Raw genomic sequence first — 55889 nt, 5'->3', positions numbered from 1 at the left:
AGCAGCTGAACAGGCTGATCCCGCTCGGCCGGATGGCACGCGTCGAGGAAGTGGCCGCGGCCGCGCTCTTTCTCGCCAGCGACCAGAGCAGCTTCATCACCGGCGCCGAGTTGCCGGTCGACGGTGGCATGGCGCAGGTCTGACAAGCGTCTCGCGCCTGGATGTTCAGGACGCGCTCCACGGATCGAGCGCGTCCGGGTCCGGGCGGGTAGGTACGCACCATGGCCCGGGATCTCGCTCGCGAACGTCCGGAGCTTATCGCCAACATCAGGGGTCCACTTTCCAAGTCTCGCCTTCAGGAATGCGCCCCCATGATCACTCTCAACAGCTACACCACGGTCAAGCGTCGCGAACGCGTGCCCCATGACCTGTTCGCGCAATACCGGCGTGATGTCCACGGTCCCCTGTGCGCCCGTCTGCCGGGGCTCGGTCACTACGTGCAATACCACTTCGACCGAGAGCAGGACGCCCATCTGTGGCCGCTGGCCGAGGGCATCCGCGAGATTCCCGACTACGAACTGGATGGAATGGTCGAGATCGGCTTCGCTGACGAGGCGCATCAGCGTACCTTCCAGGCCGCCAGCCCCGTGCTGTTCAGCGACGAGCATGTTCGCCGAGACGCTTGCCTATGATCTGCCCTATGGCTCGCATGCCTTCAAGAACACGCTGGCGGACGAGCAGCACAACGGTCCCGACCAGCTGGATCGCCTGCAGCTCCATCTGCATCCCCGCGACAGCCTCGAGGACCTGAACACTTATCTGCTGAGCCACCTGGGCCCCTGGCTGGCCACCCAAGCGGCCGTCCTGAAAGTGCGCGTCCACCCGTGCGTGCCCTTCGTCAACGACGGTCAGCATCCGCCGTCGCCCGACGTGGCGCACCGGGCCGATGCCATCCGCGCGGCGCTGTCGATGGTGGAGATCGTCTTCGCCTCGCCACTGGAACGCCGACGTTTCTTCGCCAGCGAAGCCTTTCGCAGCAGCCTGCCCGAACAGGCGCGGCACATCGCCTGCCTCAGGGCATTCGCCGTGTCCGGGGTTTACACCTACGTCCATGCCGGCCAGCTCACCACCGCCGGCCTGCGCGGCAGTCGCGCGGCCGAACTGATCGAACGCATCGGGGCGGTCAACCAGACGCAGGACGAAGTCGTGCATCTGCTTCGTCACGGCGCGTTACCGGAAAACGATGCGCCCTCCTCGGCATCGACCCCACGCCAGGACTGAAGGCCATCGGTCCTACTTCCGGCCGGCTTGGTTGTTCACCCCATGCTCGACAACGGCGCCGTGCCGGCCGCTAGGGCCGGACGAGGAGACCTTCGTCCCGCCAACTTCTGCCAGCCCGGCTGCTCGGGCTGGCGGGCTGGCCATTGCAAACAACAAAACGAAATGACATTCTAAAAAGCCAGCTCATAGCTGGTTGTTACCCCGCAACTTGAAACGGCCGGCCTGATGACGGGTTCTGCGCACTGCCCGCCCTGTGTGGCATGAGCGCCAGGGGGTAGCCGCTCTTGTCCCAAGCATCGCCGTGCTGGTTGTCGCGGTGCCGCACTTGACCTGCCGGACCGGCCGCTGCCTGCCGAGTCAATCTGGAGACAGCCTTCTTGGCGAAACCTGCTCAGCCCTCCCGTTGGCCCACCGCTGTACGGGCGCTCGCCCATCGTGACTTCCAGATCTATTTTGCCTGCCAGGGCGTGTCGACCCTGGGCAAATGGGTGCAACAGGTCGCGCTGTCGTGGATGGCCTATCACGTCACCGCTTCCGCCACCCTGCTGGGCGTCATCACCTTTCTGACGCTCGCCCCGCAATTGCTGGTAGGTCCGATCGCCGGCGCCTGGATCGACCGCCACGACAAACGCCGTTGCCTGATCGCGGCGCAGTCGCTGCTGGCCATCCAATCGCTGTTGCTCGCGCTCTTGAGCTGGCAAGGCTGGATCGACGCGCCGATCCTGATCGCCATGGCTCTATTCCTGGGCTTGCTGAATGCCCTGGAAACACCACTCAGACAGGCACTCATCGGTAGCTTCGTGGCCGACGCCAGCGATTTGCCCAACGCCCTCGCCCTCAATGCCATGCTGATCAACGCCGCGCGCTTCATCGGCCCGCCGTTGGCCGGCGCCCTGATCGCCGCCAGTAGCGAAGCGCTGTGCTTCCTGATCACGGCGATCGCCTTTGCCACCTTGCTGCTGGGCCTGACGAAGGTTCAGGGCAGCGCGACCGCCAAAGCCAGCGGCTCGACCAGTCAAATGTTTCGTGAAGGCCTGGGCTACGTCTGGAATACCTTCTCGGTCCGGCGCCTGATGCTGGGGGTGGTCGCCGTCAACCTGCTGGCCTCCAACTACAGCGTCTTGCTGCCGGTACTGGCCAAGACGCTCTACCTCGGCGATGCCCGGATGCTGGGGTGGCTATGGGGAGCCGCCGGTGCGGGTGCCTTCGTCGCCACGATCATGCTCGCCCTCGCCGGCGCCTTGCACCGCCTGAGGCGCGTGATCTTCATCGCCGAGTTGTGCTGCGCCCTGGCCCTGTGCCTGCTGGCGTTCCAGCTGCCGCTTCCCTTCGCGCTACTGTTGCTGGCCCTGCTGGGCTTCGGCATCACCGCCAACAACGTCAGCACCAACATGCTGTTGCAGGGCGATGCCCCGGCAGCGCTGCGTGGCCGCGTGATCGCCCTGTACATCGCCATGCGCTTCGGCTTCGAGGCGGTGGGTGGCCTGCTCGCCGGCTTGCTCGCCAGCGCCCTAGGCGCCCCCCTCACGCTCGGCATCGCCGGTCTGCTGTTGCTGACGTTCCGTGCAGTGGAAAGCCATCTCAATGCCAAAAAGGAATGAAGTGCCGATTCGCAGGTAAGGCTTACCACGATCAACACCCCTCTGAGCGCTGAATCGAAGTAGCGAGAAAGTGGTAGTCGCGTGCCAGAAGAGCGTCAGGATAGGCAGCCCCCCACCTCTCGATGGAGGCAGCCATCGCCATCTGCGTTCGATACTTGCACAGTGTTCGCCGCCAAAAACGGTGATGCGACCCTCTACCTCAGCGTTATCCGAGTCCTACAGTCGCCTGGCAGTTCCTGCTGATGAATCGTACGGGACTGACCTTCGGCGAGTACCAGAAGGAATTCTTCAAGATCGCTACCGATGTTCGGCCTGTTCATCGTCATCGTGACCGGTGAACTGCCCATCGGCTGACGCCCTGATGCCAGTCGGCCGTCATTTGGGAAGGCGAGCGGCGACGTCCCCGCGGGTGGTCTTGGGCCAGACGTAAAAGCGCACGCAGCCGAATGCCGAGCGAGTGATGCCGGCATTCGGCGCAGCCATGCATAGTCGCGAGAAATGCAGCCTTTTGACGGTCCTTATCAACGTTCGCCTGGGTCGGGCTTAGGCGCTGACGTCCACGACAACTCTCCCGCGGACCTGTCCATCAGCAACTCGGCAGCGGGACCGGACATTTACGTAGGGTCCGGCAGCACGAGGAAGATCTGGCTATCCGTTGCATCGATCCGCTCAGCGTGGGAGGCGAAGTATCGGGGCAGGCGCTGAGTGACATCCCCAACGCGCCGCTCCGGTGCAACCGGGCTCCATCCTGGCGCAGCGTCTCGTGAGTAGCCGGACAAAGGTTCGCCCAGACGCGAACCAATGCTGCGGGCCCGGACCGCGACCGGAATCCAGGCATCGCCCCAGAGCCTCGCGCTGAAAGGTCCAGCGAACCAATTTCAAATGGCATCGGCCTTGCACCCGGCTCAGGTATTCGCATCTCCGCTGCGATCGCGCTTTTAGCGCGTTTCGCAGCGGGAGACGGCCCAGACCTAAGAGGCAAAGGTTCGATGCAGATCCACACCGACGACAGTGCCCGCCTGGCCCTGGATGCCTTGCGCAACCTGGTGGCCCAGCAGAGCAGCGTGCCCGACAAACCCCTGCCGCCGGAGCGCGAGCTGGCCAGTGAATTCGGCGTCAGCCGGCGTTCCATCCGCCGCGCCCTGGCGGTGCTCGAAGCCGAGGGCCAGGTCTGGCGCCGCCAGGGCAAGGGCACCTACGTGGGACCCACGCCGCCAAGCGCGGCCTTCACCCTCACCCAACTGTCGGCGCGCACCAATTTCAGCGAGGTGATGGAGGCACGGCTGCACCTGGAGCCGAATCTCGCCGCCCTGGCCGCCCAGCGCGCCAGTGGCGAACAGCGCGCCCTGATCCGCCGCATGGCCGAGCGCACCGCCTTCGAACGCCTGGGCAGCAGTGAGGACGCCGATGCCATCGAGCTGTGGGACAGCGCCTTCCACCGCAGCATCGCCGAGGCCGCCGGCAACCGCCTGTTGCTGGACCTGTTCGAGATGCTCGACGCCATCCGCCTGGACCCGATCTGGCGCGACCTGCGCCACCGGGCGCGCAATGCCCAGCGCCTGCTGGCCTACCACGATGACCACCAGGCCCTGGTGGAAGCCCTCGATGCCCGCGATCCGGTCCGCGCCGCGGCGGTGATGCGCGCCCATCTGCGCGCCCTGCAGCTGGCACTGGACAGCGTGCTGCAACAGACCCTGGAGCAGGCCCTATGAGTGCCCCGGTATTGGTGGTGGACGACCTCAGCGTACGCTTCGCTGGAGCGCCGGCCGCGGTGGTGGAAGGCCTGAGCTTTACCGTGCAGCCGGGCCGTACCCTGGCCCTGGTGGGCGAATCCGGCTGTGGCAAGAGCGTGACCTCCATGGCGCTGATGGGGCTGTTGCCGGCTAGCGCCCAGGTCCGCGCTCATCAAGCCAGCTTCATGGGTGAGGACCTGCTGGGCATGCCCGAGGCGCGCCGCCGCGACCTGCGCGGCGATCGCTTGGCCATGGTGTTCCAGGAGCCGATGACCTCGCTGAATCCGGCCTTCACCGTCGGCGAACAGTTGATGGAAACCGTGCTGCGCCATCGTGGTGGCAGTCAGTCGGCTGCCCGGCAGCGCGCCCTGGAGATGCTGGAGAAGGTGCGGGTGCCGGCGGCGACCCAGCGACTGGCGGCCTATCCCCACGAGCTGTCCGGCGGCATGCGCCAGCGGGTGATGATCGCCATGGCGCTGGCCAACGACCCGGCGCTGATCATCGCCGACGAGCCCACCACGGCGCTGGACGTGACCATCCAGGCGCAGATCCTCGAACTCATCGCCAGTCTGCAGGCCGAGACCGGCAGCGCCATGATCCTCATCACCCACGACCTCGGCGTGGTCGCCGAGGTCGCCGACGAGATGGCAGTGATGTACGCCGGCCGGGTGGTGGAATCCGGCCCGGTCGCCCAGCTGTTCGACGATCCGCAGCATCCCTACACCCTCGGCCTGATGGGCTCCATGCCCTCGCTGGGACCGCGCACGGGACGCCTGGCGACCATCGCCGGCCGGGTGCCGACGCCCGCCGAGATGCCGGCGGGCTGCCGCTTCGCCAGCCGCTGCCCCTTCGTCCTCGATGCCTGTCGCGTCGCGCCGCCACCCCTGGTGGAACTCGCTCCCGGGCAGCAGGTGGCCTGCCTGCGCGCGCCCCTGGAACAGCACCTGGAGACCCCCGCATGAATGCCGTGGAACGTCCCATCCTCGAAGCCATCGGCCTGACCAAGCACTTCGGTGGCCAGGCCGGTTTCCTGCAACGCCCAAAGCCACCGGTACAGGCGGTGAGCGATGTCTCCTTCACGGTGCGCCGCGGCGAGACCCTGGCGCTGGTGGGCGAGTCCGGCTCGGGCAAGTCGACCCTCGGCCGCCTGTTGCTCAACCTGCTCGCGCCCACGACCGGCGACGTCATCTACGAAGGCCGCAACCTGGGCAACCTCAGCCCGGCGGCGCTACGTCAGGTGCGTCAGGAATTGCAGATCATCTTCCAGGACCCTTTCGCCTCGCTGAATCCGCGCATGAGCGTGGCCGACATCGTTGGCGAGCCCGTGTGGCTGCACCAGCCGCTGAATCGGGGCCAGCGCGCCGAGCGGGTGGCCGAGCTGCTGCGCACCGTGGGCCTGGCGCCGGAGCTGGCGGGGCGCTATCCCCATGAATTCTCCGGTGGCCAGCGGCAGCGCATCGGCATCGCCCGCGCCCTGGCCGCCGAGCCGCGGCTGCTGCTCGGCGACGAACCGGTGTCGGCGCTGGACGTCTCGGTGCAGGCCCAGGTGGTGAACCTCTTGGAAGACCTCAAGGCGCGCTTCGGCCTGACCCTGATCATCGTCGCCCACGGCCTCGGCGTGATCCGCCACATGAGCGACCGGGTGGCGGTGATGTACCTGGGCGAGATCGTCGAACTGGCGCCGGTGGAGGCGCTGTTCGAGTCGCCCCTGCATCCCTACACCCAGGCGCTGCTGGCCGCGGTGCCGGTCAACCATCCGCGGGCGCGGCGGCCGCGCACCCTGCTCGGCGGCGACCTGCCCAGCCCCACGGCGCCGCCCAGCGGCTGCCGCTTCCACACCCGCTGCCCCCACGCCCGGCCGCTGTGCCGCGAGGCCAAGCCGCTGCTGGAATCCGCCGCCGGCGAAGGCCGGGTGGCCTGCCACTTCTGGCGCGAGATCGCCGGCGCGGGCGCCTCACCGCCGCCGCTGATCGCCACCAGCGCCGCCTTCACGCGCCGCCTGGCCCTGTTCAACCGTCATCAATCCCTTCTGGAGTCCACCCCATGAAAGCCTCCGCCTGGCTCACCGCCACCCTTCTGCTCCTGGCCGGCGGCTCCGCCCTGGCCGAGACCACCCTGCGCATCGGCATCCAGGACGATCCCGACGTGCTCGATCCGCACCGCTCGCGGACCTATTCGGGGCGGCTGGTCTACACCGCCCTGTGCGACAAGCTGGTAGACGTCTCGCCACAGCTGGAGTTGGTGCCCCAACTGGCCACCGCCTGGCAGTGGAGCGACGACAACCGCAGCCTGACGCTGCAATTGCGCCAGGGCGTGACCTTCCATGACGGCGAGACCTTCGACGCCGCCGCGGTGAAATTCAACCTGGACCGCGCCCGCAGCCTGCCCGACTCGCTGCGCAAGAGCGAACTGGCTTCGGTGGATACCGTCGAGGTGGTCGATCCCCAGACCGTGCGCATCCGCCTCAAGCAACCCGACGCCACCCTGCTCGCCCAGCTCTCCGACCGCGCCGGCATGATGCTGGCGCCCAAGGCGTCCACCGGCGACGTGGGTAGCAAGCCGGTCTGTTCCGGCCCCTATCGCTTCGTGCAGCGGGTGCAGCAGGACCGCATCGTGCTGGAGCGCTTCCCCCAGTACTGGAACGCCAGCGCCTACTACTTCGACCGGCTGATCTTCCTGCCCATCCCGGACACCTCGGTGCGCCTGGCCAACCTGCGCTCCGGCGACCTGGACATCGTCGAGCGGGTCGCGCCCACCGACGTCAAGGGCCTGCAGGGCCAGGCCGGCTTCACCCTCTACAACACCCCGGGCCTGGGCTACATGCAGCTGATGGTGAACATGGCCAACGGCGACCGGGCGAAGAATCCCTTCGCCGGCGACAAGCGCGTGCGTCAGGCCTTCGACCTGGCGCTGGATCGCCAGGCGCTCAACCAGGTGGTGTTCGAGGGCCTCTATGCGCCCAGCGTGCAGCCCTTCCCGCAGAGCAGCCCCTACTACGACAAGGCCTTCGCCGTGCCGGCCCGCGACGTGGCGCGCAGCCAGGCGCTGCTCAAGGCCGCCGGCGTCAGCCTGCCGGTCAAGGTCGAACTCAAGATCGCCAACAACCCCATCGCCCAGCAGGTGGGCCAGCTAATCCAGGCCATGGCCGCCGAGGCCGGCTTCGAGGTCAACCTGGTCGCCACCGAATACGCCACCCTGCTGGCCGAACAGCACGCCGGCAACTTCCAGCTCGGCCTGAGCGCCTGGTCCGGACGCCCCGATCCGGATGGCAACGTGCATCAATTCGTCACCTGCAAGGGCAACCAGAACGACGGTCGCTACTGCAACGCGGCGCTGGATCAACTGCTCGACCAGGCCCGCACCATCAATGACCAGGCCCAGCGCCAGGCGCTCTATGCCCAGGCCCTGACCCTGCTGCGCGAGGAGCTGCCGGTGTTCTATCTCTATTTCGACCCGCGCATCATCGCCACCCGCGCCGATCTCAAGGGCTTCGTCCCCAATCCCGACGGCCTGATTCGCCTGGCCGGCGTCACCCGCGGGCAATAGCCATGCTACGCCTCTTCCTGCGTGGCCTGCTGAGTGCCCTGCCCACCCTGCTGCTGGTGTCGCTGTTCGTCTTCACCCTGCAGCAACTGCTGCCGGGCGATCCGGTGCTGGCCATGGCCGGCGAGGAGCGTGATCCCCAGGTGCTGGAATTCCTGCGCGAGAAATACCGGCTGAACGATCCCGTACCGGTGCAGTACCTGCACTGGATGGGCGGGGTGCTGCGGGGTGACCTGGGCATCTCGCTGCGCACCGACCAGCCGGTGACGGCGCTGATCGCCGAAAAGCTGCCGGTGACCCTGGAGCTATCGCTGCTGGCCATCGTCATCGCCCTGCTCATCGGCATCCCCACCGGCATCCTCGCCGCGGTACGCCGGGGCACGGCGGTCGACTACGGCGCCAATCTGGTGGCCCTGTCCGGCATCTCCATCCCGCACTTCTGGCTCGGCATCCTCCTGATCCTGCTCTTCGCGGTGAAGTTGCAGTGGCTGCCGGCCTCCGGTTTCGTGCCCTTCCACGAGGACCCGCTGCGCAACCTGCGCACCCTGATCCTGCCGGCCTTCGTGTTGGGCGCCGGCCTCTCCGGCACCCTGATGCGCCATACCCGAGCGGCCATGCTGGAGGTGCTGCGCGCCGACTACGTGCGCACCGCCCGGGCCAAGGGCCTGCGCGAGCGCGTGGTGATCCTGCGCCATGCCCTGCGCAATGCCTTGATGCCCATCGTCACCCTCACCACCCTGCTGTTCGGCGAACTGCTCGGCGGTGCGGTGCTCACCGAGCAGGTCTTCAGCATCCCCGGCTTCGGCAAGATGATCGTCGACGCCGTGTTCAACCGCGACTACGCGGTGGTCCAGGGGGTGGTGCTCTGCGTGGCGGTGGGCTTCGTGCTGCTCAACCTGGTGGCCGACCTGCTCTACCGCCTGATCAACCCGCGCCTGAGGCACGCCGCATGAACGCCCTGACCCTGCCCCGCCCGGCCACCCTGAGTCCCGCGCGCTCGCCCTTCTGGCGCAAGTTCAGCGCCAATCGCGGCGCGCTGCTCGGCGCCGCCTTGATCCTGACCTTCGCCCTGGCCGCCCTGCTGGCACCCTGGCTGGCCCCCTTCGATCCGCTCAAGACCAGCTTCCTGGCGGTACGCAAGGCGCCCTCGGCGCTGAACTGGCTGGGCACCGACGAACTCGGGCGCGACCTGCTCTCGCGCCTGCTGTGGGGCGCGCGCAGTTCGCTGCTGGCGGGCGTGGTCTCGGTGGCCATCGCCCTGCTGGTGGGGGTGCCCCTGGGCCTGATCGCCGGCTACTTCGGCGGCTGGCTGGACGCCGTGGTCTCACGCCTGGTCGAAGCCCTGCTGTCCTGTCCCTTCCTGGTGCTGGCCATCGCCCTGGGGGCCTTTCTCGGCCCGAGTCTGGGCAACGCCATGATCGCCATCGGCCTGTCCGCCATGCCGGTGTTCGCCCGCCTGACCCGTGGCCAGGTGCTCGCCATCCGCCACGAGGACTATCTGGAGGGGGCGCGCGCCATCGGCCTGCCGGATCGCTGGATTCTCTGGCGCTACGTCCTGCCCAACATCCTCTCGCCGCTGGTGGTCCAGGCCACCCTGACCATCGCCGCCGCCATCCTCGCAGAGGCCAGCCTGTCGTTTCTCGGCCTCGGCCAGCAACCGCCGATGCCCTCCTGGGGCTCCATGCTCAACACCGCCAAGAACTTCATGGAGCAGGCGCCCTGGATGTCCATCGCCCCGGGCGTCTGCATCTACCTCACCGTCCTCGGCTTCAACCTGCTGGGCGACGGCCTGCGCGACGCCCTCGATCCTCGTCACCAATGAGACCCTTCGCCATGCCCGATCTGGACTATCACAACCCCTATTCCTCGGCTCGCTCGCCGGTCATGGGCCGCAACCTGGTGGCCTGCTCGCAGCCGCTGGCCGCCCAGGCCGGCGTGGAGATGCTGCGCCGCGGCGGCAACGCGGTGGACGCCGCGGTGGCCGCCGCCATGGTGCTCACCGTGGTGGAACCCACCGGCTGCGGCATCGGCAGCGACGCCTTCGCCATCGTCTGGGACGGCGAGAAGGTGCAGGGCCTCAATGCCTCCGGCCGCGCACCGCGCGGTTGGACGCCGGAATACTTCGCCGGCCAGAGCGCCATGCCGGCGCGCGGCTGGGGCGCGGTCACGGTGCCCGGGGCTGTCTCGGCCTGGGTCGCCCTGGCCCAGCGCTACGGCAAGCTGCCGCTGACCACCCTCGCCGCCCCGGCGATCCACTATGCCCGCGACGGCTTCCTGCTCACCCCGGTGATCGCCGAACTCTGGCGCCGCGGCGCCGAGCAGCTCAAGGACCAACCCGGTTTCGCCGCCTGCTTCCTGGCCAACGGCGTACCCCGGGCCGGCACCCTGGTACGCCTGCCCGACCACGCGCGAACCCTGGAGGCCATCGCTGAAAGCAACGGTGCTGCCTTCTATCAGGGCGAACTGGCCCAGGCCATGGCCCGCCATGCCCGCGAACACGGAGCGGTGCTGGACGAAGAGGACCTGCGCGCCCACCGGGCCGACTGGATCGACACCCTCTCGGTACCCTTCGCCGGCGCCGTGGTGCACGAGTTGCCGCCCAACGGCCAGGGCATCGCCACCCTCGCCGGCCTGGGCATCCTCGAAGCCGCCGGTATCGGCGCGGATCCCGTGGACAGCCCCGCCACCCTGCATCGCTCGATCGAGGCCATGAAGCTGGGACTGGCCGATCTCTACCAGCACGTCACCGATTCAGCGCACATGCGCGTCCAGGCCGAACACCTGCTGGACCCGGCCTACCTGCGCGAACGCGCCGGGCTGGTCGGGTCGCGTGCCGGCGATCCCGGCTATGGCGCCCCACGCCCCGGCGGCACCGTCTGCCTGTCGGCGGCTGATGAGAGCGGCATGATGATTTCCTTCATCCAGTCCAACTACATGGGCTTCGGCTCGGGCGTGGTGGTGCCGGGCACCGGCATCAGCCTGCAGAATCGCGGCGCCGGCTTCACCCTGGCACCGGACCACGTCAACAGCGTGGCTCCGGGCAAGCGACCCTTCCACACCATCATCCCCGGCTTCGCCATGAATGCCGACGGCACCCCGCTGATGGCCTTCGGCCTGATGGGCGGCCCCATGCAGGCCCAGGGGCACCTGCAACTGATGCTGCGCATCCTCAAGTACCGGCAGAATCCCCAGGCCGCCGCCGACGCACCACGCTGGCGCCTTGAAGGCGGCCGCCGGGTCGCGGTGGAAAGCAGCCTGGACCCGGCCACCCTGGAAGCACTGCGGGCCCTGGGCCACGAGGTGACGGTGGAGGAGCCCTCCGGCGTGTTCGCCTTCGGCGGCGCCCAGATCATCCAGCGCGTTGCCGGTGGCTACGTGGGCGGCTCCGATCCGCGCAAGGATGGCCTGGTGGCCGGCTACTGAAGCCGAAAGCGGCGGCCCCCAGGCCAGGCGCGGCGGCTCAGGCTGTTCGACCTCAGCTTGAGGCGCCGAGATTGGTCGGGCTTGGGCGTGCCAGGGTGTGGCTGGAAATCTGGCCAGAACGTTTCAGCAACACCGTGGCTATCCGCTCCCCTGCCCCTGCCGCCACTCGTCGAAAGGTATCGGAATCGTCTTAATGTTTATTGCGATACCAAAGCAATGTGGACATAGTGGCCAGGCGCTATCAACCAGACAAGAGCCTGAGACCTCGCCATGCATCCTGATCCCCAGAGCCAAGCCCGGGAGGCCCTGCTCGGCCTCCATCGTCAGCTACAGGAAAATGCCAGGCGGCTGGGCAAGGTCGATTGCGACGATCCGAACGTCCAGGCTGTGCTCCAGGCCGTACAGGATCTCAACGAACGGGTGGCCGACATGGTGGCCGAGACGGCGCTGCTGGCGCCTGTGCCTCTGGGATTGGTGGCGGAAACGGTTCCCACGGGAAGCCCGGATCAGGGCTGACGCCACGTCTACGCCGGATCGGTAGGCCGTGGCTGCCCCTCCAAGGATCGGTCGGCCGCGGAAAGGCCCGGACCAGGCGCAATGCCTGAACCAGGTGGGCCAACGCTCGGCGCGGGCATCTCTGGCCTTCTAGCCTTCAGCCTCGTCCGGCTGGCGACGCTGGAAGCTGCGTGCCCATTCGAGCAGGGCATTTTCGTCGTCGGTACGATCGTCCACCCCACACTCTTCCAGCACCGTGATGACCCGGCGCATGAAGCCCTGATCGAGGCGGGCCTGATCCATGACCCGGTTCAGGTCCAGCGGACTGGTCAGGGTGAGGCGAGGTGGAAATTCGGTGTCGTCGATGCCCATGGTGGTCTTACCTGAAAGCACTGCTGTCGATTGCCGACTGGCTTATTGCCATCATCTTTCGTGATGGCCTGATGAATACATCAGTTATCGCATGAACTGTCCATATTGATGACTGAGCGGCACTTGGCCGGGGGGAATCGCCAGTGACCGCCCGCCAAATACGCCCGTGGAAGGCCCGCATGGCTGCAGGTACCGCCAGCGCCCTTGCCCGACCGTGGTTCTGCCATGGCCCTTTTTGTATGATGCCCGACAACAACCGACGGAACCTCAGGTGTGGACGCCTCAGCAAAACCGGCTTCTCCAAGCCAACCTGATCAGGCTGCAGCGCGCTGGGATGTGGGGGCGGCGGTCAGCCAGCTGTCCTGGGACGACCTGCGCATCATCAAGGCCCTCAGCGAGTCCGGCAATCGGGCGGCGACCGCCAAGAAACTGGGCATCAACGTCTCCACCGTCTCCCGACGGGTCGCACAGGTGGAGAAAACCCTGGGTGTCGCCCTGTTCGACCATCGTCGCTCCGGCTACCAGCTGACCGTCGAAGGCGAAGAGCTCCGCGCCCTGGGCGAGCGGGTCGAACTGGATATTGTCAGCGTCGCCCGACGGGTATCCCGCGCCGCCCAGGGGCCATTGGGCAAGCTGCGCATCACCACCAGCGACTCGCTGCTGCTGTACTTCCTGACCCCCATCATCGCCGATTTTAAGGCGGCGAACGATGGCATGACCATCGAGGTGCTGGTGGGGAATCAGACCTTGAGTCTGGCCCGCGACGAGTCAGACATCGCGATCCGGGCCACTAGAAAGCCCGCCGACAGCCTGGTCGGGCGCAAGCTGGCCACCATCGCCTGGGCCGCCTATGGCAGTCGTGGCGGTGCGCGGCAGGAGGATCCCTATGCGGCCGGTCAGGCCTGGGTGTCCTACACCTCCGCCCTGGCCAACCTCAAGGCGGCTGCCTATCTGGAATGCCGGGTGGCGCCTGAGGATGTCTCCTACCGTACCGATTCGGTCGCCGCCGCCAGTGCGGCCATCGTGGCGGGGCTGGGTTTCGGCTTTCTGCCCTGCATGCTGGGCGATACCACGCCCGGCCTGGTGCGCGTGGGGCCGGTGGTGCCGGAGCTCAACGACGAACTCTGGCTGCTGACCCATCAGGACATCCGCAAGTCCTGGCGTGTTAAGGCCTTTATGGCGTTCTGTGCGGCGGCGGTGGCCGAGCAGAAGGCGCTGGTGGAAGGTCAGCGCCCGTTTGCCACTGCGCCCGAAGAGCGCGAAGCCTCTGCCTAGCGCGCGCGACTGCCAATCACCGCCCGGCAGGCGATCTCGATCAGCTGCGGGCGCTGGGCCAGCCGCGAAACACCTATGATGTTGCTGGCGCAGCGCGGTGCCTCGCAGCCGTAGGCCGCCTTGCGCACCTTGCCGACGACGGCGAAGGCGGCGTCCATGTCCAGCACATAGAGGGTTTCCTCGACGACGTCCTGCAGGGTGGCGCCATAGAGCGCGAGCAGTGTGGCGATGTTGTCGTAGGCGGTGCGCATCTGCTCGCCCATGGTGGAAAAGTCGCTGGGGCGGCCCTCGCTGTCCAGCGGTGCCGGCGCTACCAGATTGCCGTCCGCGTCGTGATTGAACTGCCCCGAGACGAAGATTTCGTCACCCACCCGACGGGCCTGCGGATAGCCGTAGGCCTGCTCCCAGGGTACGCCCCAGTACGCCGTGTCCTTGTCCCTCAACTGTGCTGCTGCCATTGCCTGTTCCTCGCGGAAAGTGGATTCGCGCTGTGGAATCCGGGTGATTGGAAGGCCACACCCTAGCAGCCCCCTGGCGAATCCAATGGCGCAAATTTGCGCTTTCAAAGGCGCAAAAGTGCACAAGCACAGCCTCGATTGATCCCTTACCTTGGATAGCAGTTCCGGTCACAACCGCTGCGAACGAGGCCATCGCCCCCTTGAAGGCGAGCCGCCCAGATCGCCGCCCGGAGCACATCCCAAACCACACTCAATCGATAGGTGAAGCCATGAACAACTCCAAAACCGAAGTCCTGACCCCCCTGAACAGCCAGCTGATCTTTATCGACCAGCAGCCGCAGATGGCCTTTGGCGTCCAGAGCATCGATCGCCAGACCCTGAAGAACAACACCGTCGGCCTGGCCAAGGCCGCCAAGATCTTCAACGTGCCGACCATCATCACCACGGTCGAAACCGAAAGCTTCTCCGGCCACACCTATCCCGAGCTGCTCGCCGTGTTCCCCGAGGCGCCGCTGCTGGAGCGCACCTCCATGAACTCCTGGGACGACCAGAAGGTGCGCGATGCGCTCAAGCGCAATGGCCGCAACAAGATCATCGTTTCCGGCCTCTGGACGGAAGTCTGCAACACCACCTTCGCCCTCTCCGCCATGCACGATGCCGGCTACGAGATCTACATGGTCGCCGACGCCTCGGGTGGCACCACCCAGGCCGCTCACGACTACGCCATGCAGCGCATGATCCAGGCCGGCGTGATTCCGGTGACCTGGCAGCAGGTCCTGCTGGAATGGCAGCGCGACTGGAAGAACCGCGACACCTACGACGCCGTCATGGCCCTGGTGAAGGAGCATTCCGGCGCCTACGGCATGGGCGTCGACTACGCCTACACCATGGTGCACAAGACCCCCGAGCGTATCGCCCACGGCCCCACCCTGGCCCCGGTCGCCGCCGCCGTCTGAGCCCCTGCCAGCCCCACCGTATCAGGCGGGGCTGGCGCTTCCCCAGTCCAGGCAGGAGTCCTGCTCATGAACCCCGCTCTTACTACCGCGACCCTGGTCGTCCGCCACCAGGTCCATCCGCAGCACGAACAGCGCTACGAAACCTGGCTGCACCAGACCATCGAGGCCGCCAGTCAATTCCCCGGGCACCTCGGGGTGGACGTCGGCCGGGAACGCCATGGCGATGCCCTGCAGTTCACCTCGGTGCTGCGCTTCGACGAGATGCAGCACCTGCAGGAATGGCTCGCGTCCTCCGCCCGGCAGTGGCTGGTCAGCCAGGCACAGGGATGGCTGCAGGACGGCGACAACACCGAGGTCCGGCTCGGCAAGGACTTCTGGTTCGCGCCCCGGCCGGCCGAGCAGGCACCGCCGCGGTGGAAGCAGGTGGTCGTCAGCTTCCTGGTCATTCTGCCCCTGAGCCTGCTGGTACCCGCGCTCTGGCAACCGGTATTCGGCGTGGCGCCCTGGTTGGCCGGCTACCTGATGAGCAACCTGCTGATCACCCTGAGCATCGTGGTGCTGGTGGTGTACCTGTTCATGCCGCTGGCCACGCGGATGCTGGATCCCTGGCTGACCGCCGACCCCGCCTAGGGCGTGGCCCCGGCCCCTGCCCTCACCCTTTCGCCCTCTACAACCCTTCCTTTCGTTCACAAGGACCCTACCCATGAGCGCCGATCTGATTCTGTTCAATGGCCGCCTGCACACCGTCGATCCCCAGCAACCCCAGGCCACCGCCGTGGCGATCAGGGATGGCCGCTTCATCGCGGTGGGCACCGATGCCGAGGCCATGGCCTTTCGTGGCACGGCGACGCGGCTGATCGATCTGCGGCAGCGTTGTGTGATCCCCGGCCTCAATGACTCGCACCTGCACCTGATCCGCGGCGGCCTCAACTACAACCTGGAGCTGCGCTGGGAGGGTGTTCCGTCGCTGGCGGATGCCCTGCGTATGCTCAAGGAGCAGGCCGAGCGCACGCCCACGCCGCAGTGGGTGCGGGTGGTGGGTGGCTGGACGGAATTCCAGTTCGCCGAAAAGCGCATGCCTACCGTCGAGGAACTGAATCGGGCCGCGCCGGACACGCCGGTCTTCGTGCTGCACCTCTACGATCGTGCGTTGTTGAATCGAGCGGCGCTCCGGGCGGTGGGCTATGACCGTCACACCCCCAACCCACCCGGCGGCGAGATCCAGCGCGATGCCAAGGGCGATCCCACCGGCATGCTGATCGCCCGGCCCAACGCCCTCATCCTCTACGCGACCCTGGCCAAGGGGCCCACGCTGCCGCTGGAATACCAGGTCAACTCCACCCGGCAATTCATGCGCGAACTCAATCGCCTGGGCGTCACCAGCGCCATCGATGCCGGCGGCGGCTTCCAGAACTACCCGGAGGACTACCAGGTGATCCAGCAGCTGGCCGACAACGACCAGCTCACCGTGCGCATCGCCTACAACCTCTTCACGCAGAAGCCCAAGGAAGAGCTGAACGACTTCAAGCACTGGACGAGCAGCGTCACCCTGCACCAGGGCACCGACTTTCTCCGACACAACGGCGCCGGCGAGATGCTGGTGTTTTCCGCCGCCGACTTCGAGGACTTTCTCGAACCCCGGCCGGATCTGGCCCCGAGCATGGAAGACGAACTGGAGCCGGTGGTGCGCCATCTGGTCGAGCAGCGCTGGCCGTTCCGGCTGCATGCCACCTATGACGAGTCCATCTCGCGGATGCTCGATGTCTTCGAAAAGGTTGATCGCGACATCCCCTTCAATGGCCTGCCGTGGCTGTTCGATCACGCCGAAACCATCAGCCCGCGCAACATCGAGCGTGTCCGGGCCCTGGGCGGCGGCATCGCCATCCAGCATCGCATGGCCTTCCAGGGCGAATACTTCGTCGACCGCTACGGTGCCCAGGCGGCCGAGGCCACCCCGCCGATCAAGCGCATGCTCGCCGAAGGCGTACCGGTCGGGGCGGGTACCGATGCCACCCGGGTGGCCAGCTACAACCCCTGGACCGCGCTCTACTGGCTGGTGAGCGGCAAGACCGTCGGCGGCATGACCCTCTATCCGGAAGGCCTGCCCCGGGCCACCGCCCTGCAGCTCTTCACCCACGGCAGCGCCTGGTTCTCCAGCGAGCAAGGCAAGAAGGGACAGCTCAAGGTCGGCCAGCTGGCCGATCTGGTGGCGCTCTCGGCCGATTTCTTCAGCGTCGAGGAAGAGCAGATCAAATGGCTCGAATCGGTGCTGACGGTGGTCGGGGGCAAGGTGGTGCATGCCGCCAGCGAATTCGCTGACCTGGCACCGCCAGCCGTACCGGTCATGCCGGACTGGTCACCGGTGGCCATCGTACCTGGCCATTGGCGTCCCGCGGCCCCGCTGGCGGCCAGCCTCCACCAGTGCATCGGCTCCTGCGCCGTTCACCAGCACCAGCACGATCGCGCACGCCGCAGCTCGGTGCCGGTCAGTGACCACCAGGGCTTCTGGGGGGCCTTCGGCTGCTCGTGCTTCGCCTTCTAGCCCTGCACCGCCGTCAATCGCTGTCGACTCGCTGCGGTCGCGGCAATGACCACTCATGAGGTGCCTCGGGCCCAGCATCCCGGCGCTTGCCGGCCTCGGGTTGGGTTCTGCGGGCACCTGCAGGTGCCAGCCAGTCGCAGCCAACTGGCCAGGCAATCCGCCTTCCGCGCGGAATGTGGCCAGGGCTGGCCTTACGCCTTTCCGCCAGGCACAATCCAATAGTCATACGATGACAGACAAGAAGGGCCGTCCTGTGACGTCTGCTACATCCCCTTTCCGACAACTACAACAAAAGGATACGCGCATGAAAAAGCTGAAATTGGCGGTAGGTTTCCTGTGTCTGTTCAGCGGCTATGTCGCCGCGGCCACCGGCGATGAAGGCGATGTCGCCACTGCGGTCGACAAGCTGACCCAAGCCATGTGGCACAAGGATATCGCGCAACTCGATGCCCTGACCGCGGACAACCTGACCTACGGCCATTCGAGTGGCAACATTCAGGACAAGAAGGCCTTCATCGCCGATATCGAAACCGGCAAAAGCGCCTTCAACGAGCTGAAGATGCTCAATCAGAAGATCACGCTGTCCGGCGACGTCGCCCTGGTGCGCAATCACTTTTCCGCCCAGGCCGTGAACAGTGGGAAGGTCGTGCCCACCGAAATCGAAAACTTCCAGATCTGGCAGAAACAGAACGGCCATTGGCTACTGATCGGTCGCCAGGCCTTTCGCTTCTGATATCCCGGCTGGTCACCGAACGTCGCCAAGGCCTAGGGCTCACACCGGCCTCCTCACGAGCCGCCCGCCGAATTCAGGTGGACGGCTCGGGCGCGCACCCTCCGTCCCTGCTCCAGGCAAGCCATGGGGTGCGGCGATGATCAGATGGCAAGGTCCCTACTCCCTCCGCCGGGCGGGGTGCGGATCACCGGCCCGACTTGGCTTCCCGCCTGCGTCGTCTACCCTTAAGGAATCCATCATCCTTTCGGGGGCATGATGGATTCCAGGACGCTGGAGGCATCATGGATCTGATCATTCGACACTTCGAAGGCCAGCCCTTCGTCAGCAACCCCTATGTACCGGGCACTTCGCTTCGCCAGGATCTGTTCGAGCGGCAATTCACCATCCTGCTGCACGGGACGATGAAGCGCTTCGAAGACGCCGGGCATGGCACCTTCCATGTCGCCGGGCATGTCCAGCTCGGCCAGTGCGGCGTGCTCGATGACGTCCTCCGGATCGCCTTGGCGGCGGTCCGCCAGGATCGTTATCCGACCCCCGTGGCGGCGCTCGACTTTCACCCCAAGCGGATCTCCGTCTCCGATCGCCACGGCCACCTGGTCATGGCCGGCAAGGTGGATCGCGAGCGCCATCGCATCGACTGGATCGACCCCTGCAGCTCGGCCGAGGAAGAACGGGTGGTGCTGGCGCAGCTCCAGCTGTTGCGTTCGCGCTCGGCCTTCCAGCACGACTGGGACCATTTCCGGACCTCGCGGCTGCTGGATACCGATGCCGACCTGCTCAAGGGCCGGCTGGTCCACACACCCTGGCGGCCCCACGTCCGGGCACTGCTAATTGCCTGATCACACCCCATCCGGCAGGAGCGTCGCCGCTTCCTGACGACAGGACCGGTAGCGAGAGCGTCCGCGCCGCGAGACCGGAAGGCGGGCATCCCTGGATACGAGCAGGCGTGCGACCCGTGGTGCCATCCAGCTGAACAGCCACCCGTGGATCCGGTCCCTATTGGAACGACCATTGGGAGACTCGACGATGACGACAGCCCGCAATGTCTTGTGGGGCGCCTTGGCCATTGGCGTGGTGACGGGCATGCGCAGCATGCTGGCGCCGACCCTGGTCAGCCGGGCACTGGCGGAACGTGCGGACCTCGACGAAGCTTGCGAACCCGCTCGCACGCTCGCGTCGCAGCCCGTACGGCAGTAACTGCTGCCCCTGGCGGCCGGCGAGCTGTTGGGCGACAAACTGCCCTTCGCCCCGGACCGTACCATAGCGCCCTCTATGTTGGTCCGTGCCCTGTCCGGCGGCCTCAGCGCGGCAGCTCTCGCCGGCGCGCGGCGGCAACCGCGGCTGTTGCCTGCCATGATCGGGGCGACGGCGGCCTGTGTCGCCGCCCGGGTCGCGATAGGACTGCGCAAGCGCTACGCCGCTGACACCTGGATCAACGCGGGTCTGGGCCTGGCCGAGGACGGCATCGCCCTTTCGTTGAGCCATGCCGGTCTGCGGCGAGCCCTGAAGGAGCCCCCGAGGCCGTGACGCCCGGACTGGCCTGCCACGCCCCTTCCCGCCCGCTCGGGCAAGGTCGCTCAGGCGCCCAGCACCCAAGGCAGCACCAGCGCCGTCAGGATGCCGAGCAGGATCATGCCGAGTGCCGAAAAGGCCGCCGTCTCCTGACTTTCGCGCAACGCATGGGCGGTGCCTATGGCATGGCCGTTCATGCCCAGGGTCAGGCCGCGGGCCGCCGGATCCTCCACCTTGCAGACCTTGAGCAGCGGCAGCGCCAGCGTGGTGCTGATCACGCCGGTCAGCATGACGATCACCGCGGTCAGGGGCGCGATGCCACCGAAATGATCCGCCAGCGGCAAGGCGATCGGCATGGTGACCGACTTGGGCACCAGACTCATCAGCAGGGTCTCGGACAAGCCGAACAGCCAGCCGAGGGCCAGGGTCAGGGAGACGCCCACCACGCCACCGACTACGAGGGTTATCAGCAGCGGCGTGCAGAGTGCCCTCACCCGCTGGGCATTCTTGTAGAGCGGAACGGCCAGGCCCACGGTGGTGGGCCCGAGCAGCATAGCGAGCATCCCGCTGGCGCTTCGATACTGCTCGTAGGGAATGCCACCGATCCAGAGCACGGTGGCGACGATGGCCGTGGTGACCAGCACCGGTTGCAGCATGACCAGGCGCAGGCGCTGCTGCAGCACGAGCGCCAGCTGATAGGCCGCGAGCGTCAGGGACAGGGCCAGCAGGGGTGCGAGGGATTGATCAGCCATGGTCTTTGCTCCGTCCGATCAGGTACTGCAGCAACCAGCCGCACAGCGGCACCGTGACCAGCAGAGACAGCGCGATGACCAGTACCAGGCGCAACCACACCGACGCCTCGAGACCGCTGAAATCGACGATGCCCACCGCCGGCACCACGAGCATCAGCGGCAGGTACTTGAGCAGGTTGCCGGCCATGGTCTCCACGCCTTCCGGCACGCGACGCAAGAGCATCAGCAGGGCGAAGAGGACGATGATCCCTATGACGCTGGCCGGAATGCCGCCTATATGAGTCGTCAGATAGACGCCCGCCAGATAGCAACCCACCAGCATCAAGAAGCCCGCTATAGGCATAAGCACTCCATTACCTTGTTATTCTGAGCAGCCCGCACGCCCGTTGGATACGGCAGGAGTATCGATCGCCGCCGATAAGGCGGTTCAACGTTCACCTGCTGCGCGCGGACTCACTATAGGCACATCTGAAAAGGGCTGGGCACCTCCCTGCCGGGATAGGTGAGAGGCGCTCGCCTTGGTCGGCTCACTGTTGGGTTGGCGCCGCGATCCGCTTCGCCTGCCCCCTGCCCTCGCAATCGTAGCGCCGTAGAGCACCCCTGAGCGAAACCTGACGAGACGCCAGCCGACCCGCAAGGACACTGCCACGGCTGATGACGCCGCTGGCGCCTTACGCCGGCAGCGCGCGCATGCCCTCGAAGATCAGGCGCGTGGTGTTGCGCACGTTGGCCGCGTGGCCTTCGCGATCCAGCGGGTCACTGGCCGTCAGCCGCAGCAGCTGTAGATGGGAGTAGTCGTTGAGCAGAAAGGCGGCCAGTTGCACATCCAGGTCGGCGCGCAACTTGCCGGCGGCCTGCAACTCGCGCAGCACCTTGGCGATCTCGTCCTGCAGGCCGCTGTTCATCTGCCGGTAGGCCAGGGGCAGGCCGCTGTCGCCCCCCACCAGCACCAGCGGCAGCAGCTCGCGCCAAAGGGCGGCGGGCAGGACATCCAGCGCGTAGCTGACCAGCAGGTGCTCCAGGTGGCAGAGCGCGTCGACGGGATCCGCGAAGTCGCGGAGGTGCCGGCGCACGTCGACCAGGGCCCGGCGATCGGACTCCTTGATCATCTCCAGGATGATCTCGTGCTTGCTGCCGAAATACTTGAACACCGTGGGCGCCGAGACGCCGGCTTCGCGCGCGATCTGCTCGACGGTGGTCTCGCGAAAGCCCTGGCGCTGGAACAGCATGACCGCCGCGGCCGAGATGGCGGTGCGGCGTGATTCCTTCTGACGTTCGCGTAGCCCGCTCACCGTCGCTCCTGATTCCTGGGGTGCCAGAGAGGATAGCTGGCCAGGCTTCGGCAAAGAAAATATTTTATTGACTAAAGAAATTAACAGGGTTAATTATTTTCTCGTACCTGCTCTACGCAGGGCCACTGCCAGGATGAGTCTGATGAACCAGAGCCTCGATCGCTCCCTGGTTTCCCGGAGTCGGGAAGTCAGCGAGATGTACGACAGACAAGAACAAGAGCCCGTACTGATGCAGGGTTTTCCGGCCGAGCCGGACCGGCGCGTGACCTGGGCCAACTGGATGTCACCGCCGTTCAATCGCTGGGGCTTTCGCCATCTGGCGCGCCTGCGCCCTACCATCGAGGTGGCGGCCGGACCGCGACCGGACAGGGTGCTGGCCCATGCACCCGAGGCCCTCGAAGAACTGAGATTCGAGAGCAGCTGCGGCCGCAGCGTCAGCGCCCTCGACCATCTGCAGGCCAGCAAGACCGACGGCTTTCTGGTGCTGCACCAGGGCCGGGTGGTGTACGAGCGCTACTTCAACGGCCAGGTCGCCACCGACCGCCACATCATGTTCTCGGTCACCAAGTCGCTGATCGGGTTGCTCGGCGAGCAACTCATCCACGATGGCGTGCTCGATGCCCAGGCGCCGACCCAGCGTTATGTGCCGGAACTGGCCGGCAGCGCCTTCGGTGACGCCACCGTCCGCCAGTTGCTCGACATGGCCGTGGGCGTCCACTACACAGAGCTCTACGACGATCCCACCTCGGAAAGCTCCCAGTACGGCTACGCCTGTGGCTTCAAGCCGGCCCTGCCCGCGTACGCCCAGTACGAGTCGCTGTACCAGTACCTGCCATCGCTGCGCAAAAGAGGCGAGCACGGCGGTTTCTTCCACTACGTGACCGCCACCACCGAGGTGCTGGCCTGGGTGATGGAGCGCGCCAGCGGCCTGGGCTGCGCCGAGCAGTTGCAGCGGGTATGGCAGCAACTCGGCTGCGAGCGCGACGCCTACTTCATGGCCGACCCCTGGGGTCGCAGCGTCGCCGGCGCCGGCTTCAACGCCACGCTGCGCGACATGGGCCGCTTCGGCCTGATGCTGGCCAATGGCGGTGTGGTCGATGGCCAGCAGGTCATCGACCAAGCGGTGATCGAGGCCATTGCGGCCGGCGGGGATCCGGCCGTCTATGGCGTACACCAGGACTTCTCCGACTGGACCCCGGGCGCCTCCTATCGCAGCCAGTGGTACGTCTTCAATGACCACAGCCCAGCCCTCATGGCCAGCGGTATCCACGGCCAGTACCTGTTCGTCGACTTCGCCTCGAAGGTGGTGATCGTCAAGCAGTCGTCGCTGCCCGAGGCGGTCACCGAACTGGACATCGATACCGTTCGCCTGCTGCGCGCCATTGCCGCCCGGTTGCGCGGTTGATCCACCCCTAACGAGATCGAAGAGCGCCGGCTCGCCAGCGCTCCCACCTGCACTGTCAGGTATCCGGTGGTCGCCTTGGCCATCCTTCACTGCCCTGTAATACAAGAAAAATAGTCAGGAGCTCCACATGTGCACAACCAAGCGCCTTCCCGGCGTGCTGCTGGCGCTCGGCCTGCCGCTGGCCAGCCAGCCGGCCCTGGCGGGCTATGCGTTCGATTACGAGAATCTCAGAGGTGACCTCAACCTGACGGTGGGCGCCGGTTCCATCAGCACCCGGGGCGTCAACTTCGGTGCCGGGCGCGTGGATGCCCGCAGCGGCCAGAACAACGGCAGCCGCAGCGCCTGGCAGGAGTTCTACGTCAAACCCGGCGTCACGCTCGACTATTCGCTCAGCGACAGGCTCCATCTGCTCGCCGGGGGCTCGGTGGTCGGCGCCACCACCTTTGGCGACGGCGATGCCGGTGGCTTCACCCGCAGTTCGGACGGCCGTTTCGCCCCCGAAGAGCTCTATGCCGGGGTGCAGCTGGGCGACTGGAAGTTCACCGCGGGCCGCCAGAATTTCATGGTCGGCACCGGCTTCATCGTCATGGACGGCAATCTCGATCTGTTCGGCGATGGCGCCTACTGGCTCGGTCCGCGCACTGCCTTTCGCGACTCGGCGATCCTGGCGTGGGGCCAAGGTCCAGCCCAGGCCCAGGTCTTCACCCTGCGCACCGACGATCACTACGGCGACTTCCGCCTGAGCGGCGCCAACCTGGATTACGACCTCGACGGCCAGGTGACCCTCGGCGCCCTGGCCATGACGGTCGATACCCTGGCCAGCCGAGACAGCACCGCGGTCCGCCGCGACGGCATGCGGGTATACAACCTGCGGGCCTTGCGTGGTCACCTGCCGGGCCTGCCCAACCTCGCCCTCAATGGCGAATACGCGGTGCAGCGCGGCGGTGACGGCGCCCTCAGCTACGACGCCAGGGCCTGGTACGCCCAGGCCGACTATCAATTCCAGGACCTGCCCTTCAGCCCCACCCTCGGCTATCGCTACGCCGTCTTCTCCGGTGACAGCAACCCGACTGACAATCGCCAGAAAGCCTGGGACCCGCTGAGCAAGGGGTTCACGGACTGGAGCACCTGGCTGATCGGCGACGTGGTGGGCAACTACCTGCTGTTCAACAGCAACGAGCGCGTCCAGCAGTTCTCGCTGAAGAACCGCCTCGGCGACACCCTCACCCTCGGCGTCATCCACTACCAGTTCTGGCTCGACCAGGCCAACTTCCGCGGCGCCGCGGTCAGCGATCGGCGTTTCGCCGACGAGACCGCGGTGTACCTCGACTGGACCCCCAACCGGCAGTTCTACGGCTCGCTCTCGTACAACTGGGTGCAGGCCAGGTCGGCCGCCCGCCAGGCGTTCGGCGATAACGAGCGCTTCAGCGCCCTCGAGCTGTACTTCACCTATCGCTACTGACCACCAGCCACCACTGCCCCCGAGGGGCACAGGAGAGCGTGATGAATACCAAGACAGAAAACGGGATCGCCGTGCCGACGCTGGAATGGGTGCTGAGCCTGCATGTGATCATCGATCCGGCCGATGGCCTGGGCGCCTGCACGGATGGCCAGCGCAGCAACTACCGCATCACCGGCGGGCAGTTCGAAGGCCTGAACGTGCGCGGCGAAGTCATCGCCGGCGGCGCGGATTTCTATCTGCTGCGCAGCGATGGCGTGGGCGAGCTGGACGCTCGCTACAGCCTGCGCAGCGACCAGGGCGAGTGGATCAATATCCACAACACCGGCCTGATCACCCTCAGCGACCGGGGCCGGGCGCAGGTCGCCCAGGGCCTCTGGCCCATCGCCGAGGAGGACTATCACTGCAGTTGCACGCCGCGCTTCCAGGTGGCCAGCGGCAGACTCGACTGGCTGACCCGTAGCGTGATGATCGGCAAGGTGGGCTATCCCGCCGCCGACCGGGTCGCCATCCATTGCTATCGCCTCACCTGACCGCCCACCCTTCTCGCAGCACGGCTTTCTACTGAAGCGGCAGGCCCCGCCGTGGCCGAGCCGGCAGGTAAATGACCATGACCATCGCCCATCAAACCCTGGTACGCGCCGCGTGCATCGCCATCGCCGCCGCCTCGATCCTCGTCATCGGTGTGCAGCCGATCTTTATCGGACTGCTGACCGAACGCCTCGGCCTGAGCCTGGCGCAGCAGAGCTGGACCCTGTCCGTGGAGATGTGCGGCTCCATCGTCGGGACGCTGCTGTACCTGCCGATGAACCGCTTCCTCGGTCCGCGCACCCTGGCCCTGGGCACCGCCCTGCTACTGTTGTTCGCCAACACCGCGACCGCCAGCGTCACCGCGCTCGATCCGCTGCTGGCCTTGCGCGGCCTCTCGGGTCTCTGCTCGGGTGTGCTCTACTCCTACGCCATCTACTGGCTGGGCAGCATGCCGGGCCAGGACAGGTCCTTCGGCATCCTGCTGTTCGTGCAGACCGCCCTGTTCGCCAGCAGCGCGGTGATCATGCCGATGATCGCCCAGTGGCAGGGTTTCGCCGGGGCGATCTACTACCTGGCAGCCTGGTTCGCCCTGGTCTGTCTGCTGAGCCTCTGCCTGCCGGCCAGGCACAGCCCGGAAACACGATCCGTTTCCCAGGCGTCGCTGCGCTCCGGCCTGACGGTGATCGGCGTCTGCTCGCTGCTCGGCATGCTGTTCCTGCAGCTGTCGATCTATTCGCTGTGGGGCTTCGTCGAGGGCATCGCCAGTGACGCCGGGGTGGCACCGGTCGATATCGGCTGGGCGATCAGCCTCGGCCTGCTCGGCGGCCTGCCTGGTGCGGCGCTGCCGAGCGCAGCCGGGCGGCACCTGGGCCGGATGCCGATGATCCTCACCGGCTCCCTGGCCGTGCTCGGCGCCATCTACCTGCTGGCCACGCGCATCCACACCGCTGCGGATCTGCTGCTCGCGGTGTTCCTGATGAACTTCGGCTGGAACCTGGCGCTGTCCTACTACATGTCGCTGGTGGTGACCCACGATCCGAGCGGTCGCCTGACCAAGCTGGTCGGCGTGGTGCAGGTCGCCTCGGCCGCGGCGGCGCCGACCCTGCTGGGCCTGATCATCGAAGGTAACGACCGGCGCAGCCTTTTCGTGCTGTCCTCAGGGGCCATCCTCATCGGCTGCGTCCTGGTGATCGTCATGCTGTCCTGCGGGCGGCGCCGGGTGCCGGGCAAGACGCTGGACTGCTCGGTCTGAGCATTGGGCGCCTGGTAAGAGGTCCGCGCGGATCTCTCGGCCTTCTGCGCGACCAGACGACAACCTCCATGACCAATTTGTCATGCGCCGGTCAGGCTGACGTCCCCCCTGTCCTCCTAGAGTGGCCCGGTCAGCGAATAGCTACCCCACTCAAGAGGACTCATCATGAAAGCACTGCTGCTCGGTCTCTTCGGTCTGCTCGCCACCGGCTCCGCCCTGGCCGCTCCCGACCATCCCGCCCTGATCCACGACAAGCCCGGCTTCTTCGTCCCCCTCGACGTCGACCGGGTGGTCAGCCAGACCGACCTGAGCGCCCAATGCGGGATCGTCACGGCCCGCCTCGACTACCTGGATCACGCTGGCCGGGAACATGAACTGGATTACCAGGTGTTCGGCAACGGCTGCTACAACCAGAATTGAGGCGCTAGTCGACCCAGTGCCGAAGGAGCGCCTGAATAGGCGTCTCCCTAAGCCGGACTCCGGCGTCTCACGCCAGGCGCCGGCAGCCAGACACTAGAAAAACCGATAGGCCTTGGCCAGCGCCCGCTCCAGCACGGCGATGCAGGCGTGCTCGTCCGCATAGGATAGGAACTGGCGCTGGGCATCGGCCTGGGCATGGGCATGGGCATGGGCCAGACGCGTCTTGCGCTCGGCCAGCTCCTGCTCCAGCAACGAGGTGCTCATACCCAGATCACAGCAGGGGTTGGGGCCATTCATAAAAAACTCCGGACAGATGTGCAGACTGCGTCATCAGACAAGTTTTTGAGATTTGGTTCACAAATCGTAGCGAATCTCATTGTTGCTGAATATGCGTTCCACCGCGGTGTTTCCCGCCCCCTCGGGCTAGAGCGCTTCCTTGACTCCCCCGAACCTTTGCACCCGCCATCAGCCCGGCAAAAGCTATACAATTCGGCGCCCTAAATAAGCCGTGAAGATACATGCGTCCTCTGCTCTCGCTTCTCCTGGCCACGCTGCTGGCCTCCTCCGCGTTCGCCGCTGCGCCCGATACCTTTGTCGAAGCCAAGGTAATCGCCAAACAAAAAGTCTATTTCGACCAGAACACCAGCGCCCAGGGCGACCTCTATTGCGGCTGCCAATGGGAGTGGGTCGGTAAGTCCGGGGGGCGCGTCGATGCCGCCTCCTGCGGCTTCCAGGCACGCAAGCAGGAAACCCGTGGGGAGCGCACCGAATGGGAGCACATCGTGCCGGCCTGGACCTTTGGTCATCAGCGCCAGTGCTGGCAGAACGGCGGCCGCGAACACTGCGTGGCGGATGACCCGGTGTTCCGGGCCATGGAGGCCGACCTCTTCAACCTCTACCCCGCCGTGGGCGAGGTGAATGGGGACCGGGCCAATTTCAACTACGGCATGGCCCAGGGCGTGCAGCCCCAATATGGCCGCTGCACGACCAGGATCGACTTCCAGGAACGCGCCGCCGAACCGCGCGACGAGGTCAAGGGACTGGTCGCCCGGGTCACCTTCTACATGTTCGATCGCTACGGCCTGAACATGTCGCGCCAGCAGCAGCAACTGCTCATGGCCTGGGACAAGCAGCAGCCGGTCACCGCCTGGGAGCGCGAACGGGACAGACGCATCGCCGCGGTGATGGGCTACGGCAATCCCTTCGTGTCCGGCGAGCGGCACTGGACGCTGGGCTACCAGCCGGTCGGCGACGGCATCGTCAGCCCGCTGCCCGGACCGAAATCGGCGCCGAAGGCACCGGCCAGGACCGATAGCCCTGCCGCTGCCAGCCAGGGCGCGATCATCGGCAACCGCAACAGCCACGTCTATCACCTGCCGCAAGGCTGCCCGAGCTACGCCCAGGTGTCGCCGAAGAACCAGGTCACGTTCGCCTCGGAAGCCGAGGCGAAGGCGGCCGGCTTCACCAAGGCGGGCAACTGCGCGCCCTGATCGCTGGCCGCTGGGCGCTGGCCCCCATGCATCAGGGGGCCCAGGCCGTCACTGCCCCTTGGACAGCTCCACCAGCATGCGCGTGAGCAGATAGATACGCGGCGCCACGCTGTCCAGTTCGACGTACTCCTCCGGGGTATGCAGCTTGCCGCCGACGATGCCGAAGCCGTCCAGGGTGGGCACGCCGGCACCGGCGGCGATGCTGGCATCCGCGGCGCCACCGCTGCCTTCGACGGTCAGCTTGCGGCCCAGCTCGCCATAGATGCCCTGGGCCATGGCCAGCAGCCGATCGCTCGCCGCCGTCTGCGGCATCGGCGGCAGGCCACGCTCCAGCCGCGTGGTCACCTCGGTATCGGGGATCTGCTTGTTGGCAGCGATGCGCGCCAGGTCCTTTTCCACCCGATCGAATTCTTCGGGCAGCGCCGCGCGGACGTCGGCCTTGGCCACGGCGTGATCGGGAATCACGTTGATGCGCTCGCCCGCCTCGATCACGGTGAAGTTGACCGAGGTCTTCTTTTCCGCATCGCCCAGGTTGCCCAGTTGCAGCACCTGGTGCGCCACCTCGGTGGCGGCGTTGCGCCCCAGCTCCGGCGAGACGCCGGCGTGGGACGACTTGCCCTTGACCTCCACCACGGCGGTGGCGCTGCCCTTGCGCCACACCACCAGGCCATCGGCCGGTCGACCGGGCTCCAGATTCAGCGTCACGTCGTGCTGCTTGGCGGTACTGGCGATCAGCTCGGTGGCGGCCTGGGAGCCGGTTTCCTCGCTGGCGTCCAGCAACAGGGTGATCTGCCCGTAGTCCTTGAAGTCGAGCTGCTTGAGGATCTCCAGCGCCGCCAGGGCGACCACGATGCCGCCCTTGTCGTCGGACACGCCCGGACCATAGGCGCGTTTTTCATCGGTGCGATACGGCCGGGCCTTGGCGGTGCCTTCCTTGAACACCGTGTCCATGTGCGCCAGCAGGAGAATCTTCGCCTTGCCGCTGCCCTTGAGCGTGGCCACCAGGTGCTGGCTCTTGTCCGGCGCGGTATTGGGCACCTGTTGCAGCGTGGCGCCGAGTGTCTTCAATTCCGCGCTGACCAGCTTGCCCACCTCGCTCAGGCCGGGCTCGTAGCCGGAACCCGAGTCGATGTTGACCAGTTGCTCCAGCAGCTTGAGCGTCGGCGCCTTGGCCTGCTCCGCAGCGGTCTGGATGCGCGCATCGAGCGCGGCACTGGCGGGCACGGCGATACAGCAGGCGAGAACGGCAGCGAGGGTGGTGCGGAAGAACGGAGCGGACATCGGGCTTTCCTTGTTGGCATTGTTGGATTAGTCAGACAACTGTAGTCGCAACAAGGACATAGGGGAAATTCGCGCCGTTCCAAACCGGCCTGAGCCCGTAGCGGGCTGCCGGCGGTGCTTGTCCTGAGGAAGTATCCAGGGACCAGACACGCCCGTAGCCAGAGCTAGCCCAAGGCCAGTCGCCCACGATCCGGCCGCACTGCTGCAGAGGAGGCTGTCATTCGTCCGCTGACAGCAAGAGAGCTGCCGGGCCGAGCGTCTAGCCAAAGGTCGCGTGACTCATTTTCGGGCATGCGTGCGACCGGCCGCAGGAGGTGTCTAGCGCCGGCCATCGACTGAAAATGCAGCCAGGAAAACCCGCGCAAAGCCCCTACAGCAGAGCATTCATCGAGCTGCTTCGCACAATTTTGGAGCAAAATATTCATCAAAAAAGCCTATTGAATAAAAAATTTCATCACCTTACTCTCGGCTCGACGTCGTAAGGAACAAGCCACTGACCGCACCGAAAAATAGGGAGTGAAGATGAAAGCGAAGATAGCGTTGGGTCTGCTCATGACCGCCGCCGTAGCCCTGCCCGCCTGGTCAGCCGACTGGACGGTGGGTGCCAACGTCGGCAACGTGCCCTGGGAGTTCCAGGACGCCAAGGGTGACTTCGTCGGCTTTGAAGTCGATGTGGTGAAGGAAGTGGCGAAACGGGCCGGCAAGACCGTGGATTTCGTCAACATTCCCTTCAACGGGCTGTTCAGCGCGGTGCAGTCGAAACGCGTGGACATCGCGATTTCGTCCATCACCATCACGCCCAAACGCCTGGAATCGGTCGCCTTCGCTCAACCCTACTTCGACAGCGACCAGTCGCTGACCGCCCTGACCAACTCCAAGGTGAAAAGCCTGGCGGACATGAATGGCAAGGTCGTGGGTGTCGATACCGGCTCCACCGGCGACATGTGGATCGGCCAGCACAGGAACGAATACAAGTTCGCCGACGTTTCGCGCTACGAAGGGCTGTCACCGGCCATGCTGGACCTGGGCTCCGGGCGCATCGATGGTTACCTGAGCGATATCCCCGCCGTCCTCTACTACATCAAGGACAAGCCGCAATTCACCGTCGTCGCCCGCATCCCCACCGGTGAACGCTATTCGCTGATGCATGCCAAGGGCTGGGCCATGAGCGATCAGGTCAACGACATCATCAGCAAGATGAAGGAAGACGGCACCCTGGGCGCCATCCACAAACAGTGGTTCGGTACCGAGGCCGACAAGGAGTCGAGCACCCTGAAGGTCTCCGCCGCGCCCAAGTGAGTCCTGCCGCTGCTGCAGGCCCGGGACGCCGTCCGCGCGCCCCGGGCCGTGACCGAGGTATCCCATGGATCTTCTGCAAACCTTCTTCAACTGGAACGTGCTCGTCGAATCGCTCCCCCTGATGATCCGGGGCCTGGGCGTGACCGTGCTGCTGGGCCTCGTGAGTATCGTCCTGGGGCTGGTCGGCGGGCTGTTGCTGGCGCTGCTGCGGCTGTATTCCTACGCCCCGGTCCGGCTGCTGGCACGCATCTACATCGACATCATGAGGTCCATCCCGCTGCTGGTCCTGCTGGTCCTGATCTATTACGCGCTGCCCTTCGTCGGGATCCGCCTGTCCTCCTTCGCGGCAGCGGCCAGCGCGCTGTCCCTCGTGTCCTGCGCCTACAGCGCCGAGATCTTTCGCTCGGGCATCGAAGCCATTCCCCGCGGTCAGTTCGAGGCGTCGGCCGCCCAGGGCATGAGCTTCTTCAACACCATGCGCGACGTCGTGTTGCCCCAGGCGATCCGCATCGTGCTGCCGCCCATGACCAGCAACTGCATCAACGTCATGAAGGACACCGCCCTCGCCTCGGTGGTGGCGATGCCGGACCTGCTCAAGCAGGCCACCCAGGCCCAGGCCCTGACGGCCAACCCTACCCCGCTGGTGGGCGCCGCCCTGCTCTATCTGCTGCTGCTCCTGCCCATGGTGCAACTGGTCAGCTGGGTCGAAAGACGCAATGCCATGGGAGGCAAGACCGCATGAGCACCCTGATCGACATCGAACACCTCGACAAGTACTACGGCAATTTCCAGGCGCTGAGCGACATCAATCTGCAGGTGGAGGAAGGCGAGGTGGTGGTCATCCTCGGCCCGTCCGGCTCCGGCAAGTCGACGCTGATCCGCTGCATCAACCTGCTGGAAAACTATCAGCAGGGCCATATCCGCGTGGCCGGGGAACGGGTCGAGAACGGACCGCGCCTGGCCGGTATTCGCAGCGAAGTGGGCATGGTCTTCCAGAGCTTCAACCTCTATCCGCACCTGAACGTCCTGGACAACGTCTCGCTGGCGCCGATCCGGGTGCGCGGCCTGAACCGGCGCGAGGTCCACGCCCGCGCGCGGGAGCTGCTGGTCAAGGTCGGCATGGGCGATCACGCCCACAAGTACCCGAGCCAGTTGTCCGGCGGCCAGCAGCAGCGGGTCGCCATCGCCCGCACCATGGCCATGGAGCCGCGCGCCATCCTCTTCGACGAGCCCACCTCGGCGCTGGACCCGGAGATGGTCGGCGAGGTGCTCGACGTCATGCAGAACCTGGCCCGCTCCGGCGTCACCATGGTCGTGGTGACCCATGAAATGGGCTTCGCCCGGCGCGTCGCCGACCGGGTGATCTTCATGGAAAGCGGCCGCATCGTCGAACAGAACACCCCGGAACCCTTCTTTACCGCCCCTCAGGAACCCCGCACCCGGGCCTTCCTGCAGGCCATCCTGCACCACTGATCCTGGCTGGAGAGAGTCGCGTGAATCCCCTCGATATCGCATACGTTCGCAAGCAGTTTCCCGGTCTGGCCGGCGACTACGCCTTCATGGACAACGCCGGTGGTTCCATGGTGTTGCAAGGGGTCGCCGACCGGGTGGCCGACTACCTGCTCAACAGCAGCGTCCAGCTGGGCGCCTCCTACGCGCCCTCGGTCGCGGCCGGCGAACGGGTGATGCAGGCGCGCCGCTCGGTCATGCAGCTGATCAACGCGGCTCATCCCGACGAAGTCATCATGGGCGGCTCGACCACCCACCTGCTGCAGATACTCTGCCGCGCCATCGCCCCCTCGATCGCGCCCGGCGATGAAATCATCGTCACCAACTGCGACCACGAGGCCAACATCGGCCCCTGGGTCCGGCTCTGCGCAGACCGCGGCGCCACCCTGCGTGTCTGGGAGGTCGATCCCGACAGCCTCGAGCTGGAACTGGACGACCTGCAGGCGCTGCTCGGCGACAAGACCCGCTACGTAGCCGTGACCCACGCCTCCAACATCCTCGGCTCGATCAATCCCGTCGCCGAGATCGCCCGCCGCGTGCATGCCGTGGGGGCGCAGCTGTGCGTGGATGCGGTGGCCTATGCGCCACACCGGCTGGTCGATGTACAGGCCAGCGGCGCCGACTTCTATGTCTACAGCTTCTACAAGACCTTCGGACCGCACTTCGCCGTGCTCTGGGGCCGTCGTGACCTGCTGCTGGACTTTCCCAGCCTCAACCACTTCTTCATCGGCCAGGACGTGGTGCCCTACAAACTGCAGCCCGGCAACGTCAACTACGAGCTGTCCTTTGGCTGCATCGGCATCTCCGACTACCTGCTGGACATCGCCAACCAATTGGGCGTCCAGGGTAGCGAGCGCGAGCGGATGCAGGCAGCATTCGACGCCTTCGAGATCCAGGAAGATGCCCTGGCCGAACGACTGCTGGGCTTTCTGCGCCAGCGCCCCGGGGTCCGCATCATCGGCAAGACCAGCGTCCAGGCGCGCGTGCCCACGATCAGCTTCGTGGTGGAAGGCGTGCGCTCGGAAGCCGTGGTGCTCAAGGTCGACGAGCAGCGCATCGGCATCCGCTTCGGCGACTTCTATGCCCGACGCCTGATCGAAGCCCTGGGCCTGGCGCCCCAGGGCGGCGTGGTACGGGTGTCGCTGGCGCACTACAACACGCTCGAAGAAATCGACCGTCTCATCGCCGCGCTCGATCAGGCAATCACCGAATTGCGCTGACCGGCGCCTCTCCTTTCCACCTGCCGAGCGTTTTTCATGGCCTTACCGGAAACCCTTGCGGAGCTGCGCGATTGCATAACCGCCCAGCACGAACACCTGTCGGAGCGCCTGCGCGATGCGGCCCGCTTCCTCATCGACAATCCCCACGAGATCGCCCTCAGCACGGTCGCCGAACTGGGCAAGCGCTCCAACATCGCCCCGGCGGCTTATATCCGGCTGGCGCAGGCGTTGGGTTTCGCCGGTTTCAAGGATCTGCAGCGGCTGTTTCGCGCGCCGCTGCAACAGGCCGCGGCCACCCACAGCGAGCGCATCCGGCACTACGGTGGGGAAAAGCTGCTGGATGACCCCAGCGACGTCGGGGCGATCCTGCGGGAATTCAGCCAGGCCAATATCGTGTCCCTGGAACACCTGGCGGAAGGCGACCAGCAGGCCAATATCGAAGCAGCCATCGCCCATCTGCAGCTGGCGCGCACGACCTTCGTCATCGGTCTGCGGCGGGCCTTTCCGGTGGCCGCCTACCTGAGCTACGCCCTGGCCCGCGTGGGCCGACGCGCCGTGCAGATCAGCGGTGGCGGCGGCACCCTGCCGGAACAGGTCAGCGCCATCGCCCAGGACGACCTGCTGATCGCGGTGAGTTTTCCACCCTACGCGAGGGACACCGTCGAAGCCTGCCGGCAGGCGCGCGAGGCAGGTGTGACGCTGGTGGCCATCACCGACACCGTGTTGAGTCCGATCGGAAAGATGGCGGAGACGGTGATAGAGGTCAACGATGCCGAGCTGCTGGGCTTTCGCTCCCTCACCGCCTCCTTCTGTATCGCCCAGACCCTGGCCATGGGACTCGCCTTCAGCCAGGGCGATACCGATGGCGCCTTCGACCATGAACGGCTGAAGGACATCGACTGCTGAGCCCAAGCGCTCACCGGGTAGTTCACAACAATCACTTCAGGAGTAGATCCCGATGCTGTCACCTGCACGCGATTTGGTCGGTTATGGAAGACAACGTCCGCAAGGCACCTGGCCCAACGGCGCCCGTCTGGCCATCAGCCTGGTGATCAACTACGAGGAAGGCTCCGAGCGCTCGCTCGCCATGGGCGATCCGGACCAGGAGTCGATGACCGAATGGGGCAGCTACGCCATCCCCGCCGGCACCCGCAACCTGGCCATGGAATCCATGTACGAATACGGCTCCCGGGTCGGCATCTGGCGGATCCTCGACATCCTCGACGAGCAATCGGTACGCGCGACCTTCCACGCCTGTGCGGTGGCCTTCGAACAGAATCCCGACGTCGCCCAGGCGGCCGTCGCCGGTGGCCACGAGATCTGCAGCCATGGCTATCGTTGGGAGGAAGTCTTTCGCCTCAGCGAAGAGGAGGAGCGCGAGCATATCCGCCTCGCCGTCGAATCCTTCGAGCGCACCTGTGGCAAGAGGCCGGTCGGCTGGTACTGCCGCTACGGCGCCAGCATCCACACCCGCCGGCTGGTGGCCGAGGAAGGCGGTTTTCTCTACGACTCCGACGCCTACAACGACGACGTCCCCTACTTCGTCGAGGTCGAGGGCAGCCGCCATCTCGTCGTGCCCTATACCGCCGACGTCAACGACTTCCGCTACTGGAATTCGCCCGGCCTGTCTCAGGCCTCGGACTTCTTCGAATACATGAAGGAAAGCTTCGAGGTCCTCTACGAGGATTCCGCGACCGGACCGCGCATGATGTCGATCGGACTGCACCCACGCATGGTGGGTCGTCCGGGTCGGGTCCGGGCGATAAAGAGATTCATCGAATACGCCAGGCAGTTTGAAGGGGTCTGGTTCGCGACCCGCGAGGAGATCGCCCGCGCCTGGCTGGAAAGGGCTGACGGCTAGCCCGGTTCCCGTGAATCCGGAGGCGCTTCGAAGGCCTCCGCTGTCCCGGGATTACCGGGGTGTGGCTTCAAAACCGGGCAATCAGCACCACCCCGGCGATCATCAGGATCGCGCCCAGCAGCCGCCAGCCGTTGACCGCATGCTGTTCCATGGAAAACAGGCCGAAGTGATCGATGGCCAGGCTGGCGATGAGGTTCGCGGTGATGGTGACGCCGTTCACCGGCGCTGCGCCGAGGCGCTGGATGAACAGCAGACCGGCAAAGACCGCCACCGCGCCGGCGATGCCGCCCAGGGGTGCCCACCAGGGCATGTCGCCGATCTGGCTCACCGAAGGCAGCGGCCTGGGCATGCAGATGAACAGCCCGATCGCGACGAAGGTGACCATCACGAAGGACACCGAGTTCGCCAGCCAGGGATTGACCAGCGCCTTGTTCAGCGAGCCGTTCATGGCCGCACCGGCAGCCTGCAAAAATCCGGCCACGACGATAAGGATGTAAGCCCAGTTCGCAGTATTCATCAGGAGTCGTCTCGGAGCGGAGCATGGGAGAGACGCGGGGCCGCTCAAGCGACCCGGCGAGGCCTGAATTAAGACTGGACACATCTTGTAAAAGTGCCGTCTCGCTCACTCGTGAAGGCTCTACACCGGGATATTGGGCGCTTTTTCGACCAGCGGGCCTGACCCGCCGCCTGGATCCATGCCGGTCCCGCCAGCCGATCCGCTCGAACCCCGATGCGGTCCTGCGCCCTCCTCCGCCAGGGCCGATGTCGAGCGTGAGCCCTATTTCACGATGGCCCTGACCGCCGCCAGCACATCTCGGGTGGCCTGCCGGGTCGCCTCCGCATCGGGCCCGACCTTGGGCCCCAGCACCACGCAGCTATCCTGATAGGAAAAGACCTTGCCGGTCTGCTGGTTGATCAACTCGCCCTTGGCGTTCTCGGTAATCCGACACTCACGCACGGTCTGGCTGCCCTTCGCGACCACCACCGGACTCCAGGCATAGGGGCTGTCGAAGCCGTGCTCGGCGTGAGGATAGGTGTGCACCCCGAGATCGGCGCCCTGCTGCTTGAGCGTGGCGAGATAGCCCTCGCAGCGGGAATAGGGATCGTAGTTGTCGGCCAGGCCGTGGTAGACGCGCAGCGGCTTGGCGACGACCCGGTCCTGCTCGCGAAAGCTGATCGAGCAGTCGGGATAGAACGACAGATAGCCGGCGAACTGGAAGTCCTGACTTTTCCAGCGCTTGTCGAAGCGCTCCATGGCGGCATAGAGCGAGGCCTGCCCACCACGGGAAAAGCCCATCAGGATGATCTTGCCTGGATCGATGCGGGGATGCCGCGCGAGCAAGGCACCGGCGCGATAGTCATCCAGCACGAAATTGAGCCGCCCCAGCTGAGCCTGATTGGTGGCGGTGCTAGTGATGCCCCGCCCCGAGAAGCCATCCACGGCAAAGGTGGCGATGCCGGCCTGATTGAACTGCCGCTGCCAATAGGTGATGTTGGCCCCCATCCCGCCCGACCCATGCTGCAGAAGCACCACCGGCACCCGGCCCTCGCCGGGCGGCAGCGATAGTACGCCGCCGAGCAGGACCTCGGTGCCGCCCTGGTCCCCCGTCAGGAATTGCTGATCGCTCAGGGTGAGCGAGGTGAAGGTCAGCACCTCTTGCCGAGCGGGTATGTCGGTAGCGGGCGCGGTGGCGGCGAAAGCCGTGGCACTGGCAAGACCGGCAATGGCCGCGAGCAAGGGGCGCAGGGTTCCAGCGGACAGGTAGCGCATCGGTTGCATCCTTCTTGTGAGGTCTTCCCAGGGTAGCCAATCGGCGGTGCCCTGCTGGAAAGACGGCGAGCAGAACCCGCCGCACTAGCCAGAATTGGCACCCTTGCCGCGCGATCCTGCCTTGAGGTACGAAATTTGTAGCTCTCGCACTACCGGCCCTGTGCTACCCAAAAGGTTTCCTAAATGCACCAAGACGGCTCCCTCGCGTTACCGCCGCGCGTCCGCCATCGGTATACCGGTGACATCGACGAGCATGCGCTCTGCGTCGAGGGCTGGCGCATGCAATACGATCAGTTGTCGGCGGGGCGCTTCCACGGCGAGCTCAGCGACCTCTGGTTGGACGATGTCAGCCTGCTGCGGGACAGATCCAACCAGGCGATGCTCAAGAGTGGCGAGGCCCAGGGGGACACCCTGACCTTCAGCCTGCCCCTGCGGGACGCTGGCGCCCTGCACTGCGCCGGCCATACCCTGCACGAAGCCCAGTTGCTGGTGGCGCGCGGCGACAACCTGCCGGAGCTGCGGACCCCGGCCAATCTCGAACTGCTCTGCATCAACCTGCAGGAAGCCGAGATGGCGCGGCTGCTGGCCAGTCAGCGCAGCGACCTGAGCGTGCGCGATCTTTCCGGCTGCTATCGCCTGCCTGCAGGGGGGCCCCACGGGGAGCTGGCCGCCCTGGCCCATGAGCTCTTCGCCTCCGAGGCGGAAATCCAGTCCTGGCTGGCCCATCCGCGTACCCGCGCGACCCTGCGCGATACCGTGCTGCTGTACCTGCTCGATCTGCTCGACACCTCGGAGTCCCAGGAACTGGCACCGAGCGCGCGCCTGCGGGTAATCCGCCGGGCGCGGGAATACGCCCTGGCGCATCCGGACCAGCCGCCCAGCATCCTCGAACTGTGCAGTCGCGTGGGCGCCAGTCGGCGCAAGCTGCAGTACTGCTTCCAGGAGACGCTGGGCATCAATCCGGTGGCCTATCTGCGAACCCTGCGCCTCAATGCGGCCCACCGCGCCCTGCGCCGGGGCGCAGGCGAATCGGTACAGGACGTCGCCGCCCAGTGGGGCTTCTGCCATCTCAGCCGCTTCGCCCGCGACTATCAGCGGCTGTTCGGGCAGCTGCCCTCCACCACCCTCAAGGCCGCCATGCAGAAGTGCTGAATCTGGCTAACGGCGGGTAACGGCTTTCCCTCAGGCTCGAATGGCCAATAAGAAGAGGGAACTCCATGAACGTTACCCGCCCGCTCCACACCCTTGCCGTCGGCCTCACCGCGCTGGGAATGACCGCCGCCAGCCTCGCCACCGAGAACGGCTCGCCCACCACCGCCTTCGGGGTCTACGACTTCGGTGCCGGCTTCACGCCACCGCCCACGCCGCACGGCACCCTGGGCTTGCGCGCCAACTACTACCGCGCCATCTCCGTCCGTGACAGCCACGGCCGCGACAACGGCAACGACTTTTCCGTCGACGTCCTCTCCCTGGGCCTGGCCTATCTGAAGATGACCGATACCCGGGTGCTCGGCGCCCGCTATGGCTTCGGCGGGGTCCAGCCCTTCTTCAAGATGGACGCGGACCTTAACGTCAAGGCCAACGGCGTGCCGGTGTTTGCCGACAGCGCCGAGCTCTTCCGCCAGGCCGACATCCAGGTCATTCCGCTGATCCTGCAATGGGAGCCCTCGCGCAACCTGGGCGTGAACTTCTGGTTCCAGGTGCAGGCGCCTACCGGGGACTACGACAAGCGGCGGCTGGTGAATCCGGGCACCAATCACTGGACCGTCTCGCCAATGCTCAACCTGAGCTACATCAGCGATTCGGGCTTCGAGGTCTCGTCCAGCCTCCAGGCCGATTTCAACAGCCGCAACAACGCCACCGACTACCGCAGCGGCACGGAATACCGTCACGAATTCGCCGTGGGGCAGCACCTCGGCCCCTGGACCCTGGGCCTCGGCGGCTACTACTACCGCCAGCTGACCGACGACGACGCCCCTGGCCTCACGCGCGGCAATCGAGCCCGGGTGCTGGCGCTGGGACCCGCGCTGAGCTTCTTCCAGCCCGGCCTGCCGCCGGTCTGGGTGCACTTCTACAAGGAAGTCGACGCCCGCAACCGCGCCGAGGGCTACGCCTTCGCCGTGCGGCTCTCCCACAGCTTCTGAGGATCTGCGCATGACACTCAACGCCTCCTCCCGGCAAACCCCAGGTCGACCGCAGGGCGCCGTACTCCTGCTCGGTAGCAGCCTGACCATCATGGGCTCGGTGATGGTCGCGCCGATCATTCCCAAGCTGGGCGCCGAATTCGGTCCCGTCGAACCCCGTGCCGATCTGCTCATCCCCCTGGCGATGACCGGCCCGGCGCTAGCCATCGCCCTCTTCGCCCCCCTGGCCGGCTGGCTGGCCGACCGCCTGGGGCGCAAGCGCCTGCTGATCCTGGCGACGCTGTGCTATGCCGTGCTCGGCATGCTGCCGGCGCTGCTGCAGTCGCTGCCGGCCATCACCCTCACTCGGCTGATCTTCGGGCTGGCCGAGGCGGCGGTTATGACCTGTTGCGTGACGCTGATCGCCGATTACTGGCAGGGCAGCCGGCGCCTGGCCTATGTCAACGGCCAGGTCGTCGCCATCAGCCTGGTGGGCTCGCTGTTCTATGTGGTGGGTGGCGCCCTGGGCGAGCATTCCTGGCGCACGCCCTTCTATCTCTATCTGCTGCCCCTGCTGCTGGTGCCCTTCATGCTGCGACTGCTATGGGAACCGGTCCGTTCCGCCGTGCAAGCTGGCATCGAAGAAGGCCCGCAGCACAGCGCGCCGCTACCGCTGCTCGTCAACTACCTGCTGGTCTTCGCCGGCATGGTGCTCAGCGTGGTGGTGCCCATCCAGAGTCCGCTGCTGCTGGTGCAGCTGGGCGTGACGTCCAGCACCCTGATCGGCGCCTCGGCGGGTCTTGGCCTGCTGGCGACCCTGGGCGGTCCCTTGCTATGGCCGCTGTTGCGGCGCGGGTGGGGCCTGGCCGGCTGCAACGCCGTGCTGCTGGCCTGCATGGGCAGCGGCCTCTGGCTGCTGGTCCATGCCCGCAGCTACGAGGCCGTGCTGGTGGCGGTGAGCATCCACGGCCTGGGCGTCGGCATGCTGGTGCCCAACACCATGGCGCCGGTGATGGGTGCCCTCAGCGCCCGGGCCCGGGGTCGCGGCATGGGGGGCTACACCGGCTGCCTGTATCTCGGCCAATTCGCCAGCCCCCTGGTGGTGGCGGTGCTCCTGCCCTTCGCCGGCGATCTGCACCTGGCCATCCGCGCCCTGGCCCTTGCCGCGCTGGTCGCGGCCCTTGGCTGGGCCGCGATCGGCCTCCTGCGCCGCAAGACCGCCCTGCCGACCCCATCGCGCTCTTCCTGAATTCTGATCGAGGATCTTCCATGCACAGCCTGCAATCCCTGCTGGACACCCACGACGGCCACGGCCTGGCGATGCTGCTGCGGCAGCGCGAAATCACGGCGGGCGAGCTGCTCGAAGCGGTCATCGAGCGCCTGGACACCGTGGAGCCCAGCCTCAATGCCGTCAGCGAGCGACTCTATGACCAGGCCCGCGCCGCGGCCAGGGCGCCGCTCGACGTCAATGCGCCCTTCGCCGGGGTCCCGACCCTGGTCAAGGACCTCTTTACCCCGTTGGCCGGGGCCCGCATGACCAATGGCTCCCTAGCCCTCGGCGACGCGCGCCCGGATTTCGACTGCGAACTGGTCACCCGGCTGCGCCAGGCCGGCTGCCTGTTCGTCGGCACTACCACCTCGCCGGAATTCGGCACCTCCTACAGCACCGAATCGCGCCGTTTCGGCGCCACCGCCAATCCCTGGAACCCGGCCCACAGCGCCGGCGGTTCGAGCGGCGGCGCTGCGGCTCTGGTCGCTGCCCGGGTGGTGCCCTTCGCCCACGGCAACGACGGCGGTGGTTCGCTGCGGGTACCGGCCTCCTGCTGCGGGATCTTCGGCCTCAAGCCCAGTCGCGGCCGGATGCCCTCCGGCCCCATCGTAGGCGAAGGCTGGGCCGGCATGGGCACGCCCCATGCCATGAGCCTGTCGGTGCGCGACAACGCCCTGCTGCTGGACGCCACCGCCGGCGCCGATCTGGGCGCGCCCTACGCGGCACCGAGCCAGGAGGTGCCCTTCGCCAGCCTGCTGGAGCGCGATCCGCGCCCGCTGCGCATCGCCCTGGTCGAGCACCTGGCGCCCTGGCCCAGCGGGCCCGACGCCCTGGCCGCGGTGCGCCACACGGCGCGGCTGTGCGAAAGCCTTGGCCACCACGTCGAACCGGCAACCCTGCCGGTGGACCTGCCGTGCTTTCTCGACCAGGTCTTCGACATCATCGGCCCGAGCACCCGCCACTACCTGCAGGTGCTGGGCGCGATGCGCGGTACCCCGGTCAGCGAAGAGGAACTGGACGCCCGCACCCGGGTGATCCTGCGCGAGCGGGGCGATATCCCCGCCCACCGCTACGCCGCCGCAGTCGAAGGCCTGCACGCCCTGGGCCGGACCCTCGCGCGCTTTCTCACCGACCATGACGTCATCCTCAGCCCGACCCTGACCCGTGAACCGCCGCGCCTGGGCGAACTCGACGGCGGGCACGCGGAGCGCCCCCTGGCCGAGGCCATCGCGACCTTCCACAGCTATTCGCCCTTCACCGCCCTGTTCAACGCCAGTGGTCAGCCGGCCATGTCGGTGCCGCTGTGGTGGACGCCCAGCGGCCTGCCGCTGGGCAGCCACTTCGCTGCGCGCTTCGGCGCGGAAGGCACCCTGCTGGCCCTGGCCGCCCAGCTGGAACGCGCGCAACCCTGGGCGGGACGGCGGCCGCCGTTGCTGGGTAACCACTGAAGCCCTGGCCGCCGGGCAACGGCGGTCGCGGTCCCGGGTGGCAGACGGAGACGCCCATCGCAAACCGGTGGGCATCCTGTCACCCGCTTCGCTTGGATGCTCGCTATACTGGCCGCGCACGGCCTGTGACGAACACCTCTAGCATCCGTGTTGGAGGCTTCAACCTGTCGCTCGCCATCTTCCCCGCTGCCCCGGCAGGGCACCGTACGAGCGACCCGATGAGCACTCTCACCTCGACTCCAGTCCCCTCGTACCTCCTGTCCCAGGACATCGACCTCATTGCCGAGATCGCCGCGGTACCCAGGATCCTGGACGTGGTCTGTCGGATGACAGGGATGGGCTTCGCCGCCGTCGCCCGGGTGACCGACGATCGCTGGATCGCCTGCAGTACCCTCGACCTGATCGGCTTCGGCCTGGAGCCCGGTGGCGAACTGGAGGTCAAATCGACCATCTGCGACGAGATCCGCGACCATCGCCAGCCGGTGGTGATCGACGACGTGGCGCTGGACGAGCTCTATCGCCATCATCACACGCCCAGGCAGTACGGCCTGCGCAGCTATATCTCGGTCCCCATCGTGCTGGACGACGGCAGCTTCTTCGGCACCCTCTGCGCCATCGATCCGCAGCCGGCCAAGCCCAGCAGCCCGGAGATCCTGCCCGCCTTCGAACTCTTCGCCAGCATGATCGCGCTGGAGATCGGCGCCCAGCGCCGCTTCGTGGCCGCCCGCAACGTGCTGCACAGCGAAGGCTTTTCCCGCAGCCTGCTCCAGGCCAGCCTGGATTGCGTCAAGGTCCTCTCCGCCGGGGGCCATATCGAATTCATGAACGCCCAGGGCCTGGAGCTCAACCAGTTGCAGTCCGTCGATCAGGTGATGGGCTGCGAATACGCCGCGCTCTGGCCTGACGCGGAGGTCGAGAAGATCCGCCACGCCGTCAGGCGCGCCGTCGAAGGCCAGGGCACCCGGGTCGAGGGATTCTGCCCCACGGCCCGGGGCGAGCCGCGCTGGTGGGAGGTGTCCTGTTCGCCCTTCGCGGTGGCCGGCACCGGCGAGGTCAAGATCGTCTGCATCTCGCGCGACATCAGCAGTCGCATCCTCGCCCAGCAGGCGCAGCAGGCCCGTGCCGAAGCCATTGCCGCGCTCAACGACGAGCTGGAGCTACGCATCTCGGAGCGCACCGCCGAGCGCGACCAGATCTGGAACTGCTCCACCGATCCGCTGTGCGTGGCCGACCTCGAAGGCTTCTTCGTCAACCTCAATCCGGCCTGGACGGCGACCCTGGGCTGGTCGCTCGACGAACTCAAGGCCCGTCCCTTCCTGACCTTCGTCCACGATGACGACCTCGTCGCCACGCGCCAGGCGTTTCGCGACGTCAAGCAGGGGATGGCGCTGGTCAGCTTCGAAAACCGCTATCGCCACCGCGACGGCACCTACCGCTGGTTTTCCTGGAATGCCACGCGCAACGGCGGACTCATCTATGCCACCGTGCGCGACGTGACCCAGCAACGCCAGCAGACGCTGGATCTCGCGGCCGCCGAAGACGCCCTGCGCCAGGCGCAGAAGATGGAAGCCATCGGCCAGCTCACCGGGGGCGTGGCCCACGACTTCAACAACCTGCTCACCGTCGCCCGCACCTCCTGCGACCTGCTCAAGCGCCCCAACCTCAGCGATGCGCGGCGCGAGCGCTACCTGGAGGCGATCTCCACCACCGTGGATCGCGCCGCGCGATTGACCGGGCAACTGCTGGCCTTCGCCCGGCGCCAGGCCCTGGCGCCCGAGGTGTTTTCCGCGCGGGACAATGTCCTGGCCATGGGTGACATGCTGGAAACCCTGCTTGGTTCGCAGGTGGGCATCGAGCTCGAGGTAGGCGATGACCCGTGCCTGGTCTATGCCGACCCCAGCCAGTTCGATACCGCGATGGTGAACATCGCGGTGAACGCCCGCGACGCCATGAGTGGTGCCGGACGCCTGACCATAGGCGTAATGACCGTCGCCGGCATTCCGGCCAGCGGGGCTCAGCCAGCGCTGGACCTCCCGGCCGTGGCCATCACCCTGGCGGACAACGGCAGTGGCATCGCCCGGGAACACCTGGAGCAGATCTTCGAGCCCTTCTTCACCACCAAGAGAGTCGGCCAGGGCACCGGACTCGGCCTGAGCCAGGTGTTCGGCTTCATCAAGCAGTCCGGTGGCGAGGTGCGGGTCACCAGCGAGGTCGGCCGCGGGACGACCTTCCACCTCTATCTGCCGCTCGCGCCGGCAACCGAGCCGCAACCGGCCCTCGAGGAGTTCGTCGCGGCGGCCGATGGCAGCGGGATCACCGTCCTGGTGGTCGAGGACAACCTCGAGGTGGGTACCTTCGCGGTCGAGCTGTTGAGTGGCCTCGGCTACCAGGCCGTGCTGGCCGGCAATGCCGAGATCGCCCTCGCCCTGCTCGCCGACCAGCCGGGTCGATTCGACGTGGTCTTCTCGGACGTCGTCATGCCCGGCATGAGCGGGCTGGAGCTGGCCATCGAGATCAGACGCCTCTATCGCTGCCTGCCGATCCTGCTGACCTCCGGCTACAGCCACGTCCTGGCGACCAATGGCGCCCAGGGCTTCGAGCTGATCCACAAGCCCTATTCGGCGGAGGCCCTGTCACGCCGGCTGCAGCAGATCCTCGAAGAAACCACGACGCACCTGACCATCTAGGGCGCCGCGGTACGGACGGTCAGGCTCAGGCACGGCCGGGGCGCACCGCCAGGGCCGAGACGAGCACCCCCGCCACCACCAGGCCGAGCCCGGCGACGAACAGGCTCGACACGGTGGCGCCAAACGCCAGGCAGGACGCCAGGGTTCCCACCAGGGGCACCCCGAGCGTGACGGTCGACATGGCGAAGGTGGATATCCTCCGACCGAACTCCGCCGAGATGACGAAACAGGCCGAGGTGGCGATCGGACCGATAAAGAACAGCTCCTGCAACAGCCGGGTATCCAAGGTGACGGCGGTCGGCCAGCCTTCGCTCAGCCAGGCGGCAAAGGCCAGGGGCACCACGGCCAGCAGCATCTGCCAGGGTGCCAGTGCCAGCGGCGACGTCACCCAGCGATGGCGCTTCACATGGAGGATAACGAGCGCCCAGCTCACCGCGGCGAGCAGGAGAAAGAGTGCCCCCTTCACGGTGCCCGGCTGCGTCCAGTCGAGTTCCGCGGGACTGCAGACGGCGACCACCCCGGCCATGCCGATGGACAATCCGGTCAGCTGCAGGCGCGACGGCGCCTGGCGAAACAGCAGCCAGGCGACCAACACGCACCACAGGGGCGTGGTGTAGGCCAGCAGCACGGCCCTGCTGGTGTCGATCTGCACCATGGCCACCATGCCAAGCCCGGTGAAGGTCATCATCTGCAGCAGTCCCACGCTGGCGATGATCGGCAGGTCCTGCCGGGTGGGTAGCCTGAGTTGTCCCCGCAGCGCCAGGTAGAGGCACAGGCAGACCGCGGCGCTGGCGAATCTCACGGTCGCCAGCCAGAGCGGCGGCACCGATTGCAGGGCGAGCTTGGTCACCGGCCAGCTGCTTCCCCACAGCAGCACCATGACGCCGAGCGCGACATAGGTGGAGGAAAGCCCGAAGGCCTTGCCTGGAAGGTCGAGGTTTTGCCGAATCGTAGCGCTCACGATGCCACCCTGTTGCCCATGGATCACTCGGAGTTATGCTATTTCCGCTCGCGCGCGAAAACGCACCTTTCTCTTCGTGAAAAATGGAAAGATCGGTACATCCAACCCTGTAGAGCTAGCAAATAGGAAATTCCTACCGTGAACCGCGCCAAACTCGACGATGCCAGCCTGCGGATCCTGGATGCCCTGCAGCAGAACGCCGAACTGAGCAATGCCGAACTGGCGGAAATCGCCGGACTCTCGACGTCCCCCTGTTGGCGGCGCGTGGCGGACATGAAGGAGCATGGCGTCTTGCGCGGCGCCGTGACCCTGGTCGATCCGGCCGCGCTGGGGCTCGCCATCAACGTTTTCGTGCATGTGTCGCTCAAGCTGCAGGACAAGCAGTCGCTGGAGGTCTTCACGGATGCGATCAAGGAGCGTCCGGAGGTCATGGAGTGCTACCTGATGAGCGGCGAGGCCGACTTCATGCTCAGGGTGGTGAGCGAGGACCTGGCCAAGTACCAGACGCTGCTGCTGGATTGCCTCACGACCATCCCCGTCGTCGCCAGCATCAGATCGAGCTTCGCCCTGAGCCAGGTGAAGTACACCACCGCCCTACCGACCAATCACCTGCGCGGACGGGCGGCGGGCAGCCGTCGCTGAGACTGCCCGCTGCCGCGCGTCCGGCCATGGCCGAGGGTGCCCATGGATCGCCGCCCGCCCCGGCCCGCGCCTAGCGGAGGGTGCCCGGACAGCCGGACCCGCGATGCGACGGCGGCCATCCACCCCGGGCGAGCGATCGGGTAACATGCGCCGCCGCGGGCCAGTGGCCCCTTTCTCTCGGTAAGGAGTCACAGTGTTCGAGACCCAGGTCATCATCATCGGTGCCGGCGCGGCCGGTTTGATGTGCGCCCTGAGCGCCGCCGCGCGCGGGCGCCGGGTGCTGGTACTCGACCACGCCAACAAGGCCGGCAAGAAGATCCTCATGTCCGGCGGCGGCCGCTGCAACTTCACCAACCTCTATTGCGAGCCCGCCAACTTCCTCTCGCAGAACGCGCATTTCTGCAAATCGGCACTGGCGCGCTACACCCAATGGGACTTCATCGCCCTGGTGGCCAAACACGGCGTGCCCTACCACGAGAAGAAGCTCGGCCAGCTGTTCTGCGACAACAAGGCCAGCGACATTCTCGCCCTGCTGCTGGACGAGTGCGAACAGGGCGGCGTCGACATCCGCCTCAATACCTCGGTGCAGGAGATCGCCCGCCTCGACCCGGGCGGCTATCAGCTGCAGACCAGCCTGGGCCCGGTGCGTGGCGAGTCCCTGGTGATCGCCACCGGCGGCCTGTCCATCCCGACTCTCGGCGCCACCGGCTTCGGCTATCAGGTCGCCCGCCAGTTCGGCCATCAGCTGCTGCCGACCCGCGCCGGTCTGGTGCCCTTCACCGTCACCGATCCGCAGCTCAAGGAATTCTGCAGCGCCCTGTCCGGCACGGCGGTGGAAGACTGCCGGATCAGCTGCAACGGCCAGAGCTTCGTCGAGAATCTGCTGTTCACCCACCGTGGCCTCAGCGGTCCGGCGATCCTGCAGATCTCCTCCTACTGGCAACCCGGCGACAGCCTCAGCATCGACCTGCTGCCGCACCTGGACCTGGCCCAGTGGCTCGCCGAGCAGCGCCAGGCGCGGCCCAACAGCGAACTCAAGACCCTGCTGGGCGAGCTGTTCACCAAGAAGATGGCCACGCTGCTCGCCGACAGCTGGTTCCAGTCCCGGCCGCTGAAGCAATACACCCCGGACGAACTCAAGGCCATCGCCGCCCGCCTGCACGACTGGCAACTGGTCCCGGCGGGCACCGAGGGCTACCGGACCGCCGAGGTCACCCTGGGCGGCGTCGACACCCGCGAGGTGTCGTCCAAGACCCTGGAGTCGCTCAAGTCGCCCGGTCTGTACTTCATCGGCGAGGTGCTGGACGTCACCGGCCACCTGGGCGGTTTCAACTTCCAGTGGGCCTGGGCGTCGGGTTACGCGGCGGCGCAGTACGTCTAGGCCAGGGGAAAGCGCTTTGCGCCTGGACTCAGGCAGCCGCAGACGGCCAGGTCTGGCACGCGATACGCAGGAAATTCCCGCCCAGGATGGCGTCGATGTCGGCGGCGGTGTAGCCCCGATCTGCCAGTTGGCGTACCAGTTCAGGTAGCGCCTCGGGTTGCAGCTGGGTATGACCATGCGGCTGTCCATAGTGGCGTGCGGGCCACCAGTCTTCGGCGTCGACGCCAGCGGGCAGGTCATGGTCGGCCGGGCACAATTCGGTATCCAGCCCGATGCCGATATGGCGAGTCCCGACCCGCTCCGCCAGGTAGTCGATCTGGCGGACAAAGCTGGCCACCGAAGCCGCGGGATCGCCCAGAAAGAGACTCAGACCAGTTAGGCCGATCACGCCATCCTGGTCGGCGCAGGCGCGGATCTGCCGGTCGCTCACCGTCCGTGGATGCTCGTGGAGCGCCTTGATGTTGGTGTGGGAAAAGACCACGGGCCGCGTCGACACCGCCATGATCTCCAGGCTGGCACGCTCGCTCGCGTGGGCACAGTCGAGGGTGATGCCCGCCGCATTGCCGGCCGCCACCATCTCGCGACCCAGCGCCGTCAGACCGCCTCCCGCGCCATGGCACCCCCCGGCGCAGCTGTTGTCGCGGTTGTAGGCGAGCAGCATCTGGCGCACCCCGAGACTGGCATAGAGCCCGACCATCGCCGGGTCGTCGAGCAGCATGGTCGAGCCTTCGAGATCGAAGGACACGGCCAGCCTGCCTTGCTCACGCGCCCGGTGGATGTCGGCCACCGTGCCGACCAGACGGAAGTGAGGCTCATGCCGCGCCAGCCAGGCGCGGAAATCCGCGAGGGTTTGCACCACCGTGGCGAAAGGCGTCATGTCCATGCCGACGTTGATCGACACATGATGGAAGCCGGCCGCGCGATAGCGATGCAAGCCGGACATGTCCTGCCCCGGCACCAGGGGCAGGCAGGCATGCGCCTCCCAGCGGATCGGCCCGAGTCCCGCGGCTATGGCTGTGACCGGCTGCATTGGCGTCCCCCTGCGCACGTCTCGAGGGATGCAACATAGCATGCGAACCGGGGCCGGGGTCCGCCCGGCCCGCCGCGGCGCTAACCGACGTTCACGGTCCGCAGCAGCGCCGGATCCACGACCCTTGCCTGATAGCGCACCGACGCCTGGCCATAGGCCTGGGGATCGAGCACCTGGTCCCAGCGTGCCGGTGCCTGCGTCTGCACCGCGACGACCTCGGACTGGGCCGACTTGGGCTGCAGTGCGGCCTGGGCGCGTCTTTCATTGATCTCGGCAGCCATGGCGGTGTAGCTGGCGGTGCTGAGCAGGGCGAGAGCGGCCATCTTGTTGAAGACGTTCATGGTGGATCCTCCTGTCTTGAACACGGGGGCTGGCGTCGCCGCGGCAGCGGGCCGGCGTCAGTCACGGTTCCACCTTGCGCCCAGGCGTCTTAACGCTGTCTTAACCCCTCTGAACCCGACCTGAACAACTGCGACAACCTGACCCAGGCGATGGCCACTGGCCAATTGATCTGGATCAGTTTTGCCCAGGGCCAGCAGGCGCATCCTGCATGCAGCCGCCACTCCGTCCTGGAGCGGCGCCACGGCTCGCGAGGTCGCCATGAACGGACGCCTGGTCAAGGAACTGCTGATCATCCTGCTGATCAAGCTGGCGCTGCTCATGGCGATCAAGAGCCTCTGGTTCAGCGCCCCCACGGTGCCGCCCGACGCCACCCAGGCGGTCAGCGCCCACCTGCTGGACTAGTACCCCTTCCCTTCGCTTGAGGAGATTGCCGGGATGATCTCGGAATCCGTCGTGGACCTGTCACGCCTGCAATTCGGCATGACCGCGCTGTATCACTTCATCTTCGTGCCCCTGACCCTGGGGCTGGTGGTGATCCTGGGGATCATGGAGTCGGTCTATGTGATGACCGGCAAACAGGTCTACAAGGACATGACCCAGTTCTGGGGCAAGCTGTTCGGCATCAACTTCGCCCTGGGCGTCACCACCGGCCTGACCATGGAGTTCCAGTTCGGTACCAACTGGGCCTACTACTCCCACTATGTCGGCGACATCTTCGGCGCGCCCCTGGCCATCGAGGGCCTGATGGCCTTCTTCCTCGAATCGACGCTGATCGGGCTGTTCTTCTTTGGCTGGGAGCGGCTGTCGAAAGGGCAGCACCTACTGGTGACCTGGCTGGTGGCCCTGGGCTCGAATCTCTCCGCGCTGTGGATCCTGGTGGCCAACGGCTGGATGCAGAATCCGGTCGGTGCCGAATTCAACTACGTCACCATGCGCATGGAGCTGGTCGACTTCGGCGCTCTGCTGCTCAACCCCGTGGCCCAGGTGAAGTTCGTCCACACCGTGGCCTCGGGTTATGTCACCGGCGCCATCTTCGTCCTGGCGATCTCCAGCTACTACCTGCTCAAGGGCCGCGACATCGGCTTCGCCCGGCGTTCCTTTGCCGTGGCCGCCGCCTTCGGCATGGCCGCAGTCATCTCGGTGATCGTGCTGGGCGACGAATCCGGCTATCGCGTGGGCGAGGTACAGAAGGTCAAGCTGGCCGCCATCGAAGCCGAGTGGAACACCGAGGCAGCCCCCGCCTCCTTCACCCTGTTCGGGATCCCCAACCAGCAGGAGATGCGCACCGACTACGCGGTAAAGATCCCCTATGTGATGGGCCTGATCGCCACCCGCTCCACCACCGAGCAGGTCACCGGCATCAAGGATCTGGTCAAGCACTACGAAGAACGCATCCGCAGCGGCGCCCAGGCCTATGCCCTGCTGGAGCGCCTGCGCGCCGGCGACGACTCCGCCGCTACCCGAGCCGCCTTCGATGCCCGCAAGCATGACCTGGGCTATGGCCTGCTGCTCAAGAAATACACCAAGGATCTGCCTGCCGCCTCCGACGAGCAGGTGCGCAAGGCCGCCCTGGACACCATCCCCAACGTGGCGAGCGTGTTCTGGACCTTCCGCATCATGGTCGCCAGCGGCGTGCTGATGCTGGCCCTGTTCCTCTGCGCCTTCTGGGCCTCGACCCGGCGCAACGAACTCAGGAAACCCTGGCTGCTGAAGTGGGCGCTGTTCAGCCTGCCCCTGCCCTGGATCGCCACCCAGACCGGCTGGTGGGTCGCCGAGCATGGTCGCCAGCCCTGGACCATCAGCGAGGTGCTGCCCACCCACCTGTCGGCCTCGACCCTGGCCCCAGCCGACCTCTGGGGTTCCATCGGCGCCCTGGTCACCTTCTACACCCTGCTGCTGATCGTGGAGCTGTACCTGATGATCCGCTTCGCCCGCCTCGGCCCGAGCAGCCTGCATACCGGCCGCTACTTCCATGAACGCGTCGCCCAGGTCGGCGACGCCCTGCGCCAGGCCGCGGTGGCCAAGCCCGCTGCCCCGGCCAACGTCTGAGGAGACCGCCATGTTCGACTATGAAGTCCTCAAGCTCATCTGGTGGGTGCTGATCGGCGTGCTGCTGATCGGCTTCGCCCTCACCGACGGATTCGACATGGGCGCCATGATCCTCATGCCTCTGATCGGCAAGACCGACAAGGAACGGCGCGCCGCCATCAACAGCATCGCCCCGCACTGGGACGGCAACCAGGTGTGGTTCATCACTGCCGGCGGCGCCCTCTTCGCCGCCTGGCCGATGGTCTATGCCACCGCCTTCTCCGGACTCTACTGGGCGCTGCTGCTGGTGCTCTTCGCCCTGTTCCTGCGCCCGGTGGGCTTCGACTACCGCAGCAAGCTGGACAACAGCCGCTGGCGCAGCGCCTGGGACTGGGGCCTGTTCACCGGCAGCCTGGTCCCGGCGCTGGTGTTCGGCGTGGCCTTCGGCAATCTCTTCCAGGGCGTGCCCTTCCAGCTCGACGACACCCTCAGATCCACCTACAGCGGCAGCTTCTTCGCCCTGCTCAACCCCTTCGCGCTGCTCTGCGGCGGGGTCAGCCTGGCCATGCTCTGCGCCCATGGCGGCAGCTGGCTGATGCTGCGCACCCACCAGGCCCTGGGCGAGCGCGCCCGCCACGCCACCGGCCTGTGCGCCCTACTGCATCTCGCCACCTTCGGCCTCGCCGGCGTCTGGCTGGCCCATGGCATCGACGGCTATGTGCTGATCAGCCAGGGCGATCCGGGCACCGCCCTGAATCCGCTGCACAAGGTGGTCGCAGCCGGCAACCCGGGCTGGCTGGCCAACTACCATGCCCAACCGCTGACCCTGATCGCCCCGGTCGTGGCTGTACTCGGCAGCGTCCTCGCGCTGCTGGGCAGCAGCTGGCGCCAGGCCGGTCTGGCCTTTACCGGCACGGCCCTGGCCATCGTCGGCACCCTCGCCACCGCCGGCTGCGCGCTGTTTCCCTTCGTGCTGCCGTCGAGTCTGGATCCGGCCTCCAGCCTGACCGTCTGGGACGCCGTCTCCAGCCACAAGACGCTGGGCATCATGTTCGTCGCCGCGGCCCTCTTCGTGCCGCTCATCCTCGCCTACACCCTGTGGAGCTACGTCCGCATGTGGGGCAAGGTCGATGACCGCTTCATCGACGCCAACCCCCACGGCCTCTACTGATCAGCCTCTCAAGGAGACACGCCATGTGGTACTTCACCTGGATCCTCGGTGTCCTGCTCGCCGCGAGCTTCGGCATCATCAACGCCCTCTGGCTGGAAAGCACCCGGGAGCTGGACGTCCATGACGATGCCGAATGCTGAAGCCCTGCCCCGCGTCCACCCGCTGGGGCGGACGCTGTCCCTGCTGCTGGCGGCGCCCCTGGCCCTGCTGCTGCTGATCCACCCCGGGCTGATGCTCGACGCCAGCGGCCACTACAGCCATCCGCTGCTGATGGCGGTGATGCTGGGCGTGTCCGCCGGACTGGTCCACGGCGTCGGCTTCGTGCCGCGCCTGTGGCTCTGGCGCTTGGTGTTCGGGCCGGCGGTGGGCTGGCCGCTGCTGGTGCTCGGCTACGCCCTGCTCTTCAGGGCGCAGCTGGGCTGATCGATGTCTGACCCTAGCGCCCGGCCTCCCCGGGCGCAGCACGCACCACCCGGCGTACCGCCTGCCATACAGCCTGGTGCACTCTCACTCGCACCACTGATTAACCTGACTATAAAGGTTCGTCCCGGGGTGCCGACATAACCGCAATCGACCTCGCCCACGACGGCTGATCGCTTTGCCGCCGGCGCCCCTGCTGACCGCCTCAGAGAAGTCCACCATGCTCAGGAATGCCCCCCTAAGTACCAAGCTCCTGCTGATCCTGCTGCTGCCGCTGGCTGGCTTCCTGGTGATCTCGGGCCTCTACACCGCCGACCGCTACGAAACCTTCAAGGACATGGAGCACACGGTCACCGCCAGTGCCACGGCGCAACGCATCAGCGCCGTGATCACCAGCCTGCAGCGCGAACGCGGCGCCAGCGGCGTCTTTCTCGGCAGCGGCGGCAAGTCGATGCAGGACAAGCTGAAGACCTTCCGCCAGGACAGCGACAACGCCCATGGCGAACTCAAGACCCTCGCCAGCGGTAGCGATGCAAACATCCAGGCCCTGCTGCGTGCCCTGGACGGTCTGCCGGAGCTGCGCACCAAGGTCGACGGCCTGGCGCTCAACAGCACCCAGTCCGGTGCGGCCTACACCGACCTGATCAAGACGCTGATCGGCTATACCCATTCGCTGGAAGCCGGGGTCGACGATCCGGCTATCCTGCGCGCCCTGGGCGCCCTCAATCTGTTCGTCGAGATGAAGGAACGCGCCGGTCGCGAGCGGGTGCTCCTGGGTCTGGCCTTCAACCAGAATCGCTTCGACGCCAGCCTGCTGTCGCGCTTCGCCCGCAACCTGGGCGAATTCTCCGCCTATGCCGATGCCTTCCAGCGCAAGGCCACGCCCGAGTTCATCCGCCAGCTCGACGACACCTTCAAGCAACCCAGCGCCCAGGAAGTCAGCCGCCTGCAGCAACTGGCCTTTACCGTTCCCCTTGGCGACGCCCTGGGCGTCAAGCCGGAGGACTGGTTCAACCTGGCCACCCAGCGCATCGACCTGATGGGCAAGGTGGAGGCGGACCTCGGCGCCAGCGTCGGCGCCCAGGCCGAGCAGGCCCGCGCCAACGCCAGTCGCGACCTCTGGATCACCTTGGGCCTGGTGCTGCTGGTGCTGGTGGCCGTCTCGGCGCTGGCCTGGGTGATCATTCGCAACATCAAGCAGGCGGTCGAACAGGTCAATGGCACCCTCACCCGCCTGGCCACCCGTGACCTCACCGCCCGTTGCGCCTATCAGGGCCGGGACGAGTTCGGCACCATCACCGGCAACCTCAACCAGATGAGCCAGGAGCTGGGCCAGGTCATCCAGGAGATCGGCGCGGCCACCGTCCAGGTCGCCACCGCTGCCGAGGAGGCTTCGGCGGTCGCCATCCAGACCAGCCAGAACGTCGCCCAGCAGCGCCTGGGCACCGATCAGGTGGCCACCGCCATCGCCGAGATGAGCGCGACGGTCAAGGACGTCGCCCGCAGCACCACCGAAGCCGCCGAGGGCTCGCGCCAGGTCGAGGGCAACACCAGCCAGGGTCGTCGCGAATTGCAGGCCACCATCGGCCTGGTGCAGGGGCTGTCGGTGCAGGCCGAACGGACCTCGGACATCATCGCCGAACTCAAGCACGAGAGCGATGCCATCTCCTCGGTGCTGGACGTGATCCGTGGCATCGCCGAGCAGACCAATCTGCTGGCGCTCAACGCCGCCATCGAAGCCGCTCGCGCCGGTGAGGCCGGGCGTGGCTTCGCCGTGGTGGCCGACGAGGTGCGCTCCCTGGCGCAAAAGACCCAGCAATCCACCGGCAGCATCCAGCAGATGATCAATAATCTGCAGACCGGCTCCGACCGCGCCACCCAGGCCATGCAGGAAACCCTGAGCCAGGTGCAGACCGGCGCCAGCAATGTGGTTCGCGCCGGCGAGCTGCTGGGCGAGATCGCCGAGGGCGTGACCCTGATCAACGACCGTACCATCCAGGTCGCCTCGGCCGCCGAACAGCAGAGCCAGGTCGCCGAAGAGATCAGTCGCAACGTCAACGACATCAACGACCTGGTGATCCAGGTCAGCGCCGGTGCCGAGCAGACCGCGGTCACCAGTCGCGAACTGGCGCGCCTCGCCGAACAGCAGCAGGCGCTGGTCGGCCGCTTCCGGGTGGCCTGACCCTAACCAGGCATTCGATGGCCAGCGAGAGGGACAGCTCGGGTTCCCCCTCGCTGGCCATCCGCTGCAACCCCGCCTTCCCGCTTCTCGCTGTTCTCTCCCGCCTCCCCGCGTTGCCCTGTCGTTGGGCTTGGTCGCCCTTCGGCACTGCCCAGCCTGCCCCCAACCCGGACGTCAGTGCTCTGTACCGAGTTCTACCGTGTGCCCCGGCTTGATCCTTCCACCGCAGGCCTTTGCCGCCATCGCCCTTCAGCCTCGGTGGCGACTCCGCGGTTCCAGACGACGCAGGGAATCGGCAAGCAACACCCACGAACCGCTCTAGCACGCTACTTGCAGACATTACAGCCGGTCATGCGCGCGCATCCGCTACCCGGGTATTTCCGCAAGCAACAGTCAGGCTTTGCGCAGCGGAATCCTTTCCGGCGATGCCTGCGCGGTGACCTCTCATGGAACCGATCCCTCGCGTCCCAGCAAGCGCGAGGGTCATCTATAGAAGGACTGACCGATGCTGAAGAACGCCGCCCTGAGTACCAAGCTGCTGCTGATCCTGCTCCTGCCCCTGACCGGCTTTCTGCTGATTTGCGGTCTCTTCCTCAAGGAGCGCTACCAGACGCTGGAGAATCTCGATCACACCGTGACCGCCAGCGCCACGGCGCAAGACGTCAGCACCCTGATCACCCACCTGCAACGCGAACGGGGCGCCAGCGGCGCCTTTCTCAGCAGTGGCGGCACGGCCGTGCGTGACGACCTGCGAACCTATCGCCAGGACAGCGACCAGGCCCAAGGCGTCTTGCGCGC

56 protein-coding genes and 1 pseudogene (2 of these 57 only partly in view) are annotated in these 55889 nt (G+C 66.5%); 45 read left to right on the top strand and 12 right to left on the bottom strand.

Annotated features, from left to right (window positions below; genetic code table 11):
* The 12 genes from OXS31_RS06185 to OXS31_RS06130 all read left to right on the top strand — a co-directional run.
* A protein-coding gene (locus OXS31_RS06185; protein WP_144944636.1) for an SDR family oxidoreductase crosses the window boundary here: on the top strand, window positions 1-143 show its 3' portion. Its footprint begins 583 nt before the window's first position; only the last 143 of its 726 coding nucleotides appear in the window; its start codon lies beyond the left edge, outside the window; it ends in the stop codon at window positions 141-143.
* Between the two features lie 168 nt (window positions 144-311).
* Entirely contained in the window at window positions 312-632 is a 321-nt protein-coding gene (locus OXS31_RS06180) for an EthD domain-containing protein (protein ID WP_267398342.1), read from the top strand.
* Window positions 607-1221 carry a hypothetical protein gene (locus tag OXS31_RS06175; protein ID WP_267398341.1) on the top strand — a complete coding sequence of 205 codons (615 nt, stop codon included), beginning with the start codon at window positions 607-609 and terminating at the stop codon, window positions 1219-1221. The genes OXS31_RS06180 and OXS31_RS06175 overlap by 26 nt, the downstream gene beginning before the upstream one ends.
* 377 nt (window positions 1222-1598) lie before the next feature.
* On the top strand, window positions 1599-2822 hold the full coding sequence (locus OXS31_RS06170) for an MFS transporter (protein WP_074582993.1): 1224 nt from the start codon (window positions 1599-1601) through the stop codon (window positions 2820-2822).
* Window positions 2823-3811: 989 nt separating this feature from the next.
* Complete coding sequence (locus OXS31_RS06165; RefSeq protein WP_267398340.1) at window positions 3812-4534, top strand: FCD domain-containing protein; 723 nt, start codon at window positions 3812-3814, stop codon at window positions 4532-4534.
* Entirely contained in the window at window positions 4531-5517 is a 987-nt protein-coding gene (locus OXS31_RS06160) for an ABC transporter ATP-binding protein (protein ID WP_027599732.1), read from the top strand. Before OXS31_RS06165 ends, OXS31_RS06160 begins: the two co-directional genes overlap by 4 nt.
* Window positions 5514-6602, top strand: coding sequence for an oligopeptide/dipeptide ABC transporter ATP-binding protein (locus OXS31_RS06155; protein ID WP_077172568.1), 1089 nt, complete (start codon window positions 5514-5516; stop codon window positions 6600-6602). The genes OXS31_RS06160 and OXS31_RS06155 overlap by 4 nt, the downstream gene beginning before the upstream one ends.
* Window positions 6599-8101: an ABC transporter substrate-binding protein gene (locus OXS31_RS06150; protein ID WP_267398337.1), complete on the top strand. Its 1503-nt coding sequence runs from the start codon at window positions 6599-6601 to the stop codon at window positions 8099-8101. Before OXS31_RS06155 ends, OXS31_RS06150 begins: the two co-directional genes overlap by 4 nt.
* A 2-nt stretch (window positions 8102-8103) precedes the next feature.
* Window positions 8104-9051: an ABC transporter permease gene (locus OXS31_RS06145; protein ID WP_027599735.1), complete on the top strand. Its 948-nt coding sequence runs from the start codon at window positions 8104-8106 to the stop codon at window positions 9049-9051.
* The gene (locus OXS31_RS06140; RefSeq protein WP_267398335.1) at window positions 9048-9920 is read left to right on the top strand and encodes an ABC transporter permease; all 873 of its coding nucleotides are present in this window, start codon (window positions 9048-9050) and stop codon (window positions 9918-9920) included. Before OXS31_RS06145 ends, OXS31_RS06140 begins: the two co-directional genes overlap by 4 nt.
* 11 nt (window positions 9921-9931) lie before the next feature.
* On the top strand, window positions 9932-11521 hold the full coding sequence (locus OXS31_RS06135) for a gamma-glutamyltransferase family protein (protein WP_171991245.1): 1590 nt from the start codon (window positions 9932-9934) through the stop codon (window positions 11519-11521).
* A gap of 270 nt (window positions 11522-11791) precedes the next feature.
* On the top strand, window positions 11792-12037 hold the full coding sequence (locus OXS31_RS06130; RefSeq protein WP_027599738.1) for a hypothetical protein: 246 nt from the start codon (window positions 11792-11794) through the stop codon (window positions 12035-12037).
* Window positions 12038-12166: 129 nt separating this feature from the next.
* On the opposite strand, the gene OXS31_RS06125 is transcribed toward OXS31_RS06130, so the two are convergent.
* Window positions 12167-12388 (bottom strand): hypothetical protein, encoded by a 222-nt coding sequence (locus OXS31_RS06125; RefSeq protein WP_027601984.1) that lies wholly within the window; start codon window positions 12386-12388, stop codon window positions 12167-12169.
* A 336-nt stretch (window positions 12389-12724) separates the two neighbouring features.
* Between OXS31_RS06125 and OXS31_RS06120 the strand changes: the two genes are divergently transcribed.
* Window positions 12725-13663: a LysR family transcriptional regulator gene (locus OXS31_RS06120; protein ID WP_223855448.1), complete on the top strand. Its 939-nt coding sequence runs from the start codon at window positions 12725-12727 to the stop codon at window positions 13661-13663.
* Here OXS31_RS06120 and OXS31_RS06115 read toward each other — a convergent pair.
* Complete coding sequence (locus tag OXS31_RS06115) at window positions 13660-14121, bottom strand: Rid family hydrolase (protein WP_027599740.1); 462 nt, start codon at window positions 14119-14121, stop codon at window positions 13660-13662. The two genes, OXS31_RS06120 and OXS31_RS06115, sit on opposite strands and share 4 nt — an antisense overlap.
* 269 nt (window positions 14122-14390) lie before the next feature.
* Between OXS31_RS06115 and OXS31_RS06110 the strand changes: the two genes are divergently transcribed.
* The 6 genes and pseudogenes from OXS31_RS06110 to OXS31_RS06085 all read left to right on the top strand — a co-directional run bounded on the left by OXS31_RS06110 (window position 14391) and on the right by OXS31_RS06085 (window position 19879).
* Window positions 14391-15077 (top strand): hydrolase, encoded by a 687-nt coding sequence (locus OXS31_RS06110; protein ID WP_144953350.1) that lies wholly within the window; start codon window positions 14391-14393, stop codon window positions 15075-15077.
* Window positions 15078-15143: 66 nt separating this feature from the next.
* Entirely contained in the window at window positions 15144-15707 is a 564-nt protein-coding gene (locus tag OXS31_RS06105) for an antibiotic biosynthesis monooxygenase (protein WP_077172561.1), read from the top strand.
* A gap of 73 nt (window positions 15708-15780) precedes the next feature.
* Window positions 15781-17619: an amidohydrolase gene (locus OXS31_RS06100; RefSeq protein ID WP_077172560.1), complete on the top strand. Its 1839-nt coding sequence runs from the start codon at window positions 15781-15783 to the stop codon at window positions 17617-17619.
* Between the two features lie 304 nt (window positions 17620-17923).
* Window positions 17924-18352, top strand: a complete 429-nt coding sequence (locus OXS31_RS06095; RefSeq protein WP_027599744.1) for a nuclear transport factor 2 family protein — start codon at window positions 17924-17926, stop codon at window positions 18350-18352.
* Window positions 18353-18633: 281 nt separating this feature from the next.
* The gene (locus tag OXS31_RS06090) at window positions 18634-19191 is read left to right on the top strand and encodes a hypothetical protein (protein ID WP_267398329.1); all 558 of its coding nucleotides are present in this window, start codon (window positions 18634-18636) and stop codon (window positions 19189-19191) included.
* A gap of 187 nt (window positions 19192-19378) precedes the next feature.
* Window positions 19379-19879: pseudogene (locus OXS31_RS06085) on the top strand (DUF4126 domain-containing protein).
* A gap of 50 nt (window positions 19880-19929) precedes the next feature.
* Here OXS31_RS06085 and OXS31_RS06080 read toward each other — a convergent pair.
* The 3 genes from OXS31_RS06080 to OXS31_RS06070 form a co-directional block, all read right to left on the bottom strand.
* The gene (locus OXS31_RS06080) at window positions 19930-20616 is read right to left on the bottom strand and encodes an LrgB family protein (protein ID WP_145247943.1); all 687 of its coding nucleotides are present in this window, start codon (window positions 20614-20616) and stop codon (window positions 19930-19932) included.
* A complete protein-coding gene (locus OXS31_RS06075; protein ID WP_027599748.1) occupies window positions 20609-20959 on the bottom strand; it encodes a CidA/LrgA family protein in 351 nt (116 codons plus the stop codon). The genes OXS31_RS06080 and OXS31_RS06075 overlap by 8 nt, the downstream gene beginning before the upstream one ends.
* A 328-nt stretch (window positions 20960-21287) precedes the next feature.
* The gene (locus tag OXS31_RS06070; protein ID WP_027601977.1) at window positions 21288-21908 is read right to left on the bottom strand and encodes a TetR/AcrR family transcriptional regulator; all 621 of its coding nucleotides are present in this window, start codon (window positions 21906-21908) and stop codon (window positions 21288-21290) included.
* A 196-nt stretch (window positions 21909-22104) separates the two neighbouring features.
* On the opposite strand from OXS31_RS06070, the gene OXS31_RS06065 reads away from it, so the two are divergent.
* The 5 genes from OXS31_RS06065 (at window position 22105) to OXS31_RS06045 (ending at window position 26975) form a co-directional block, all read left to right on the top strand.
* Window positions 22105-23313 carry a serine hydrolase gene (locus OXS31_RS06065; protein ID WP_258196372.1) on the top strand — a complete coding sequence of 403 codons (1209 nt, stop codon included), beginning with the start codon at window positions 22105-22107 and terminating at the stop codon, window positions 23311-23313.
* Between the two features lie 127 nt (window positions 23314-23440).
* Window positions 23441-24775 (top strand): alginate export family protein, encoded by a 1335-nt coding sequence (locus tag OXS31_RS06060; protein WP_108581027.1) that lies wholly within the window; start codon window positions 23441-23443, stop codon window positions 24773-24775.
* A 41-nt stretch (window positions 24776-24816) separates the two neighbouring features.
* Window positions 24817-25305 (top strand): DUF3237 domain-containing protein, encoded by a 489-nt coding sequence (locus tag OXS31_RS06055; protein ID WP_042133558.1) that lies wholly within the window; start codon window positions 24817-24819, stop codon window positions 25303-25305.
* A gap of 77 nt (window positions 25306-25382) precedes the next feature.
* Complete coding sequence (locus tag OXS31_RS06050) at window positions 25383-26555, top strand: MFS transporter (RefSeq protein ID WP_267398324.1); 1173 nt, start codon at window positions 25383-25385, stop codon at window positions 26553-26555.
* A 165-nt stretch (window positions 26556-26720) separates the two neighbouring features.
* Window positions 26721-26975, top strand: coding sequence for a DUF2790 domain-containing protein (locus tag OXS31_RS06045; protein WP_077172552.1), 255 nt, complete (start codon window positions 26721-26723; stop codon window positions 26973-26975).
* A gap of 93 nt (window positions 26976-27068) precedes the next feature.
* Here the strand turns inward: OXS31_RS06045 and OXS31_RS06040 are convergent, their stop codons facing one another.
* Window positions 27069-27272, bottom strand: a complete 204-nt coding sequence (locus OXS31_RS06040) for a hypothetical protein (RefSeq protein WP_027601972.1) — start codon at window positions 27270-27272, stop codon at window positions 27069-27071.
* Between the two features lie 230 nt (window positions 27273-27502).
* Here OXS31_RS06040 and OXS31_RS06035 point away from each other — a divergent pair, with 230 nt between their 5' ends.
* A complete protein-coding gene (locus OXS31_RS06035; RefSeq protein WP_027599752.1) occupies window positions 27503-28465 on the top strand; it encodes an endonuclease in 963 nt (320 codons plus the stop codon).
* 48 nt (window positions 28466-28513) lie between these two features.
* Here the strand turns inward: OXS31_RS06035 and OXS31_RS06030 are convergent, their stop codons facing one another.
* On the bottom strand, window positions 28514-29746 hold the full coding sequence (locus tag OXS31_RS06030) for a glutamate carboxypeptidase (protein WP_108581032.1): 1233 nt from the start codon (window positions 29744-29746) through the stop codon (window positions 28514-28516).
* Between the two features lie 522 nt (window positions 29747-30268).
* Here OXS31_RS06030 and OXS31_RS06025 point away from each other — a divergent pair.
* The 6 genes from OXS31_RS06025 to OXS31_RS06000 all read left to right on the top strand — a co-directional run bounded on the left by OXS31_RS06025 (window position 30269) and on the right by OXS31_RS06000 (window position 35635).
* Complete coding sequence (locus OXS31_RS06025; RefSeq protein WP_027599753.1) at window positions 30269-31045, top strand: transporter substrate-binding domain-containing protein; 777 nt, start codon at window positions 30269-30271, stop codon at window positions 31043-31045.
* 64 nt (window positions 31046-31109) lie between these two features.
* Complete coding sequence (locus OXS31_RS06020; RefSeq protein ID WP_027599754.1) at window positions 31110-31787, top strand: amino acid ABC transporter permease; 678 nt, start codon at window positions 31110-31112, stop codon at window positions 31785-31787.
* Window positions 31784-32518 (top strand): amino acid ABC transporter ATP-binding protein, encoded by a 735-nt coding sequence (locus OXS31_RS06015; protein ID WP_027599755.1) that lies wholly within the window; start codon window positions 31784-31786, stop codon window positions 32516-32518. The genes OXS31_RS06020 and OXS31_RS06015 overlap by 4 nt, the downstream gene beginning before the upstream one ends.
* Window positions 32519-32538: 20 nt before the next feature.
* Window positions 32539-33774 carry a cysteine desulfurase-like protein gene (locus OXS31_RS06010; RefSeq protein ID WP_267398319.1) on the top strand — a complete coding sequence of 412 codons (1236 nt, stop codon included), beginning with the start codon at window positions 32539-32541 and terminating at the stop codon, window positions 33772-33774.
* Between the two features lie 36 nt (window positions 33775-33810).
* On the top strand, window positions 33811-34680 hold the full coding sequence (locus OXS31_RS06005; RefSeq protein ID WP_027599757.1) for a MurR/RpiR family transcriptional regulator: 870 nt from the start codon (window positions 33811-33813) through the stop codon (window positions 34678-34680).
* Between the two features lie 52 nt (window positions 34681-34732).
* The gene (locus OXS31_RS06000) at window positions 34733-35635 is read left to right on the top strand and encodes an allantoinase PuuE (RefSeq protein ID WP_145247955.1); all 903 of its coding nucleotides are present in this window, start codon (window positions 34733-34735) and stop codon (window positions 35633-35635) included.
* Window positions 35636-35702: 67 nt separating this feature from the next.
* Here OXS31_RS06000 and OXS31_RS05995 read toward each other — a convergent pair whose 3' ends face one another.
* The gene (locus OXS31_RS05995; RefSeq protein ID WP_267398318.1) at window positions 35703-36152 is read right to left on the bottom strand and encodes a DMT family transporter; all 450 of its coding nucleotides are present in this window, start codon (window positions 36150-36152) and stop codon (window positions 35703-35705) included.
* 261 nt (window positions 36153-36413) lie between these two features.
* Window positions 36414-37406, bottom strand: coding sequence for a dienelactone hydrolase family protein (locus OXS31_RS05990; RefSeq protein ID WP_074583032.1), 993 nt, complete (start codon window positions 37404-37406; stop codon window positions 36414-36416).
* A 183-nt stretch (window positions 37407-37589) separates the two neighbouring features.
* Between OXS31_RS05990 and OXS31_RS05985 the strand changes: the two genes are divergently transcribed.
* From OXS31_RS05985 to OXS31_RS05965, 5 genes are all read left to right on the top strand, one after another.
* Complete coding sequence (locus OXS31_RS05985) at window positions 37590-38558, top strand: helix-turn-helix domain-containing protein (protein WP_044342821.1); 969 nt, start codon at window positions 37590-37592, stop codon at window positions 38556-38558.
* A 65-nt stretch (window positions 38559-38623) separates the two neighbouring features.
* A complete protein-coding gene (locus tag OXS31_RS05980) occupies window positions 38624-39550 on the top strand; it encodes a transporter (RefSeq protein ID WP_044342820.1) in 927 nt (308 codons plus the stop codon).
* Window positions 39551-39560: 10 nt separating this feature from the next.
* The gene (locus OXS31_RS05975; RefSeq protein ID WP_044342819.1) at window positions 39561-40778 is read left to right on the top strand and encodes an MFS transporter; all 1218 of its coding nucleotides are present in this window, start codon (window positions 39561-39563) and stop codon (window positions 40776-40778) included.
* A 20-nt stretch (window positions 40779-40798) separates the two neighbouring features.
* The gene (locus OXS31_RS05970) at window positions 40799-42247 is read left to right on the top strand and encodes an amidase family protein (RefSeq protein WP_074583035.1); all 1449 of its coding nucleotides are present in this window, start codon (window positions 40799-40801) and stop codon (window positions 42245-42247) included.
* Between the two features lie 218 nt (window positions 42248-42465).
* On the top strand, window positions 42466-44934 hold the full coding sequence (locus OXS31_RS05965) for a PAS domain-containing protein (RefSeq protein ID WP_267398316.1): 2469 nt from the start codon (window positions 42466-42468) through the stop codon (window positions 44932-44934).
* Window positions 44935-44959: 25 nt separating this feature from the next.
* Here OXS31_RS05965 and OXS31_RS05960 read toward each other — a convergent pair whose 3' ends face one another.
* The gene (locus OXS31_RS05960) at window positions 44960-45895 is read right to left on the bottom strand and encodes an EamA family transporter (RefSeq protein ID WP_244950567.1); all 936 of its coding nucleotides are present in this window, start codon (window positions 45893-45895) and stop codon (window positions 44960-44962) included.
* Window positions 45896-46033: 138 nt separating this feature from the next.
* On the opposite strand from OXS31_RS05960, the gene OXS31_RS05955 reads away from it, so the two are divergent.
* Both OXS31_RS05955 and OXS31_RS05950 read left to right on the top strand, forming a co-directional pair.
* Window positions 46034-46537 carry an Lrp/AsnC family transcriptional regulator gene (locus OXS31_RS05955; RefSeq protein ID WP_197027415.1) on the top strand — a complete coding sequence of 168 codons (504 nt, stop codon included), beginning with the start codon at window positions 46034-46036 and terminating at the stop codon, window positions 46535-46537.
* 193 nt (window positions 46538-46730) lie between these two features.
* Window positions 46731-47918: an NAD(P)/FAD-dependent oxidoreductase gene (locus tag OXS31_RS05950; RefSeq protein WP_027601959.1), complete on the top strand. Its 1188-nt coding sequence runs from the start codon at window positions 46731-46733 to the stop codon at window positions 47916-47918.
* 28 nt (window positions 47919-47946) lie between these two features.
* Here the strand turns inward: OXS31_RS05950 and OXS31_RS05945 are convergent, their stop codons facing one another.
* Together OXS31_RS05945 and OXS31_RS05940 are read right to left on the bottom strand one after the other, a co-directional pair.
* Window positions 47947-48948, bottom strand: coding sequence for a membrane dipeptidase (locus tag OXS31_RS05945; protein WP_267398314.1), 1002 nt, complete (start codon window positions 48946-48948; stop codon window positions 47947-47949).
* 80 nt (window positions 48949-49028) lie between these two features.
* Window positions 49029-49289, bottom strand: a complete 261-nt coding sequence (locus tag OXS31_RS05940) for a hypothetical protein (RefSeq protein ID WP_108581039.1) — start codon at window positions 49287-49289, stop codon at window positions 49029-49031.
* Window positions 49290-49548: 259 nt separating this feature from the next.
* Here OXS31_RS05940 and cydP point away from each other — a divergent pair, with 259 nt between their 5' ends.
* The 7 genes from cydP to OXS31_RS05905 form a co-directional block, all read left to right on the top strand.
* Window positions 49549-49692 carry a cytochrome oxidase putative small subunit CydP gene (cydP, locus tag OXS31_RS05935; RefSeq protein ID WP_007158840.1) on the top strand — a complete coding sequence of 48 codons (144 nt, stop codon included), beginning with the start codon at window positions 49549-49551 and terminating at the stop codon, window positions 49690-49692.
* Window positions 49693-49725: 33 nt separating this feature from the next.
* Entirely contained in the window at window positions 49726-51339 is a 1614-nt protein-coding gene (locus tag OXS31_RS05930) for a cytochrome ubiquinol oxidase subunit I (RefSeq protein ID WP_267398313.1), read from the top strand.
* A 10-nt stretch (window positions 51340-51349) separates the two neighbouring features.
* The gene (cydB, locus tag OXS31_RS05925) at window positions 51350-52489 is read left to right on the top strand and encodes a cytochrome d ubiquinol oxidase subunit II (protein ID WP_267398312.1); all 1140 of its coding nucleotides are present in this window, start codon (window positions 51350-51352) and stop codon (window positions 52487-52489) included.
* A gap of 23 nt (window positions 52490-52512) precedes the next feature.
* On the top strand, window positions 52513-52629 hold the full coding sequence (cydX, locus tag OXS31_RS05920; protein ID WP_007158843.1) for a cytochrome bd-I oxidase subunit CydX: 117 nt from the start codon (window positions 52513-52515) through the stop codon (window positions 52627-52629).
* A complete protein-coding gene (locus tag OXS31_RS05915) occupies window positions 52616-52912 on the top strand; it encodes a cyd operon YbgE family protein (RefSeq protein ID WP_051399117.1) in 297 nt (98 codons plus the stop codon). Before cydX ends, OXS31_RS05915 begins: the two co-directional genes overlap by 14 nt.
* A 217-nt stretch (window positions 52913-53129) precedes the next feature.
* Entirely contained in the window at window positions 53130-55091 is a 1962-nt protein-coding gene (locus tag OXS31_RS05910; RefSeq protein WP_267398309.1) for a methyl-accepting chemotaxis protein, read from the top strand.
* A gap of 505 nt (window positions 55092-55596) precedes the next feature.
* Window positions 55597-55889, top strand: partial view of a methyl-accepting chemotaxis protein gene (locus tag OXS31_RS05905; RefSeq protein ID WP_267398308.1) — the 5' end (the start) only. The gene runs 1669 nt beyond the window's last position; the window shows 293 of its 1962 coding nt (coding positions 1-293); its start codon is at window positions 55597-55599; its stop codon lies beyond the right edge, outside the window.

The organism is Pseudomonas sp. GM_Psu_1 (assembly GCF_026544185.1).
GTDB classification, from domain to species: Bacteria; Pseudomonadota; Gammaproteobacteria; order Pseudomonadales; family Pseudomonadaceae; genus Chryseomonas; species Chryseomonas oryzihabitans.
Note: the sequence above shows the minus strand (reverse complement) of the source record. Positions and strands in the feature narration are given on the sequence as shown.

Bases quoted from the DNA above. Each gene is read 5' to 3' on its own strand.
- OXS31_RS06180 (WP_267398342.1), top strand. From the start codon at position 312: ATGATCACTCTCAACAGCTACACCACGGTCAAGCGTCGCGAACGCGTG.
- OXS31_RS06175 (WP_267398341.1), top strand. From the start codon at position 607: ATGTTCGCCGAGACGCTTGCCTATGATCTGCCCTATGGCTCGCATGCC.
- OXS31_RS06165 (WP_267398340.1), top strand. From the start codon at position 3,812: ATGCAGATCCACACCGACGACAGTGCCCGCCTGGCCCTGGATGCCTTG.
- OXS31_RS06160 (WP_027599732.1), top strand. From the start codon at position 4,531: ATGAGTGCCCCGGTATTGGTGGTGGACGACCTCAGCGTACGCTTCGCT.
- OXS31_RS06155 (WP_077172568.1), top strand. From the start codon at position 5,514: ATGAATGCCGTGGAACGTCCCATCCTCGAAGCCATCGGCCTGACCAAG.
- OXS31_RS06150 (WP_267398337.1), top strand. From the start codon at position 6,599: ATGAAAGCCTCCGCCTGGCTCACCGCCACCCTTCTGCTCCTGGCCGGC.
- OXS31_RS06145 (WP_027599735.1), top strand. From the start codon at position 8,104: ATGCTACGCCTCTTCCTGCGTGGCCTGCTGAGTGCCCTGCCCACCCTG.
- OXS31_RS06140 (WP_267398335.1), top strand. From the start codon at position 9,048: ATGAACGCCCTGACCCTGCCCCGCCCGGCCACCCTGAGTCCCGCGCGC.
- OXS31_RS06135 (WP_171991245.1), top strand. From the start codon at position 9,932: ATGCCCGATCTGGACTATCACAACCCCTATTCCTCGGCTCGCTCGCCG.
- OXS31_RS06130 (WP_027599738.1), top strand. From the start codon at position 11,792: ATGCATCCTGATCCCCAGAGCCAAGCCCGGGAGGCCCTGCTCGGCCTC.
- OXS31_RS06125 (WP_027601984.1), bottom strand. From the start codon at position 12,388: ATGGGCATCGACGACACCGAATTTCCACCTCGCCTCACCCTGACCAGT.
- OXS31_RS06115 (WP_027599740.1), bottom strand. From the start codon at position 14,121: ATGGCAGCAGCACAGTTGAGGGACAAGGACACGGCGTACTGGGGCGTA.
- OXS31_RS06110 (WP_144953350.1), top strand. From the start codon at position 14,391: ATGAACAACTCCAAAACCGAAGTCCTGACCCCCCTGAACAGCCAGCTG.
- OXS31_RS06105 (WP_077172561.1), top strand. From the start codon at position 15,144: ATGAACCCCGCTCTTACTACCGCGACCCTGGTCGTCCGCCACCAGGTC.
- OXS31_RS06100 (WP_077172560.1), top strand. From the start codon at position 15,781: ATGAGCGCCGATCTGATTCTGTTCAATGGCCGCCTGCACACCGTCGAT.
- OXS31_RS06095 (WP_027599744.1), top strand. From the start codon at position 17,924: ATGAAAAAGCTGAAATTGGCGGTAGGTTTCCTGTGTCTGTTCAGCGGC.
- OXS31_RS06090 (WP_267398329.1), top strand. From the start codon at position 18,634: ATGGATCTGATCATTCGACACTTCGAAGGCCAGCCCTTCGTCAGCAAC.
- OXS31_RS06080 (WP_145247943.1), bottom strand. From the start codon at position 20,616: ATGGCTGATCAATCCCTCGCACCCCTGCTGGCCCTGTCCCTGACGCTC.
- OXS31_RS06075 (WP_027599748.1), bottom strand. From the start codon at position 20,959: ATGCCTATAGCGGGCTTCTTGATGCTGGTGGGTTGCTATCTGGCGGGC.
- OXS31_RS06065 (WP_258196372.1), top strand. From the start codon at position 22,105: ATGTACGACAGACAAGAACAAGAGCCCGTACTGATGCAGGGTTTTCCG.
- OXS31_RS06060 (WP_108581027.1), top strand. From the start codon at position 23,441: ATGTGCACAACCAAGCGCCTTCCCGGCGTGCTGCTGGCGCTCGGCCTG.
- OXS31_RS06055 (WP_042133558.1), top strand. From the start codon at position 24,817: ATGAATACCAAGACAGAAAACGGGATCGCCGTGCCGACGCTGGAATGG.
- OXS31_RS06050 (WP_267398324.1), top strand. From the start codon at position 25,383: ATGACCATCGCCCATCAAACCCTGGTACGCGCCGCGTGCATCGCCATC.
- OXS31_RS06045 (WP_077172552.1), top strand. From the start codon at position 26,721: ATGAAAGCACTGCTGCTCGGTCTCTTCGGTCTGCTCGCCACCGGCTCC.
- OXS31_RS06040 (WP_027601972.1), bottom strand. From the start codon at position 27,272: ATGAATGGCCCCAACCCCTGCTGTGATCTGGGTATGAGCACCTCGTTG.
- OXS31_RS06030 (WP_108581032.1), bottom strand. From the start codon at position 29,746: ATGTCCGCTCCGTTCTTCCGCACCACCCTCGCTGCCGTTCTCGCCTGC.
- OXS31_RS06025 (WP_027599753.1), top strand. From the start codon at position 30,269: ATGAAAGCGAAGATAGCGTTGGGTCTGCTCATGACCGCCGCCGTAGCC.
- OXS31_RS06020 (WP_027599754.1), top strand. From the start codon at position 31,110: ATGGATCTTCTGCAAACCTTCTTCAACTGGAACGTGCTCGTCGAATCG.
- OXS31_RS06015 (WP_027599755.1), top strand. From the start codon at position 31,784: ATGAGCACCCTGATCGACATCGAACACCTCGACAAGTACTACGGCAAT.
- OXS31_RS06005 (WP_027599757.1), top strand. From the start codon at position 33,811: ATGGCCTTACCGGAAACCCTTGCGGAGCTGCGCGATTGCATAACCGCC.
- OXS31_RS06000 (WP_145247955.1), top strand. From the start codon at position 34,733: ATGCTGTCACCTGCACGCGATTTGGTCGGTTATGGAAGACAACGTCCG.
- OXS31_RS05995 (WP_267398318.1), bottom strand. From the start codon at position 36,152: ATGAATACTGCGAACTGGGCTTACATCCTTATCGTCGTGGCCGGATTT.
- OXS31_RS05990 (WP_074583032.1), bottom strand. From the start codon at position 37,406: ATGCGCTACCTGTCCGCTGGAACCCTGCGCCCCTTGCTCGCGGCCATT.
- OXS31_RS05985 (WP_044342821.1), top strand. From the start codon at position 37,590: ATGCACCAAGACGGCTCCCTCGCGTTACCGCCGCGCGTCCGCCATCGG.
- OXS31_RS05980 (WP_044342820.1), top strand. From the start codon at position 38,624: ATGAACGTTACCCGCCCGCTCCACACCCTTGCCGTCGGCCTCACCGCG.
- OXS31_RS05975 (WP_044342819.1), top strand. From the start codon at position 39,561: ATGACACTCAACGCCTCCTCCCGGCAAACCCCAGGTCGACCGCAGGGC.
- OXS31_RS05970 (WP_074583035.1), top strand. From the start codon at position 40,799: ATGCACAGCCTGCAATCCCTGCTGGACACCCACGACGGCCACGGCCTG.
- OXS31_RS05965 (WP_267398316.1), top strand. From the start codon at position 42,466: ATGAGCACTCTCACCTCGACTCCAGTCCCCTCGTACCTCCTGTCCCAG.
- OXS31_RS05945 (WP_267398314.1), bottom strand. From the start codon at position 48,948: ATGCAGCCGGTCACAGCCATAGCCGCGGGACTCGGGCCGATCCGCTGG.
- OXS31_RS05940 (WP_108581039.1), bottom strand. From the start codon at position 49,289: ATGAACGTCTTCAACAAGATGGCCGCTCTCGCCCTGCTCAGCACCGCC.
- cydP (WP_007158840.1), top strand. From the start codon at position 49,549: ATGAACGGACGCCTGGTCAAGGAACTGCTGATCATCCTGCTGATCAAG.
- OXS31_RS05930 (WP_267398313.1), top strand. From the start codon at position 49,726: ATGATCTCGGAATCCGTCGTGGACCTGTCACGCCTGCAATTCGGCATG.
- cydB (WP_267398312.1), top strand. From the start codon at position 51,350: ATGTTCGACTATGAAGTCCTCAAGCTCATCTGGTGGGTGCTGATCGGC.
- cydX (WP_007158843.1), top strand. From the start codon at position 52,513: ATGTGGTACTTCACCTGGATCCTCGGTGTCCTGCTCGCCGCGAGCTTC.
- OXS31_RS05915 (WP_051399117.1), top strand. From the start codon at position 52,616: ATGCCGAATGCTGAAGCCCTGCCCCGCGTCCACCCGCTGGGGCGGACG.
- OXS31_RS05910 (WP_267398309.1), top strand. From the start codon at position 53,130: ATGCTCAGGAATGCCCCCCTAAGTACCAAGCTCCTGCTGATCCTGCTG.